The sequence below is a fragment of the Azospirillum canadense genome (genome assembly GCF_025961225.1).
GTDB classification, from domain to species: Bacteria; Pseudomonadota; Alphaproteobacteria; order Azospirillales; family Azospirillaceae; genus Azospirillum; species Azospirillum canadense.
In genome coordinates this window covers 52,501-109,314 of sequence record NZ_JAOQNG010000010.1, presented here as the reverse complement: position 1 = coordinate 109,314, position 56,814 = coordinate 52,501, and the positions used below count along the sequence as shown (strand labels likewise).

Sequence of the window (56,814 nt, the reverse complement as noted above, 5' to 3'; positions counted from 1 at the left end):
GCGCCCCAGCGGCGGAACGCTGGACCGTCTGGGCGATCTCCGCCGTGGCCGCCCCCTGCTGCTCCACCGCCGAGGCGATGACGGCCGAGATGCCGTCCACCTCGCGGATGATGGAGGCGATGCGGCCGATGGCTGACACCGCGGTGTCGCTGGCCGCCTGGATGTCGCCGATCAGCCCGCTGACCTCGTTGGTCGCCTTGGCGGTTTGGGCGGCGAGGCCCTTCACCTCGTTGGCGACCACCGCGAAGCCCTTGCCCGCGTCGCCGGCGCGCGCCGCCTCGATGGTGGCGTTGAGCGCAAGCAGGTTGGTCTGGCTGGCGATTGTCTCGATCAGGCCGACCACCGCGCTGATCTTGCCGGCGGCCTGGACCAGCGCCGCGACCACCGCGTTGGTGCGCTGCGCCTCCTCCACCGCGTTGCGGGTGATGCGGACGGAGTCCGCGACGCGCCCGGCGATCTCCTGGATGGAGGCGGACAGCTCCTCCGTCGCGGCGGCGACCGTATTCACCCCGTCGGACGTCTGGTCGGCGGAGGCCGCGACCGTCGCCGCCTGCCCGCTGGTCCGGTCGGCGATGGCACGCATGGACTGCGCTGTGGCCTCCAGCTCCACCGCGGCGTCGGCGACGGTGCGGACAACGCCGCTGACCTCCGCGTCGAAGCGGGCGGTCAGGCCCTCCACGGTGCGGCTGCGCCGATCCTGGCGGGCGCGATGCTCCTCCTCCTCCGCACGCAGGCGATCGGTCTGGATCATCGCGTCCTTGAAGACCTGCACCGCGGCGGCCATGGCCCCGATCTCGTCGCGCCGCTCCCGCGCCGGCACGTCCGCCGCGTGGTCGCCGCCGGCCAGCCGCCGCATGGCCTCGGTCATCGCCGACAGGGGGCCGGTGACGCCGCGCGCGAACAGCAGCCCGACCGCCGACAGGGCGGCCAGCAGAAGCAGGCCACCCAGCACCATGCGGTTGCGCAGTTCCGCAACCGGGGCCAGCACCTCATCCAACTCCGCCTCCGCCATCACGGCCCAGCGCAGGCCGAGCCGGTCGATGGGGCGATACGCGGAGATCACCTCAGCCTTGCGGTGGTTGCGGGTCTCGCCCACGCCGCCGCGCCCGGCCAGCGCGTCCGCGACCGTCTCGCTGTCTGCCCGGGTGGACAGCACCGTCGGCGCGGCAGACAGCCGGGAGTTGCTGCGCAGCAGCCGGTCGGCCCCGACCACGTAGGTCTCCCCGGTGGCGCCCAGCCCCTGGGCCGCCTGCATGATCCGGTTGAGCTTCGCGTCCGACAGCACGAGCACCAGCACGCCCAGGAGTTGCTCCTCTCCCGCCGGGGTGGCGAGCGTGATCGGGCTGGCGATGAAGGCGGTCGCGCGCCCGCCGGCCGGGGCGTATGCGGTCAGGTCGCTCATCGCGACGCGGCCGGCCTTCGGTTCCACGCTGATCCGGGCGAAAACGTCGGCCAGCGCCGTGTCCTTCCAGGGACCGGTTTTCAGGTTGGTCACGAAGTCGTCGCGCTTGGCGACGCTGTACAGAACCGTCCCATCCGGGGCGATCAGCTGGATGTCGTCATACTCGCGCCCGGCGGCGAGGTCGCGCAGCCAGGAGTGAATCTTGGCGTGGCTTGAGTCGTAGATGCTGTTCCCGCCCAGGTCGAGCTTCGATCGCTGGTCCGGCGGGTTTGGATTCTCGTCCACATACTTGCGCCGGACGATGGCGTCGGCCGCCCCATTGGCCGCCTCCAGCCGGTAGCCGTTGACCATCCCCAGCAGGCCGTCGCGCAGCATGCGCACGTTCGCCGTCACCAGCACATCGTCCTTCAAACTGTCCAGATAGTCGGACAGCGTGGCCTGCCGAGCCGCGGCCAGCGCCTCCAGCTTGTTGCGCTCCCCCGCCTTCAGGCTGTCGGCGGCCGAGACATAGCCGAGGACGCCGGCCGCGAGAATGGAGACGAAGGACGCTAACACAATCATTGCGGGCAATTTGTGCCGCAGGTCGACCGACATCGTCATGGTGTTTCCTCCCCGTATTGTTTGTTGTCTAAATCAAAGCAAGGAACATGCCGAAAAGCCCCTCCCTCTCCCGCCGGGGGCTGGCGAGGGGATTTATCCGCCGTACGCGCACGGACCGGGGATTCCCCTCCGACGATGAAACGTTGCGAATGCTGCACGGCAAAAGAACAATGCTTACGCATCAAATCGTCCGTTTGATGTAGATCAATGCCCGTGTGCTGAGACAACTGGTGCAATGGCGCGGAGCGTTTCGCGCCAAAATACCCATACTAAATATGGGGTAAATGCCGTGCCGTGGCCCTGCCGCGGCGCGTTGCGTCGTGTCGCGCTTGCGGCGCCCGGACCCCAACGGTCCACAAGGGCGGCCTGCGGTCCAATGAAGGGTCTTTGGGGGAAAGTCATGCCCGATGGTCATGTGGATCTCGACGCCGAGCACATCGGCGATCTCGACGAGTACGAGGGTGCGCTCGCCGGCATGTCGCGCCGGGAATTCCTGACATACTGCACCGGCGTGGCCGCGACCCTCGGGTTGTCCCCCGCCTTCGGCGTGAAGATCGCCAACGCCGCCGTCGCCGCCCCGCGCCCGACGGTGATCTGGCTGTCCGGCCAGGCCTGCACCGGCTGCACCGAGACGCTGCTGCGCACCAACCACCCGACGCTCGAGACGCTGATCCTCGACACCATCTCGCTCGACTACAACGAGACGCTGATGACCGGGGCCGGCCACCAGGCCGAGAACTGGAAGCAGCAGGCCATGAAGGCCAATTGGGGCAAGTACCTGATGGTCACCGACGGCGCCGTGCCGACGAAGGACGGCGGCGTTTACTGCAAGGTCGCCGGCAAGACCTACAAGGAGGCCGTTCTGGAGTGCGCCAAGGGCGCCGCGGCGGTGATCTCCATCGGGTCCTGCGCGTCCTGGGGCGGCTGGCCGTCCACCGGCGTCAACCCGACCGGCGCCGTGGGCCTGAACGAGATCATCAAGGACAAGCCGGTCGTCACCGTCCCCGGCTGCCCGCCAAACCCGTACAACTTCCTGTCGCTGGTCCTGCACTTCGTCGCCTTCGGCAAGCTGCCGGAGTTGGACGACAAGATGCGCCCGAAGTTCGCCTACGGCCGCCTGATCCACGAGAATTGCGAGCGCCGCCCGCATTTCGACGCCGGCCGCTTCGCGCTGGAGTTCGGCGACACCGGCCACCGCCAGGGCTACTGCCTGTACAAGCTGGGCTGCAAGGGCCCGGAGACCTACGCCAACTGCCCGTCCATCGGCTTCAACGACGTCGGCCAGGGCACCTGGCCGGTCGGCACCGGGCACCCCTGCTTCGGCTGCACCGAGAAGGGCGTGGGCTTCACCAAGAGCATCCATGAGCTGGCGTCGCTGAAGTCGGTGTCCCCGCCGAACAGCTACCCGCAGGTCGCCACCGACAAGGGCGAGGGCATCTCGGCCGGTGCCGCCGCGGTCGTCGCCGGCATCGCTGGTGCGGCGGTGGGTGCGGGTGCGGTGATCTCCAGCCGCCTCGGCAAGCAGGACGAGAAAACCGAGTCCTCCTCCACCCCGGCCGAGTGAGGTCGCGCCATGGCAACCCCTAAGAAGACGGTCTCCCGGCGCGGCTTCCTCCGGAACGCGGTGAAGGGCACCGCCGCCGCGACGGCGGCCGCCTGCACCACCGTGGTGGCCGCCCCGCCGGAAGCCAACGCGCTGCAGCGCCCGCCCAAGCCGCTGCCGCCCGACGCCGTCGGCCTGCTGTATGACAGCACGCTGTGCATCGGCTGCAAGGCCTGCGTGACGGCCTGCAAGGACGTCAACCACATGCCGCCGGACGTCGGTCCGCAGCAGCAGGCGTGGAACGGCGGCCCCGGCAACCCGACCTGGGACACGCCGGTGGAGCTGTCGGCCAAGACGCTGAACGTCATCAAGGCCTACGTCCACGGCACCGGCGCCACCAAGGATTCGGCGGAGAACGGATTCGCCTTCATCAAGCGCCAGTGCCTGCACTGCGCCGATCCGTCCTGCGTGTCGGTCTGCCCGGTCTCGGCCATGACCAAGGATCCGCAGAGCGGCATCGTCAGCCACAACCCGGACGCCTGCATCGGCTGCCGCTACTGCGTGCTGTCCTGCCCGTTCGGCGTGCCGAAGTACGACTACAACGACGCCTTCGGCGAGATCAAAAAGTGCCAGCTGTGCAAGCAGCGGCTCGCCCAGAACGAACTGCCGGGCTGCGCCGACGTCTGCCCCACGGGCGCCACGCTGTTCGGCCGGTCGGACGAGTTGCTGAAGGAGGCCAAGCGCCGCACCGCGCTGAAGCCGGGCGAGTACGCGCACTACCCGCGCGGCGACATCGCCGGCAAGGTCGGCGGCGCCCGGTCGGGCCACGAGAAGCTGGTGGAGGCCACCTACCAGACGCACATCTACGGCGAGAAGGAGCTGGGCGGCACCCAGTGCCTGGCCGTGTCGGCGGTGCCCTTCGACAAGCTGAACCTGCCGACGAAGGTGCCGGAGACCGGCTATCCGACCCTGTCGGAAGGCATCCAGCACACGCTCTACGCCGGCATGATCGGCCCCGCGGTGGTGTTCGGCGGCCTCGCCTATCTGGCGCACCGCAACACCAAAGACCACCCCGCCGAAAATCAATCGGAACAGTGAGGGCGCGATCATGGCTTCACACGCTCACGCGCATCAACCGCCCGCCCATCAACCTGTTGGCGGACGTCTGCTGACGTTGCCGTTCCTCGTCTGCTCCGTCCTCGTGGTCATCGCCGCCTTCATCCTGGCGCAGCGGTACGGCCACGGGCTGGGGGCCGTCACGAACCTGTCGGACGGCTATCCGTGGGGCATCTGGGTGGCCATCGACGTGGTCATCGGCTCGGCCTTCGGCTGCGCCGGCTACGTCATGGCGCTGCTCTGCTACATCCTGAACAAGGGCGAGTACCACCCGATGGTCCGCCCGGCGGTGATGGCCAGCCTGTTCGGCTACGGCCTCGCCGGCGCCGCGGTGCTGATCGACCTCGGCCGCTACTGGCATTTCTACCACCTGATGATGCCCTGGTACGCCCAGCCGAACTCCGTGATGCTGGAGGTCGGGCTGTGTGTGGCGACCTACACGCTGGTGCTGGTCGTTGAGTTCGCCCCGGCCTTCCTGGAGCGCTTCGGCGTCGAGGGGCTGCGGCGCAAGCTGAACCGGGTGCTGTGGGTCTTCATCGCGCTCGGCGTGCTGCTGCCGACCATGCACCAGTCCTCGCTCGGCACCATGATGGTGATCGTCGGGCACAAGCTGTCGCCGCTCTGGCAGACACAACTTCTGCCGGTCTTCTTCCTGCTGACCGCGGTGCTGATGGGCTTCGCCATCGTGGTGTGGGAGTCGGTGATGGCCTCGCTGAACTTCCGCCGCCCGATGGAAACGCCGGTGCTGCGCAAGCTGGCCCGGCTGATGCTGGTCGTCGCCTTGGTCTTCGTGGCGCTGCGCATTGTCGACCTTCTGGTGCGCGGCCAGTTGGGCCAAGCCTTCGGCGGCCCGCAGGCCGGCTGGTTCTGGGTGGAGACGGTGCTGATGGTCGGCGGCCTCGTGCTGCTGATCCCCAAGGCGAACCGCGGGCGGTCGCGCGCGCTGTTCCTGTCCTCCTCCATGCTGCTGGCCGCCGGGATCCTATACCGCCTGAACGTCTACCTCATCGGCTTCACGCCGTCGGTCGGCCCCTGGCACTACTTCCCGTCGGTCAAGGAAATCATGGTCACCGTCGGCGTCTTCGCGCTGGAGATCGCGCTGTACCTGGTCTTCGTGAAGAAGCTGCCGGTCCTCCACGCCATCGAAGACCACGCTACCACCTCACACGCCGTCCAAGCGAAGCACGGCTGAGTTTAGGAGACTTTCGTTATGGCTCAGCGAGTTGTTGTTGATCCGGTCACCCGCATCGAGGGTCACCTGCGGGTCGATTGCGAAGTGGACGGCGGCAAGGTCACCAAGGCCTGGGCGTCCGGCCAGATGTGGCGCGGCATCGAACTGATCCTGCAGGGCAAGGACCCGCGCGACGCCTGGGTGTTCGCCCAGCGCATCTGCGGCGTCTGCACCACCGTGCATGCCATCACCTCCGTCCGCGCGGTGGAGAACGCGCTGAAGCTGGAAGTGCCGCTCAACGCGCAGTACATCCGCAACATGATCCAGGGCGCCCACAACGTCCACGATCACATCGTCCACTTCTACCATCTCTCGGCGCTGGACTTCGTCGACATCGCCTCGGTGCTCAAGGCCGACCCGGCGGCCACGGCGAAGCTCGCCCAGTCCATCTCCGACTGGCCGAAGAACAGCGTCCAGGAATTCGCCACCGCGCAGAAGAAGCTCCAGGCCTTCATCAACTCCGGCCAGTTGGGCATCTTCGGCTCCGGCTACTGGGGCCACCCGGCGATGAAGCTGACGCCGGAGGCCAACCTGATGGCCGCAGCGCACTACCTCCAGGCGCTGGACTACCAGCGGCGCATGAACAAGGTGGTGGCGATCCTCGGGTCCAAGACCCCACACATCCAGAACATGGCGGTGGGCGGCGTCACCAACCCGATCAACATGAACAGCCAGTCCACCCTGACGCTCGAAAAGCTGATGTACATCAAGCAGCTGATCGACGAGGTGGGCGACTTCATCACCGCCGTCTACCTGCCGGACGTGGCGGCCATCGGCGCCTTCTACGCCGATTGGACGCAGTATGGCCGGGGCGTGGTGAACTACCTGTCCATCCCCGACATGCCGCTGGACACCAAGGGGACCGTCTTCGCCCTGCCCGCCGGCTTCATCGAGAACGGCGACCTCGCCAAGGGCTTCACCCCCGTCAAGGGCTTCAACGACCCCTATTTCGAGAAGGGCGTGAAGGAAAGCGTGAAGCACGCCTGGTACCAGGGCGGCAAGGGCCCCCTGCACCCCTATGACGGGGAGACGATCCCGCAGTACACGGACTGGCAGGACGACGGCAAGTACAGCTGGATCAAGTCGCCGACCTTCTACGACAAACGTGCCCAGGTCGGCCCGCTGGCCAACGTGCTGGGCATGTACGCGTCGGGCCACCAGCGCACGCAGTACTGGGTGCACGCGGTGCTGGACACCATCTCCAAGCATCTGGGCAGCAAGGTGGGCGTGGACGCGCTGCACTCCACCATCGGCCGCCACGCTGCCCGCGCGGTGCGCTGCGTGGTCCTGCACGAGGAGCTGCAGAACCAGTGGAAGCTGCTGATGGAGAACATCGCGAAGGGCGACACCACGACCTTCAACAAGCCGGTGTTCCCGAAGGGCGAGATCCGCGGCTTCGGCTTCCACGAGGCGCCGCGCGGCATGCTGTCCCACTGGGTCGTCATCGAGAACGGCAAAATCAAGAACTACCAGGCGGTCGTGCCGACCACCTGGAACGCCGGCCCGCGCGACGAGACCGGCCAGATCTCCGCCTACGAGGCCGCCCTGCTCGACAACCCGGTGGCGGTCGCCGACCAGCCGCTGGAGATCATCCGCACGCTGCACAGCTTCGACCCGTGCCTGGCCTGCGCCGTGCACCTGACCGATACGGAGACGAAGTCGCACTATCAGGTGAAAGTGCTCTGAGTCTCTTCTCAAGTCGCCCATGAACTGGCCCCTCTTCCACCCGGAGGAGGGGCCTTTTTTCGTGGCCCAACTTTTGTGATTGATCCAGTTCACGGCGCACGCCCCCGAATCCGGCTATCGGCGTCGTCTCACCCCTCGTTACGGAGCCCGAACCCCATGTCCATCCTCGTCCTCGGCCTCGGCAACATCCTCCTGATGGACGAAGGGGTGGGCGTGCGCGCCATGGAGGCGTTCGACGCCGCCTGGACCGTGCCCGACCATGTCAGCGTCGTGGACGGCGGCACCTGCGGCATGGACATGCTGGACCTGATCGCCAGCCACGACCACCTGATCGCGGTGGACGCGGTGAAGACCGGCGCGCCGCCGGCCACGCTGGTCGTGTTGCGCGGCGATGAGGTGCCGGCCTATTTCAAGGGCAAGCTGTCGCCCCACCAGCTCGGCCTCAGCGACCTGCTGGCCTCGCTGAAGCTCCAGGACGAGGCGCCGCAGAGCGTGACGGTGATCGGCTGCGTGCCGATGGCGCTCGGCACCGGCCTGATGCTGTCCCCGGAGATCGAGGCGAAGATTCCGGAGATGGTCACCCTGATCGCCGGGGAACTGGCCCGCCACGGTGTGACGGCGACGTCTCGCCAAGTGGACTGAGTTTTTCACCACCAAGACACCAAGAATCCATGCCCTGCCGAGCGCGAGGATTCTTGGTGTCTTGGTGCCTTGGTGGTGAATCGATTATCCGTGCTTACCGGTCCGTGCGGATCGGCCCGTACTCCACCGGCACCCAGGCGTAGCCGGCGGGCTCGGCGCGGACGTGGCCGATGCCGGGGAAGGGCAGATGGGCGCCGGCCACCCACAGCTTCTGCGCCACGGCGTCAGCGAAGATGCGCTTGCGCGTCTCGATGGCCTGGGCCTTGTCCACGTCGAATTCTATGGCGACCTCCGGACGGGCGAACTGGACGGAGTGGCTGTGGACCAGATCGCCCCACATCAGGATGCTCGTGCCCTGGGACGTGAACAGGTACCCGCTGTGGCCTGGCGTGTGCCCCCCGGCCGCGACGCTGGACACGCCCGGCATCAGGGCCTCGCCCGGCTGGTAGGGCTTCAGCGTCCCGGCCGCGGCGTAGGGCGCCACCGCGGCGCGCGCCATGGCGAAGAGGGGCTGCACATCGGCCGGGGCCTTGGCAGCGACTTCCTCGCTCAGCCAGAAGTCGGCGTCGGCCTTGGCCACGCGGACCTCGGCGTTGGGGAAGGCCATGGCGCCGTCGGCGGCCAGCAGGCCGTTGGCGTGGTCGGGGTGCAGGTGGGTCAGCAGCACCGCGTCGATCTGCGCGGGGTCGTAGCCGGCCGCGCGGATGTTGTCGGCGATGAAGCCCAGCGTCGGCCCGAAGGCCTTGGCCGTGCCGGTGTCCACCAGGACGAGATTGGTCCCGGTGTGCACGAGGAAGGCGTTGACCGCCGTCTGCACGCCCGGCGTGACGGCCAGGAACATGCGGGCGAGCAGGCCCTGGATGTCCTCCGCGCTCGCCCCGCTCAGGATCTTCGGGTCGAGGTCGATGAAGCCGTCGTACACCGCGGTGACCTCGATGTCGCCCAGCGCCATGCGGTAGAAGCCCGGCGCCTGGGTGCGCAGTTGGGCCGGCGGCGCGGCCAGGGCCGGGGCGGCAACCGTGGCGGTGGGGCCGGCGACGGCCATGGCGAGCAGCGCACCGCGCAGCGCGCCGGAAATGGACAAGGTCATGGACAAAATTCCCCGGTGGACGAAATGGCGGCCAGAATGCCGTCCGTCGCCCCGAGGAGAAAGTGCGCGCATCGCCGCACGCTAAACCTCTGGTGGATCGCATGGATCGACCGCGGATCCGGGCATGGAAAAGGCCCGGCGGAAGACTCCGCCGGGCCTTTCTGCATCGAATCGAGAACCGTCAGCCGAACGCGATCAGCGCAACGCCGGCCAAGCCGACCAGCGCGCCCGTGCCACGCACCGCCAGTGCCCCACGACGGCCCTCGACCAGGCGGCGCAGCGACAGCGCCGCGCCGATGCCGGCGACGTGCAGCAGGGCGGTGGAGATCGCGAAGCCCAGGCCGTAGAGCAGCGGCTGCGCCGCCTCCGGCATCTCCGTGCCGTGGGCGTGGCCGTGGAAGACGGCGAACAGGGCGACCACGCCGGCCGAGGCCAGCAGCGGCAGGCGCGACTGCAGGGCGACCAGCCCGCCCAGCGCCGCCACCGACAGCAGGATCCCCAGCTCGGCCTGCGGCAGCTCCAGCCCGGCCATGCCCATCAGGCCGCCGCCGACCATGGCGCCGACGAACGCGGTGGGCAGGAGCCACAGGGCGTTGCCGCCGCGCTGCGCGGCCCACAGGCCGACCGCGACCATGGCCAGCAGGTGGTCCCAGCCGCCGACGGGGTGCAGGAAACCATGGACGAGCCCGGCGTCGTGGGCGCCGAAGGTGTGGGCGAGCGCCGCGTTGGGCAGCGCGGCGAGGGCCGCGGTGGCCGACGCGAGAGCGAGACGTTTCATCCGAGCATTCCCCTGACGTTCGTTAAGCCGCGCGCGACCGACCCCTTTCCATCGCGCGCGTTGCGACCGCCACTCTACCAGACCGACACCGTTTGGAAACATCCGTCCGCAGGGAAACCGTTTGGGAACCGTATCTTTGATGCACATCAATGTGCGCGTGCGCCCCCCGGTCAAGATGCCGGACGAACACAAACAGGACGCGCGCATGTGTCTCGGCATCCCGATGCAGGTCCTTGAGACCGACGGCTTCACCGCGCTGTGCGCCGGCCGGGGGGAGGAGCGGCGCGTCAACGTCATGCTGATCGAGGAGGTGCCGCCCGGCGGCTGGCTGCTCGTGCACCTCGGCAACGCCGTCCGCGCGCTGGAGGAGGAGGAGGTCAAGCCGCTGAACGACGCGCTGGACGCCATCCTGCTGGCCGCCCGCGGTGAAAACGTCGACCACCTGTTTGCCGACCTCGCCGCCCCGTCCGGGACCAGGGACTGATGGAATCCCGCATCGCCGCCCTGGTGGACGCCTACCGCGCGATCGGCGCGCGCGACATGGCCGACGTGCCGATCTGCAACGCCGCCCTGTCGGTGGAGGCCGTGGGCTTCCGCGAACAGGGGCCGGGCTGGCTCGGCTGCGTGATCGCGCCCTGGTTCCTCAACGCCGTGCTGATCCCGCGCGACCCGGCGGCCTGGGCCGCGCTGCTGGACGGCGACAAGACGGAGGTCGCCCTGCCGTCGGGCGCCTACCGCTTCACCGCCGCGCGCATGGACGGCCTGGGCACGCTTCTGGTGATCCCGCTGGTGTCCGCCATGAACGTCCTGTCGAGCCAGGAGGAGGCCCGCGCCGCAGCAAGCCTCGCCCTCGACACGCTTCTGAAGGCGCCGACACCCGCGCCGGTCCCGGAAACGCCCGCCGCGAAGCCGGAAACGCCGGCCCTGTCCCGCCGCACCCTGTTCCGCGGCGGACGCCGGTGAGCCCCGCGCCCGGAGGTCTGGAAGGATCGGTTTCCGTCCGCCTGACAGTGGCCGGCGGGCGGGTGGATGCTGCGATGGTGACCATCGCCCGCCCGGCCGCCGCCCGCGCGCTGGTCGGGCGAACGCCGGACGAGGCCCAGGCGCTCATCCCGCTTCTGTTCAGCCTGTGCGGCACCGCCCAGGCTCTGGCCGCCGCGCAGGCGCTGGAAGCGGCGCTGGGGGTCGACGCCTCCCCTCACGGCGACGCCCGCGCCCTGCTGGTCGCGGCGGAGACGCTGGACAACCACGCCTGGCAGGTTCTGATGGGCTGGCCGGCGCGGTTGGGCGAGTGCCCGCAGCCACAGGCCCTGGCCACGCTGCGCCATGCCACCGCAGCGATTCCGGCGGCGCTGTACCCGGCGCGCGACGGGCGGCGTGTCGGCGGCGGCAGCCTGCGCCCGGACCGCGCCATGCTCGACGCCGCACTCTCCCGCCTGTCCGGGCCGCTGCTGGACGCCGTGTTCGCCGGCCCCGCCCCCGTCAGCCCCATCTTGGCCAACTTGGCCGACCTCGACAGCTGGGCCGCGGAGGGGGCCACCCCCGCGGCCCGCCTGATGCGCCGCGCGCTGGCGCCGGACCTCGCCGGCTTCGGCGCCGTGGACGCCGCGGCTCCCACCGGTCCCCTGGCCCGGCAGCAGGCGCACCCGCTGGTTGCCGCGCTGTTGGTTCGGCATGGCGCCGGCGTCGCCGCGCACCTCGCCGCCCGGCTGGTGGAGATCGCCGCCCTGCCGGCCCGCATGGCGGAGCTTGCTGCCGGCCTGGAACCCGCCGATCCCGGCCGAGAAGCCGGCGGCCCCGGACACGGCGCCGGGGCGGTGGAAACGGCGCGGGGGCGGCTGACGCACTGGGTGCGGTTGGACGGCGGGCGCATCGCCGACTACCGCATCTCCGCGCCCACCGAATGGAACTTCGCCGCCGATGGTCCGCTGGCCCGCGGGCTGGTCGGGGCGGTCGCGGACGCCGGGCTGGAGGAGCGCGCCGGGATGCTGGTGGCGGCGCTCGACCCCTGTGTCGCCAGCACCATCGTCATCGAGCGGAAGGACTGACCCCATGCACGAGCTGGCGCTCAGCCAGGGCATCATCGACGTGATCCGCGACCAGTCCGCCGCGCAGGGCTTCACGCGGGTGAAGACCGTCCGGCTGGTCATCGGCGCCCTGTCCCATGTCGAACCGGACGCGATCGCCTTCGGTTTCGACGCGGTCAGCCGCGGCACGGTCGCCGAGGGTGCCGCGCTTGAGATCGAGCGCCCGCCCGGGGAGGCCTTCTGCCTGGGCTGCGAAAAGCCGGTCCCGCTCGCCGAGCGGTCCGATCCCTGCCCGCATTGCGGGGGGCACCAGCTCGTCGTCACCGGCGGCGAGGAATTGCGCGTCAAGGAACTGGAGGTGGAGTGATGTGCACGGTCTGCGGCTGCGCCGAGGGCGAAACCAAACTCGAATCCGGCCACGCCCACGGCCATCATCACCATCATCACGATCACGATCACGATCATGACCACGGGCACGAACATGTCGGCCCGGACGGCAAGGTCTACCGCCACACCCACGGGCACCATCACCACGATCACGGGCATGAGCACGGGCATGACCACGGCCACGACCACGGCACCATCGACCTCAGCCGCGGCCCGGCCGGGACGGAGGTGCCGGGCCTCTCGCAGGCGCGGCTGGTGACCATCGAGCAGGACATCCTGGCCAAGAACGACGGTTTCGCCGCAGTGAACCGACAGCTGTTCGCGGCCAAGGGCGTGTTCGTGCTGAACCTGATGTCCAGCCCCGGGTCGGGCAAGACGACCCTGCTGACCCGGACGCTGACCGACCTGAAGGGCCGCTTCCCCATGGCGGTGATCGAGGGCGACCAGCAGACCAGCTTCGACGCCGACCGCATCCGCGCCACCGGCACGCCGGCCATCCAGGTCAACACCGGCAAGGGCTGCCATCTGGACGCCCAGATGGTGACCCAGGCGGTCGGCCGTTTGGGCATCGAGGACGACAGCGTCCTGTTCATCGAGAATGTCGGCAACCTCGTCTGCCCAGCCGGCTTCGACCTGGGCGAGGCGCACAAGGTCGTCGTCCTGTCGGTGACGGAGGGAGAGGACAAGCCGCTGAAATACCCGGCCATGTTCGCCGCTGCCGACCTGCTGCTGGTCAACAAGGTCGACCTGCTGCCGTACCTGACCTTCGACGTGGCACGCATGATCGACTACGCCCGCCGGCTGAAGCCGGGTCTGCGCGTCATCGAGGTCTCCGCCACCGGCGGCCAGGGGCTGGAGGAGTGGTACGCCTGGATCGAGGACGGTCTGGACAAGGCCAGCGCACGCCGGTGAAACGGGTTCGCGTCCGGGTCCGCGGGCAGGTCCAGGGGGTGGGCTTTCGCCCCTTCGTCCACGCGCTGGCCCATCGCTTCGCCCTGACCGGCTGGGTCCTGAACGACGGCGAGGGCGTGCTGGCGGAACTGCAGGGAGACGCGCCCGGCGCGTTTCTCGAAGCACTGGAGACGGAGGCCCCGCCGCTCGCCCGCGTCGACGCGGTGGAGGCGGCGGACGTCCCCGTCCAACCGGCCGAGACCGGCTTCGTCATCCTTCCCTCGCGCAGTGGGGCGGTGACCACCGGAGTCTCCGCCGACGCCGCTGTCTGCCCGTCCTGCCTCGCCGAACTGTTCGACGCGCGCGACCGCCGTTACCGCTACCCGTTCCTGACCTGCACCCACTGCGGCCCGCGCTTCACCATCACGCGGCGCCTGCCCTACGACCGGCCGAACACCTCGATGGCCGGTTTCCCCCTCTGCCCCGCCTGTGCGGCCGAATACGTCGACCCGGCCGACCGCCGCTTCCACGCCCAGCCGACCGCCTGCCCGGACTGCGGCCCGCGCCTGTCGCATTCCATCGAGGACATCCTCGCGGCGCTGAAGGCCGGCAAAATCGTCGCCATCAAGGGGCTGGGTGGCTTCCACCTCGCTTGCGACGCCTTCAACGCGGAGGTCGTGGCGCAGCTGCGCGAGCGCAAGCAACGCAACGGCAAGCCCTTCGCCCTGATGGTCGCCAACGCCGCCTCAGCCGAACGCCTCGCCGAGGTGGGTGCCGCGGCGCGCGCGCTGCTGGAGGGAGTGGCGCGGCCCATCGTGCTGCTGCGGCGGCGTTTTACCCCCACCCTCCCGCTTCACGGGTCCCCCCCTCCCCCGCTGGGCGGGGGAGGGCCTGTTCGCGAAGCGGCGGAGTTCCCTCCCCCGCCCAGCGGGGGAGGGTTAGGGTGGGGGCAACCGGCCGCCGCACTCCCCCCAACCCTCCCCCACTCCATCGCCCCCGACCTCGCCTGGATCGGCGTCATGCTGCCCTGCACGCCGATCCAGTACCTGCTGTTCCACGAGGCCGCCGGCCGCCCGGAGGGCACGGCGTGGCTGGAGGAGCCGCAGGACCTGACGCTCGTCATGACCTCCGCCAACCCCGGCGGGGAGCCGCTGGTCATCGACAACGCCGAAGCGCGGGACCGCCTGACCGGCATCGCCGCCTTGATCGTCGACCACAACCGCGACATCCTCGTCCGCGCCGACGACAGCGTGATGCGCGTGGTGGCCGGCGCGCCGGCCTTCCTGCGCCGCGGGCGCGGGCATGTGCCGGTCCCGATCCGCCTGCCCCGCGCCGTACCCCCCGTGCTGGCCGTCGGCGGGCACCTGAAGACGACCGTCTGCCTGACCCGCGGTGCCGAGGCCTTCCTCAGCCAGCACATCGGCGACCTCGACAACGCCGCCACGCTGGCCTTCCTGGACGAGACCGTCGCCCACCTGCGCGCCATCCTGGAGGTGGAGCCGGTCGCCGTCGCCCACGACCTGCACCCCGATTTCCAAAGCACGCGCTTCGCCGAGTCCCTCGGCCTGCCCACCGTGCCGGTGCAGCACCACCACGCCCACGTCGCCGCGGTGCTGGCCGAGCACGGCGTCACGGGCCCGGTGCTGGGTCTGGCGCTCGATGGGTTCGGGCTGGGGGCGGACGGCGGCTCCTGGGGTGGGGAGATGCTGCTGGTCGATGGGGCGCGGTTCGAACGCATCGGCCACCTCACCCCGCTCGCCCAGCCGGGCGGCGACGTGGCCGCGCGCCAGCCCTGGCGCATGGGGGCGGCGGCGCTCGCCCGCATGGGGCGCGGCGACGAGATCACCGAGCGCTTCCGGCACTGCGGCCCGGCCGACGGTGTCCGGCGCCTGATCGAGACCGGGTTCAACGCGCCGCCAACCACGTCCTGCGGGCGCTGGTTCGACGCCGCCTGTGGACTGCTGGGCGTGCGCGCGGTTGCCGGCTTCGAGGGCGAGGCGCCCATGGTCCTGGAATCGCTGGTCCGCAGCCCCACCGTCCTGGCGGGCGGCTGGCGGATCGCCGACGGCGTCCTCGACCTCACGCCTCTGTTGGAAAGCTTGTTGCAGATCAATGCGCAGGAGGGTGCGGACCGCTTCCATGGCACGCTGGTGGAAGCGCTGCTGGACTGGGCGATGCCCGAACTGGCGGCGCGGAACCTCGACCGGATCGCGCTGTCGGGCGGCTGCCTGATGAACGCGGTGCTGGCCGACGGGCTGGCGGCGGGCTTCGCAACGCGCGGGATCACCGCCCTGCTGCCCCGCCGCGCGCCCGCCAACGACGGCGGCCTCAGCCTCGGCCAAGCCTGGGTCGCCGCGCAAACGCTGATGTAGGGGAAGGTTGGGAAACGATGTGCCTCGCTGTGCCCGCCCGCGTCGTGGAACTGCTGGACGACGACCGCGCCACGGTCAGCCTGGGCGGGGTGAAGGTCGCCTGCTCCCTTTCGCTGGTCGAGGGGGTCGAGGTCGGCGACTACGTCATCGTCCATGTCGGCTACGCGCTGAACAAGCTCGACCCGGCGGAGGCCGAACGCACCCTCGCCCTGCTGGCTGAGGCCGGCGCCATTTCTTCCACCGAAACCGTTGCCTGACCGGAAGCCGCCATGACCGACCGCCGCCTCTTCACCCGCAAGCTCGACCTCGCGACCGGGGCCGTGGACATGAGCCACGGGTCGGGCGGGAAGGCCATGGCCCAGCTGGTGCGGGAGCTGTTCGCCGCCGCCTTCGCCAACCCGCTGCTCGACCAGGGCAACGACCAGGCGGCCTTCGACGCCCCGGTTGGGCGGATGGTGGTGACGACCGACGGCTTCGTCGTGGCGCCGCTGTTCTTTCCCGGCGGCGACATCGGCTCACTGGCGGTGCACGGCACGGTGAACGACGTCGCCATGGCCGGGGCGGTGCCGCTCTACCTCACCGCCGGCTTCATTCTGGAGGAAGGTTTCCCCCTGTCCGACCTGAAGCGGCTGGTCGACAGCATGGCCGCCGCCGCGCGTGAGGCCGGCGTGTCCATCGTCACCGGCGACACCAAGGTGGTGGAGCGCGGCAAGGGTGACGGCGTCTTCATCACCACCACCGGGATCGGCGTGGTGCCGCCGGGGGTGGCGCCGTCGGGCGACCGGGCGCGGCCGGGCGACGTGGTGCTGGTCAGCGGCACCATGGGCGACCACGGCGTCGCCATCATGTCCACGCGCGAGAACCTGAGTTTCGAGACGGCGATCCGCTCCGACAGCGCGGCGCTGCACGGACTCGTCGCCGCGATGGTTGCGGCGGTGCCGGACGTCCATGTCCTGCGCCACCCGACGCGCGGCGGGCTGGCCACCACGCTGAACGAGATTGCCCACCAGTCGGGCGTGGGAATGCTGCTGCGCGAGGCCGACATCCCGATGCGGAGCGAGGTCGCCGCCGCCTGCGAGCTGCTGGGGCTCGACCCGCTCTACGTCGCCAACGAGGGCAAGCTGATCGCCATCTGCGCCACGGAGGACGCCGACCGCCTGCGGGCCGTCATGCGCGCCCACCCGCTGGGCGCCGAGTCCGCGGCAATCGGGACGGTGGTGGACGACGCGCACCGCTTCGTCCAGATGCAGACCCGCTTCGGCGGCAAGCGGATCGTCGACTGGCTGTCCGGCGAGCAACTCCCCCGGATTTGTTGACCCGCACCATAAGGGTTGCCTCTTCCCGCCCAGCCCCCGCTGCGGGGTGTACCGCGACGGATCCGCCCCGCCGCGGCCCGCCCGGCGGACCCCGAACGTGTCGCCACGCGTTGCCTCCGCCGGGTGACGCATTTGTTTGCACGCTTGCTTGAACGAGGGGGTCAATGGGAATTCCGCAGTCCATCCAGTTGGGGGCCGCTCCGCTTGAGCCGGGCGACCTTGCTGGGGCCGCCTCGGCCGCGGAGCTGGTGGCCAGGCTTCCGGCCACCGAACCGCTGCACCGCAACCGGGTGAAACGCGCCTTCGACGTGGTTGGTGCCCTCGGCCTTCTCGTCCTGTTCGGGCCGCTGATGCTGCTCGTGGCGCTGCTGATCGTCATGGACGGCGGGCCGGTCGTGTTCGGGCACCGGCGAGTCGGCGCGGACGGCCGCGACTTCACCTGCTGGAAGTTCCGTTCCATGGTCGTGGACGCGCCCGCCGTGTTCGAACGGCTGATGGCCAGCAGCGCGGAGGCCCGCGCCGAATGGGCCGCGACGCGCAAGCTGCGCAACGACCCGCGCATCACCTGGGTCGGCCGTTTCCTGCGGCGGACCAGCCTGGACGAGCTGCCGCAGCTCGTGAATGTGCTGACCGGCGACATGAGCCTCGTCGGCCCCCGTCCCATCGTGGACGAGGAGGTCGCGCGTTACCACGTCTGCTTCCCCTTCTACATGCGCTGCCGTCCGGGCCTTACCGGCCTGTGGCAGGTCAGCGGGCGCAACGACGTCGACTATGGGCGCCGGGTCCAGCTCGACACCGCCTATCTTCTGGGCTGGACCCTGTGGGGCGACATCCGGATCCTGCTGCGCACGGTCGGCGTGATGGTCAGCGGCAAGGGCGCCTATTGAAGGCGGCCCGGCGCGAACGGGTGCCCATTCCGGGCTAGAATCTCGGCGCCCGCTCCCTCCCCCGCCCGGAGGATGGCCGCGACACCGCGGGCTCCTCATATTCGTTCTCATGCGAATAATTCTCGGGCGAACGGTCTTGGGAAAAATGTTTCGCCGGCACCGGTTGGACCGGTGGCCGCCCCGTGATCCGGCTGGGCAAATTTTTGGGATTGCTTGCGCGCCGTGCTCGGTTGCACCATGACGCCCGAAGGGACTGGCCTTATGGGCCGTCCCTCGCGGACCGGAAGGACATGCCCATTGGCCTGGAAGACCCAAGTTCAGGACTCAACGTCAGGACCCCAGACTTCAGGATATGGCCCCATGATCTTCCGGCGCGTGAAACCCCTGGTATAATGAAGCGTGTAGTAGGCTCGATGTCAGTTTATCCGCCGGCCGGGCCGGCCTGTCGAGAGGGGCGCAGGATGGCGAAACTGCTGGTGGCGCTGTTGCTGCTCGTGGCGGCTGTTGGACCCGCTTGCGCGGTGGCGCCGTCGTCCCGCGCCGACACCAGCGTCGCGCTGGAGCGGTACCGGCAGGAGTTCGCCAAGGTCAAGGGCACGGCCGCCGCGCCGTCCACGACCGACCGCAACTACATCCTGTTCGCCGACGTGATGCGCCGCGTGCTGGCGGAGCATGTGAAGCCGGCCGCCCCCCAGACGCTGGTGGACAAGGCCGTCGCCGGCCTCCAGAAGAAGAAGAAAGAGGAGCCGGCGGCCACCGACCGCGTACTGACCGAGGCGGCGCTGGACTCCATGCTGTCGTCGCTCGACCCCTATTCCAGCTTCCTCGACTCCGAGCATTTCCGCTACATGCGGGAGCAGACGCAGGGCGAGTTCGGCGGTCTGGGCATCGAGGTGACGATGGACGACGACAGCGGGCTGATCCGCGTCGTGTCGCCCATCGACGGCTCCCCGGCCGCCCGTGCCGGCCTGCGCACCGGCGACCTGATCGCCAAGATCGACGACGCGCAGGTGAAGGGCATGAACCTGCGCGACGCGGTCGCCCGCATGCGCGGTCCGGTGGGCACCTCCGTGGCCCTGACCATGCGCCGCAACGGCGGCGGGACGGTGGCGGCCAATGCGGGGAATGGCGGTGGCAACGCCGGCGGAAATGGCGGCAGCAACGGTGGCAGCGGCGACGCTGCCCCGTTCCGCGTGTCGCTGACCCGCGCCGTCGTGAAGATCCAGCCCGTGCGCTACCGGCTGGAGGGCGACGTGGCCTACATCCGCATCGCGGCATTCAACCAGCAGACCTCCCACGCGCTCGACGACGCGGTGGACGACCTGCGCCGGCAGGCCAACGGGCATCTGGCCGGCGCGGTGCTGGACCTGCGCAACAACCCGGGCGGCCTGCTCGACCAGGCGGTGAACGTCGCCGACCGCTTCCTGGAGGCGGTGGACATCGTCTCCGTGCGCGGCCGCGACCCGGACGAGAACCGGCGCTACACCGGCACGCCCGGCGACCTGATGGCCGGCCTGCCCATCGTCCTGCTGATCAACAGCGGATCGGCCTCCGCGTCGGAGATCGTCGCCGGCGCGCTCCAGGACCACAGCCGCGCCCTGCTGTTCGGCACGCGCAGCTATGGCAAGGGGTCGGTGCAGACCATTTCGTCGCTGACCGGCGACATCGGCATCCGCCTGACCACCGCGCGCTACTTCCGCCCGTCGGGCGGGCTGGTCGACTGCTTCGGCGTGACGCCGAACCTGGAGATCAAGCCGGCCAACGACAACAGCGAGGAAACGCACCCCGATCCGGCGACCTGCGACCCGAACGCCACGCCCCCGTCCCCGCCGCGTGCATGGAAGATGGAGGAGCTGTGCCCCGACGTGGCCGCCGTCCCGCCGAAGCCGGACTCCGACCGCCCGCTGGAATGCGCCGTCGCCGCCATCCGCACCCGCCTGATGGGCACGCTGGCCGGCCGGCCGTAACCAGCACACCAATCCTACGAAAAAGCCCTCCGCTCGACGTGAGCGGAGGGCTTTTCTTTTCAGGACCTTCGGTCGGCCGCAGTGGAAAGGGTCCGCCCCTTTCCGCCGCAACGGGACCGTTCGACGTCAGACCACTTCGACGCGCTGCGCTTCCGGACCCTTGACGCCCTGGCGGACGGTCACCCGCACCTGCTCGCCGTCGGCGAGCACGTCCAGGCCCGAGCGCTCCAGGGCGCGGATGTGAATGAAGATGTCCTTGCCGCCGGAGGCCGGGGCGATGAAGCCGAAGCCCTTGGAGGTGTTGAACCACTTCACGGTGCCGTCGACCGTCTCCTCGGCGCCGCCGCCGAAATCGTTGCCGTAACCGCCGCCACCAAAGCCGCCGCCGCCATAACCGCCGCCGTAGCTGTCGCCGCGCGGCGGACGGGAGGAGGAGCGGGCCGGGGAGGCGCTGGCCGTCGACAGGTCGACGTCCGCGATCGTGGCGACCTGCGGGCCCTTCGGGCCGCGCGACAGGTCGCAGGTGATGGTCGCACCCTCGGGCAGGCTGTCGTGACCAAGAAGCTGCAGGACGGTGGAATGCAGGAAGGCGTCCGGCGAACCATCCTCGGGCGTGACGAAGCCGAAGCCCTTGGTGGCGTTGAACCACTTGACGGTGGCGCGGACATTGCGCTGGGTGATCTCAGGAGCGCGGAAGCTGTTGCGCTGCGGACGGTCGAACATACGTGTGGTCTCATCTTTCGTGATCGGCCGCAACCCAGCAAACGGGGCGCGGCGGTTCGAAGATGATCGGTTCGGCCCGGCTTTTCAATTGAGATGCGCGCCCAGGGCGGGGACAAACCGCCAAAAAACACGCTCAGGGCCGCCCGGAGACGCCGGGCGACCCAAAATGTCTCAATTGCCTCGAAAATCGGCGCATGCCCGCGGTTCCGCCCCCGGGTTCAGCACCGAATTCAGGCGTTCGCGCCGCAGCACTTCTTGTACTTCTTGCCGCTGCCGCAGGGGCACGGATCGTTGCGGCCGACCTTGGGGCCGCTGCGCGGGCGGGCGCCCAGGACGCCGTCGACGTAGTACCAGCGGCCGTCGCGCTTGGTGAAGCGGCTGGTCTCGTGATGCTTCTGCGGCTTTCCGTTGGTGACGAAGTTGGCGACGAACTCGACCACGCCCTCCTCGTCGTCCGCGCCGCCGGCCTCGGTCGAGCGGACCTCAAGCCCGGTCCACTGGCTGCTCTTGGCCCAGGACTCAATCTCCTTGCGGTGGAAGTCCTCGCGCGTTTCCGGCAGCAGGGTTTCCTGGAGATAGTCGATCTTGCCGGTGGCGAAGGCCGAGTAGCGCGAGCGCATCAGCGCCTCGGCCGTCGGCGCCGCAGCCGTGCCGTCGAGGTAGGGGCCGCAGCAGGCGTCCAGCGCCTTCCCGGAACGGCAGGGGCATTCGTTCGTGGTGCTGTCGGTCATCGGTCGGGCCTCTCGTCGTCGCCTCTCGTCGTCAAGGGCGCCATGCATAGCGCAGCCGCCGCCGTCCGCCAAGACCAATGCCTGATGCGGGCGTCGCGCGCGGTTCCGGCAAAAAGCCATCCAGCGGTTGGGGCAATTCGGCTAGAATGCGCGGAACAGTGGACGGACTGCACAGACCAGGGCCATGACCGACGCCACCTTGCCGCGCCGACGGATTCCCGTCGGCACCGTGCTGATGCGCCAGGGCGACCGAGGCGATCGCGCCTGGCTGGTCGAGGCCGGGACGCTGGACATCCTGCTGGACGGCCCGGAGGAGCAGCGCTGCCTGGGCACGGTCGGTGCCAACGCCGTGGTGGGCGAGATGGCGCTGATCGACGACGGCGCGCGCAGCGCCACCGTCCGCGCGACCAGCGACGTGACCGCCGTCGAGTTGTCGCGCGAGACGTTCCGGACACTGCTGTGCAAATGCCCGCCGCTCGCCTCCTATCTGCTGGAAAGCCTGATCGCGGCCATTCGCCGCACATACGGGCTGCCGCAGCCGGAACGGCGGGAGGGCGGCACCGACATCCGCTCCTCGACCTCCCACACCACCGTCATGGACCGGCGGATGTTCCGCGTTGGGCATTCCTTCTTCCAGCAGGGCGATGAGGGGACCGCCGCCTATCTGATCCAATCGGGATTGGTCGGCATCCGGCGCGACGGGGCACAGATCGCCGTGCTCGGCCCCGGCCGCATCTTCGGGGATCTGGCGCTGCTCACCGGCCGACCGCGCGCCGCGGCGGCCGTGGCGCTGGAGGCGACCGTCTGCGAAGTCATCCGCAAGGACCAGTTCGTGAAGGCGGTGGCCGCCATGCCGCCGATCCTGCGGTCGCTGACCCGCATCTACATCGACCAGCTGGCGAGCGGTCGCATGCCGGGCGGGCCGACGGACGGCGGCGGCTGAACGCGACGCGCGGGAGCCGCGGGCAACATTCGACACGGATTTCACGGAACCGCCCGGTTCAGCGCGCCCGACTGCGACACAGCGGCCCTTCGGACAGGCCTGATCCATGAAATCCGTGCCTAAATCCGCGCAATCCGCGTTCCTTGGTGCCCCCGACGACGCGACCCAAACAACCTCAGGCGATTGCCCGCCGGCCGTCCCCGCGGCTATCCTGCGCGCCCCCTTGCCGAGATGCGACCATGACGACGACCAGCCCCAAGCCAACCCGCGCCACCAAAGACAGCAAGGCGCCGCGCCCGCAGCCCGACCTGTCCTTCGAGTTGGCGCTCGGCCAGGGGCGGCTCGTCTGCGGCATCGACGAGGTCGGGCGCGGGCCGCTGGCCGGTCCGGTGGTCGCCGCCGCCGTGGTCCTGCCGCCCGACGGGCTGCCGGCGCACGTCGCCCGCGCGATCAACGACAGCAAGGCGCTGAGCCAGCGCGTCCGCGAGGAACTGGAGCCGGAAATCCGCGCCCACGCCCTGGCTGTGGCGCTCGCCGAGGCCAGCGCCGCGGAGATCGACGACCTGAACATCCACAAGGCGACGCTGCTCGCCATGGCCCGCGCTTACGCCGCACTGCCGGGGGAGGCGCCGGCCGTCGCGCTGATCGACGGCAAGTTCAAGCCCGCCCTGCCCTGCCTGGCCGAGGCTATCGTCAAGGGCGACGGGCGCAGCCAGTCCATCGCCGCCGCCTCCATCGTCGCCAAGGTGGCGCGCGACCGCGAGATGGCCCGGCTGGCCGCCCTGCACCCGCAGTACGGCTGGGAGCGCAACGCCGGCTATCCCACGCCGGAGCATCTGGACGCCCTGCGCCAGCACGGTGTCACGGCGCACCACCGAGTCAGTTTTGCACCAGTGCGCGCGCAAAAAGCGCTGGCGGACTGAGCGCCGGGATTCCGGGGTAAGAAACCAGTTGACGGCGACTCGGCGGCGAATCATTGTCCAAGCGAGTGAGTCGCTGCTGTTGGTTTGCGTCAATGCTCCCCCTGAACAAAATTCTGGTGGGCGATTGCATCGCCCTAATGAATGAATTGCCGGCCGAATCGGTCGATCTTGTCTTTGCAGATCCGCCTTATAACCTCCAATTGGGGGGTGAACTCTTGCGTCCGAACCATTCCAAGGTCGATGGAGTGGAAGAGGACTGGGACAAGTTCGAGGATTTCGAGACTTACGACCGCTTCACCCGCGACTGGCTGGCCGCCGCGCGCCGCATCCTGAAACCCGAGGGATCGTTGTGGGTGATCGGCAGCTACCACAACATCTTCCGCGTCGGCGCCACCTTGCAGAATCTGGGCTTCTGGATTCTGAACGACATCATCTGGCGCAAGACCAACCCGATGCCGAACTTCCGCGGCACGCGCTTCGCCAACGCGCATGAGACCATGATTTGGGCCTCGCGCGAGAAGGACGCGCGCTACCGCTTCAATTACGACGCCATGAAGGCGCTGAACGACGACCTCCAGATGCGCAGCGACTGGCTGCTGCCGATCTGCAGCGGTGGGGAGCGGCTGCGCGACGAGGACGGGCGGAAGACCCACCCGACGCAAAAGCCGGAATCGCTGCTGTACCGGGTGCTGCTGTCCTCCTCGCGACCGGGCGACACGGTGCTGGATCCCTTCTTCGGCACCGGCACCACCGGCGCGGTGGCCAAGCGGCTTGGCCGCAATTGGATCGGTCTGGAGCGTGACGACACCTACGTGAAGGCCGCCCAGGCCCGCATCGACGCGGTGGAGGAGGCACCGGATCCGTCGGTGCTCGACACGCCGCCCAAGCGTTCCGCCCCACGCATCCCCTTCGGCTGGGTGGTGGAGCGCGGCCTGCTGCGCCCGGGCACCTCGCTGTTCGACCAGCGGCGCCTCAACCGCGCGCTGGTGCGCGCCGACGGCACGCTGGTCGGCTCCAACGCGCGCGGCGACCACCGCGGCTCCATCCACCAGGTGGGTGCGGCCATGGCCGGCCTGCCGGCCTGCAACGGCTGGACCTTCTGGCATTACGAGGACGGCGACGACCTGCGCCCCATCGACGTGCTGCGCGAGCGCATCCGCTCCGAAGCCCCGGCGCCATAGCCGCCCTTCCTTATCAGCAGGGGAGACCACCGGGAAACGCCGCCGCGACGCCTTGGCAGGCTCGTGGCGGCGTGATACGCGTGTGCGCCATGAACAAGCTCTTCGCCACCATCACCGCACCGGCCACCGCACCGGCCACCGCACCGGCGCCACGCCCGGCCCAGACGACGTCCACCCGTTGTTTCGTGCGCGATCTCGTCATGGACGCTTTGATCGGCGTTTATGCCCATGAACGGATCAAGTCGCAGCGGATCCGCCTGAACCTGGAGCTGGACCTCGCCGCCCCCGGCGTGACCGGCGAGGATATGGCCGCGGTGGTGAAGGCTCTGGTCAGCCAGGGTCACGTCACCCTGATCGAAACGCTGGCCGAACGCATCGCCGACCGCTGCCTGGAAGACGACCGCGTCGGCACCGCGCGGGTGCGGGTGGAAAAGCTGGACGTCTTCCCCGACGCCGCCAGCGTCGGCGTCGAGATCGAGCGGTCACGGGCGTAACAGCCCTCCTCCCCCAGCCCCGCTGGGAGAGGGGGCTTACGCCAGTTCCGCCTGCGGCGCGTCCACGCGTCCCGCGGCGACGGCCGGCTGGGCCATGGGGGCGGCGGTCAGTGGCAGGCCGATGGTGAAGCGGCAGCCGTCCCCCGGCTGGGACGCCACGGCGATGCGGCCGCCCAGCGTGCCGACCACGATGTTGTAGACGATGTGCAGCCCCAGCCCACTGCCGCCCTCGGTGCGGCGGGTCGTGAAGAAGGGCTCGAAGATCCGTTCCAGGTTTTCCGGCGGGATCCCCCGGCCGTCGTCGGTGAAGTCCACCACCACGCCCGCGGCCCCGTCGCGGCGGACGGTGATGGTGATCAGGCCGGGCGCGTCCGGACGGAAGGCGTGCACCAGCGCGTTGATGACGAGGTTCGACACCACCTGCGACAGGGCGCCCGGGTAGCTGTCCATGGTGATGCCGTCCGGGCAGTCGAGCGTGACGCGGTGCGGCGTGCGCTTCAACTGCGGGGCGAGGCTGCCCAGCACCCCTTCCAAATAGCCGCGCAGGTCGAAGGGACGCCGCGCTTCCGATGTCTGGTCGACGGCCACCTGTTTGAAGCTCTGCACCAGCGTGCAGGCGCGCTCCAGGTTGGCGAGGATCATGGAGGCGGCCTCCTCGATCCGGTCGACGAAGTCGTCCAGGTCGCGGCGGCGCACGCCCCCGTCGGTGACCGTGCGCTTGAACTGGCGCGTCAGTTCGCCGAGGTAGGAAGCGGCGGTGACGCCGATGCCGACGGGCGTGTTGATCTCGTGCGCGACTCCGGCCACCAGTGCGCCCAGCGAGGCCAGCTTTTCCGCCTGGACGAGGCTTTTCTGCGTGCGCTGCAGGTCGTGGAGCGCGCGCTCCGCCTGGTCCTTGGCGGTGACCAGCGCGTTCTCCGCGTATTTGCGGGCGGAGATGTCGTGGAGCGCCAGGAACATCGCCTCCTCGCCCTCGTAATCCATCGCCATGGCCGACAGGACGCCCCAGAAGGGGCGGGCGTCCGCCGTCCTCAGCCGGGTCTCGAAATCGGTCAGCCGTCCGCGGCGGAACACGTCGTCGGCGAAGGACCGCCAGTCGATGGCATCCTCCACGAAGTCCGGCACCGCACGGCCCAGCGCGTCGGCGGACGGCAATTCCAGCAGATCGGTGGTCGGCGCGTTGGCGAACAGGATGCGCCCGTCGGCGCGGCGCGCGATGACGATCGGAAAGGGCGAGCTTTGCAGGATGGTGCTGAGCCGCCCCTCGCTGGACTTCAGCGCGGCGGTCTGCGTGTGCAGGGTGACCATCACGTCGGCGAAGCGCTCCACCGCCCGGCCGATGCGGTCGAACTCCTCCAGCGACGCGGGCGGCAGCGACACCGGCTGCGGATCCTCCTGAAGCACGTTCAGCGAATCGCTGACCCGCAGCACCGGCTTCACCACGTGCCGGCGCAGCAGGACCGCCACGGTGCCCAGCAGCAGGATGGTCGCGGCGATGCCGGCGACGCTGCTCCACAGGCCGCGGCGGCCATAGTCGACGATGCGCTCCGCCATGCCCAGCGTGGTGGCGGCGGCGTCGCTGGACAGGCTTTCCGCCAGTTGCCGGAGTTGCCGGTAGGCGAGGTCGCTGTCCTGCCGGACTTGCGCCTGCACGGTCAGCCGGCCGCGATGCAGGTCGGCCAGCGAACGCGCCGCCGCAAAGCGGTCCAGCACCGCGGCGAGCCGTTGCGGCTGATCGCCCTCCCCCGCCGGCCGGCTGGCGACGGACAGGCCGCCGAGCATGGCCCGCTGGGTGCGCAGCAGCGCCACGATGTCGCCGTCCGTCTGGGCCAGCGCCTCCGCCGTGTCGGCTGCCACCGCCTCGCCGTACAGCCGGCGCAGGTGGTACAGGTTGCTGAGGAAGGCGTAGTCCTGCACGGCCTTGTCCGGCTCTGCCAGCAGCGAAGTGGCCACCGCCAGCGCGTCGTCCACCTGCGCCAGGGTCTCGCGGATGCTGGCCGACAGGGCGTCGATCAGGTCGGCGCGGTGGTTGCTCCGCCGCACGGCGTTCACCGCGCGGTCCAGCTTGTCGAGGACGGAGACGTCCACCACCAGGGCGAACTGGCTGGCCAGCGCCTCCGCCTCTTCCAGGGCGGCGGCGCGGCGGGCGCGGTCGCGGCTGTTCAGGATCACCTCGGCCAACCGGCTGAGCTGAGCGGCGGTCATGGCGTTCTGGTGCTGGGCGCCGATGCGCGGGACGGTGGCATTGCGCGCCTCCTCCGCGATGCCGACGATGCCGAGGAAGGCCGCCCCAACCACCGCGGTCAGGGTGGCGAGCACCAGCGCGACGGCGCCGATGAAGGCGATGGCGACGCCCTGCAGGCGCGGCTTGCGGGTGCGTCCGGAGCGCTGGTCGGAACGCTGGCCGGTGCGCTGGTCCTCGATGGTCGGCCGCGCGGCCGCGGGACGCCCGCCGCCGGCGTCCAAGCCGCCGGTATCGATACCAGCCGCCGCGGCGATGTCCGCCACGGCAATGTCCGCCAGCCCCGCCGACACCCGATCCTGCATGCCCGTTTCCCAGACGCTCGCGCAGGTGGGCGCCGGCTCCGGGAATTGCATACCCGAGGATGTTCACGAGCTGGCGACTGCACGCCTGAGTAACTTAGCGCCGCTCGCGCCCGGTCACCAGACGATTTTAATTCAAAGGCCAGCGGCTTAGCACCGCAGGCGGCGGCCCGGTCAATAGTTGCCGGCCGTGATAACCGGGAACGCTTGACCCAATGTTTCACCCCGCATTGCCGGCTGTTTCGGCGGCAGCGACGCAATCTCCTGGATCAATTTTTGGCGCAACGCTTCAACAAAGCTATCGCGGTCCATGGCCGTCTTGACGAAGCAATTGGGACCGGCGATCACGTTTTCCCGGTAATACTCTTCAAGCCACGGAAATTCATCGAGGATCGCCAGCGCGTTGATGGTGATCCCGCGCCTTTCCGCGCGGTTGCGCGCCTCCACCGGGTCCGGGCCGCTGTTGGAGAATCCGTTGGAGACGAGGTCGATGACCTTGCGCGGCGCCTCGATCCCATTGCCGTCGAACAGGCGGGCCGAGTCGTCGATGGCGCTGCCCAGCGCGGTGCTGTCGGCCTGGAGCCCGCGCGGTGCCGCGGCGATCTTGTGTGAGAAGGCCTTGGCGTCCTCGCCGCTGGTCAGGATCGTCCAGGGCACCAGCACCTTCAGGCTGTGCGGGCCGGAGAAGACGACCAGCGTCGCCGCCACCCCGCCCGCCGACACCGCGTCGGCCAGCGCAGGGTCGAGCAAGGCCGCGGCGTGGCCCTGGAGCTGGAAGTCGAGATCCCCATCGGTGATGGAGGCCGATCCGTCCACCGCCAGCACCAGTTCCAGCGACACCTGCCGCACGGCCGGCGCCTTCTCCTTTGCCGTCGCTGGCGCCTTCGACTCGGCCGCCACGGCCGGCGCCCCCACCAGGAGCACCGTCAGGAAAACCAGGAACGCCCGCCGCACCATGCTCCACCCATTCGCCATGCCTCATGCCCCACATCTCAAGCGTGGGCAAGCGCGTGGCGCACCACCTTCATCATGACGGAGGGAAGCGCCTGCCCGCCCAGCCGGTCGACCGGGACCCACAGGCCCTCCGCACGCCGCCAGCCGTCGCCCGCCTTCGCGGCGACGACCTCAAGTTCCAGGTGAAAATGGCTGAAAGTATGGCGGACCACGCCCGGCAGCCGGCGCCAGCCGGCGTCCAGCGGCGCCTGTTCCACCACGGCGGCCTCAATCGGCGCCGCCGTGGTCCAAGCGGTGGAGGGCACCTCCGTCATGCCGCCGAGCAGCCCCTGCTCCGCCCGCCGGCGCAGCAGGACGGCGCCCTCCGGGTTCAGCAGCCAGTAGGCGACGCCGCGCCGGGTCGGCTTGTCCGCCTTGGCGGCCTTGCGCGGAAGCTCCTCCTGGATGCCGGCCGCCCGCGCCGCGCACCACTCCGACCAGGGGCAGAGCATGCATTTCGGCTTGCGCGGCGTGCAGACCGTGGCGCCCAGGTCCATCATCGCCTGGGCATAGTCGCCGGGCCGGAAATCCGGGGTCAGCGTCGCGGCCAGCGCCTTCAGCTTCGGCTTGACGTTGGGCAGCGGCTCCTCCACCGAGAAGACGCGCGCGATCACGCGCTCCACGTTGCCGTCCACCACCGTGGCCTTGCGCCCGAAGGCGATGGAGGTGATCGCCGCGGCGGTGTAGGCGCCGATCCCCGGCAGTTCCAGCAGTTCCGCCTCCGTGTCCGGGAAGCGTCCGTCCATCTCCGTCGCCACGACCTGCGCGCATTTGTACAGGTTGCGCGCCCGCGCGTAGTAGCCGAGCCCCGCCCAGGCGACCAGCACGTCGTCCAGCGGCGCCGCCGCCAAGTCATGCACCGTCGGCCAGCGCTCCGTGAAGTTCCGGAAGTAGGGGGCGGCGGCCGGCACCGTGGTCTGCTGGAGCATGATCTCCGACAACCAGACCCGGTAGGGGTCGGCCTCCTCCCCCGGCCGAGATCGCCAGGGCAGGTCGCGGCGGTGGTGGTCGTACCAGGTGAGAAGCCGCTCGGCGGCAAGACGGGGGTCGGGGCGGGTGTCGCTGATCATGGCCCCCAACACATAGGCATTTTGTCCGCCACAAGAAAGCCTCCGGTGGGGTGCTGGCGCTCCCCGGACGGCTGCGCTAGGGTGCGGCTGACGCGTGAGACAGGGCACCAGCGAGACAAGACAGCCATCATGAACGGACCGCCATGAACGGACCAAGACGCATCGGCCAGGCCGTACCGGAGGTGGCCGGCAAGGCGCTGGGCAAGCGCGGGCTGGCCTTCGGGGCGCTGATCAACGATTGGCCGTCCATCGTCGGCCACCAGCTGAGCCTGCGCACCGCCCCCGACAAGCTGAGCTTCCCGCGCGGCAAGCGCGAGGACGCGGTGCTGCACATCCGCGCCATGGGCGCCATCGCGCTTGAGCTTCAGCACCTGGAACCGCAGATTGTGGAGCGCATCAACAGCTTCTTCGGCTACCGCGCGGTGGCGAGGATCAAGCTGATCCACGCCGCCCCGATCTCCGCGCCCACGCCGGTGGTCCGCCCCCGCACGCTGACCATGGACGAGGAGCTGTCGGTGATGACCACCACCGCCACCATCGAGGACGAGGAACTGCGCGCCACGCTGGAGCGCTTCGGCCGCTCCCTGCTGGCGCGTCCTGCCGCGAAGCCGGGCCCGAGACCGGTCCCGAAACTGCCGCAAAAGGGCTGACCCCCGCAGGGAAGCGCAGGCTGGACCATACTCTTGCCGCAAAGCGGTCGTCTTCAGTATAATATCAACATCTGGTAGGGATGAGGCCAAAGTGAACCGCAACCTTTTGGGCATTCTAACCCTGCTCGGCATCGGAATGGCTCTGATCGTCGGGCTCGCCATCGCCGGATCCCGGCCGTCCAACGGGCAGACCCTGCCCCTTCAAGCCCCCATGCAAGTGGCCGAAACGGCGCCCCTGCCCCCGCTGCCGGACCTGCTCGCCGACCGCGTGCTGGGCGACCCGAACGCGCCGGTGACCATCCTCGACTATTCGTCGATGACCTGCCCGCATTGCGCCGCCTTCCACACGGAAACCCTGCCCAAGATCAAGGAGAAGTACATCGACACCGGCAAGGTGAAGCTGGTGTTCCGCGACTTCCCGCTCGACCAGGCGGCGCTGCGCGCCTCCATGCTGGAGCGTTGCGCCCCGGCGGAACGCTACTACCCGCTGATCGACGTCCTGTTCAAGAGCCAGGCGCAGTGGAGCCGCGGCTCCGACCCGGCCAAGGCGCTGGCCCAGTACGGCAAGCTGGCGGGCATGAGCCAGGCGACCATCGACGCCTGCCTGGCGAACCAGCCGCTGGCCGACGGCATCCTGCAAAGCCGCCTGACGGGAGCCGACAAGCACAAGGTCGAGTCCACCCCGACCTTCATCCTGAACGACGGGGCCGCGACCATCAGCGGCGCGCAGTCGTTCGAAACCTTCGCCGCGGCGATCGACAAGCTGCTGAAGTAAGACCGTGCTCTTCACGCGCCTCCGCCTGTCCGGCTTCAAGTCGTTCGTCGACGCCACCGAGCTTGTGATCGAGCCCGGCATGACCGGCATCGTCGGCCCGAACGGCTGCGGCAAGTCGAATTTGGTGGAGGCGCTGCGCTGGGTGATGGGGGAAACCTCCGCCAAGAAGATGCGCGGCGACGACATGGACGACGTCATCTTCGGCGGCACGGCCAACCGTCCGGCGCGCAACCTGGGCGAGGTCGCCCTTCTCATCGACAACCGCACGCGCACCGCCCCCGCCGGCTTCAACGAGCATGACGAGCTGGAGGTGACGCGGCGGATCGAGCGCGGCAACGGTTCCGACTACCGCATCAACGGCAAGCTGGTGCGCGCCCGCGACGTCCAGCTGCTGTTCGCCGACAACGCGTCCGGCGCCAACTCCCCGGCGTTGGTCAGCCAGGGCAAGGTCGGCCAGATCATCAACGCCAAGCCGCAGGACCGCCGCATGCTGCTGGAGGAGGCGGCGGGCATCACCGGCCTGCACTCCCGCCGGCACGAGGCGGAACTGCGGCTGAGAGCGGCCGAATCCAACCTGATGCGCCTCGATGACGTCATCGGGGCGATGGACACCCAGCTGCAAAGCCTGAAGAAGCAGGCGCGGCAGGCCGCCCGCTACCGCAACGTGTCCGAACAAATCCGCAAGGCGGAGGCCGTGCTCTGGCACCTGCGCTGGATCGCGCACGAGGCCGAGCTGTCGCGCGCCCGCGCCGCCCACGCCACCGCCGAGGGCGCGGTGCGGGAGCTGATGCTGGCCGTCACCCAGTTGACCACCCGCCGCACCGACGACGCCGCCGGCCTTCCGGAGAAGCGCCAGGCCGAAGCCGCCGCGGCCGCCGGCCTGCAACGGCTGGTCATCGCCAAGGAACAGCTGGACGCCGAGGAAAAGCGCGTCGCCGAACAGCAGCGCGCGCTGGTTTCCCGCCTCCAGCAGATCGCCGGCGACCTGGGCCGCGAGGAAGCGCTGGCCGCCGACGCCGGCGACGCGCTCGCCCGCCTGGAGGCGGAGCGCGACCGCCTGCTGGCCGCCCAGGACGACGAGGAGATGCTGGAGGAGGCCGCCCGCGAGGCCCTGGCCGAAGCGCGCGAAGCCGTCGACACCCTCGACCGCGAGCTGACCCGCCTGACCGAGCAGGTCGCCGCCGACGAGGCCCGCCGCGCCGCCACCCAGCGGCAGGTCGCTGATTTTGAAACGCGGGCCGCCGGCCTCGCCAAGCGCCTCGCCGAGCAGCAGGCCCAGCGCGAATCCCTGGAACGGGACATCGCCGCCCGCGCCGACGTGGCGGAATCCGAACTGGCCGTCGAATTGGCCGAACAGCGCCTGGAGGAGGCCCGCGACGCCGCCGAGCGGGCCGAGCGCGCCAAGTCCGACGCCGAACCCGCCCAGGCCCGCGCCCGCGAAGCCGTGCAGACCGCCGAATCGGCCCGCGCCAAGCTGAAGGCTGAGGAAAAGGCCCTTTCCGAACTGCTGGCCGCCGGCTCCGGCGACCTGTTCCCGCCGCTGGTCGACGCCGTCACGGTGGCCTCCGGCTACGAGGGCGCGCTGGCCGCCGCGCTCGGCGACGCCCTGACCGCCCCGCTGGACGAGGCCGCCCCGGTCCACTGGCGCGACCTGCCGCCCTACGACAAGGCCACTCCCCTGCCCGCCGGCGCCGAACTGCTGGCCGAACGCGTCAAGGGTCCGGCCGCCGCCGCGCGCGCCCTGTCCCACATCGGCGTGGTGACCGACGCCACGTCCGGCGCCTCCCTCGCCTCCACCCTCGCCCCCGGCCAGATCCTGGTCAGCCGCGACGGCGGGGCGTGGCGCTGGGACGGGCTGACTGTCCAGGCCGGCGCCCCCACCGCCGCCGCCGTGCGCCTGAAGCAGCGCAACCGTCTGAACGAACTGCGCGGCGAGCTGGACATCGCCGACGAGCATCTGGATACCGCCCGCGAGGCGCTGGACGACGCCCGCCGTGTCGTGGAGGAGGCCGCCCAGGCCGACCGCCGCGCCCGCGACGCGGTGCGCGACGCCTTCGCCGGCGTGACCGTTGCGCGCGACCGCCACGCCAAGCTGGCCCGCGAGGCCGACGCCGCCGCCTCGAAACTCGCCGCCCTGGTGGAGGGCATCGACCGCCTGGCCGCCGACCAGCAGGACGCCGACGCCAAGCTGTCGGAGGCCCGCGAGCTTCTGGACGCCCTGCCCGACGCGCGCGAGGGCCGCGACGCCGTCAACGACCGCCGCGCCACGCTGGCCGAGCGCCGCACCGTACTGGCCGAAAGGCAGAATGCGCTCGACCGCCTGACCCGCGAGGCACAGTCGCGCCGCCAGCGCCTGTCGGCCATCCAGCAGGACGTCGCCTCCTGGGGCACCCGTTCCGCCGGGGCCGGCGGCCGCGTCGCCGAGCTGAGGCAACGCGCCGAGGCCGCCGAATCCGAACTGTCCCAGCTGCAAAGCCGCCCCGCTGCCATCGAGGCCGACCGCCAAGCCCTGCTCGGCCGCATCAGCGAAGCCGAGCGCGCCCGCAAGCGCGCCGCCGACGTGCTGGCGGAGGCCGAAACCCGCCTCGCCGAGACCGAAAAGGCATTGAAGCAGGCCGAATCCGGCCTAGCCGACGCCCGCGAGGCCCGCGCCCACGCGGAGGCCGCGGTGTCCGCCGCGCTTCAGAACGGCCAGTCCTTGACGGAGCGCATCGCCGAACGCCTGAACTGCCGCCCCGAACAGACCCGCGCCGCCGCTGAGCTTTCCCCCGACGAGCCCATGCCGGACGTGACGGCGCTCGAATCGCGGCTGGAGAAGCTGACCCGCGAGCGCGAGAACATGGGGCCCGTCAACCTGCGCGCGGAGATCGAGGTCGCCGAACTGGAAACGCAGATCACCGCGCTCCAGACCGAGCGCGAAGACCTGATCAGCGCCATCGCCCGCTTGCGCCAGGGCATCGCCAGCCTGAACCGCGAGGCGCGGGAACGCCTGATCGCCTCCTTCGACAGCGTGAACCGCAACTTCCAGGACCTCTTCACCCGCCTGTTCGGCGGCGGCAAGGCCCACCTGGAACTGGTGAACGCCGAGGACCCGTTGCAGGCCGGCCTGGAAATCTACGCCAGCCCGCCGGGCAAGAAGCTCCAGGTCCTGTCCCTGCTGTCCGGCGGCGAACAGGCCCTGACCGCCCTCTCCCTCCTCTTCGCCGTCTTCCGCTCCAACCCCGCCCCCATCTGCGTGCTGGACGAGGTCGACGCCCCCCTGGACGAGGCCAACGTCGGCCGCTTCTGCGACCTCGTCGACGACATCGCCCGCGAAGGCAACACCCGCTTCCTGATCATCACCCACCACCGCCTGACCATGGCTCGCGTCGATCGCCTGTTCGGTGTCACCATGGTCGAACGTGGCGTGTCGCAGCTGGTGAGCGTGGATTTGAAGCGCGCCGAGGAGCTGCGGGGCGCGGCGTAAACACTCCCCACAACACTCCGCACCAAGTCCCCTCTCCCGCCCCGGGAGAGGGTGGCGCGAAGCGCCGGGTGAGGGTCCCGCCAACTGGTGGGTCCTCCATGATCAACATCGGCGCGCCTTTCAGATGTAGCCCCCGCGCCCATTGCTTTCATAGCTCCTTCGAAGTAGGATTTTTCTCCCAAAGACCGACCCCAAAGGCCCCGCCGTGCGACATCACCGAATTTCATGTCTCACAGTGCTTCACGGCGTTTCATTACCCGCCCCCGGCGCTTACGATGAACCGTGGAACCAACCATTCCGGCCTACAGACCGGCAAGGAGAACGCAGTGGAGCGCGCGGACTTTCTGATCATCGGCGGCGGCATGGCCGGGGCCTCGGCGGCTTACGAACTGGCCGCGCACGGCAGCGTTACCGTGCTGGAGCGGGAGAGCCAGCCCGGTTACCACTCCACCGGACGGTCGGCGGCGCTCTACACCCAGACCTATGGGCACCCCACCGTCCGCGCCCTGACGGTGGCGAGCTGGGACTTCTACACCAGCCCGCCCGGCGGCTTTTCCGAGCACCCGCTGCTGACCCCGCGCGGCGTGCTGCTGATCGGCCGCACCGACCAGACCGCCGCGCTGGACCGGGACTTCACCGAGGGCCGGCGCCTCACCCCCAGCGTGGAACGGCTGGACGCCGCCCAAGCCCTGGCCCGCGCGCCCTTCCTCCGCACCGACTATGTCGCCGGAGCGGTGTGGGAGCCGGAGGCCATGGACATGGACGTCCACGCCATCCACACCGGCTACCTGCGCGGGCTGAGGGCGCGCGGCGGCCGGCTGGTCACCGACGCGAGCGTCCAGGCGCTGACGCGCCGCGACGGGCTGTGGGTCGCGGAGACTCCCGCTGGGACCTTCGCCGCCCCCGTGCTGGTCAACGCCGCGGGCGCCTGGGCCGACGTGGTGGCCGAACTGGCGGGGGTCCGGCCGCTTGGGCTGGTGCCGAAGCGGCGCACCGCGCTCACCTTCGATCCGGTCTTCGCCGACCCGGCCGACGCCGCCGGGCTGGATGGTTGGCCCATGGTCATCGACGTAGACGAACAGTTTTACTTGAAGCCCGATGCCGGGCGCCTTCTGCTCTCCCCGGCCGACGAAACCCCAGTGGAACCCTGCGACATTCAACCGGAGGAGTTGGACGTCGCCATCGCCATCGACCGGCTGGAACAGGCGGCCCGCTTCAGCGTTCGGAGAATCGCGCACAAGTGGGCGGGGCTGCGCAGCTTCGTCGCCGACAAGGTGCCGGTGGCCGGCTTCGACGGTAACGCGGACGGTTTCTTCTGGCTGGCCGGCCAGGGCGGCTACGGGATCCAGACCGCGCCGGCCATGGGCCACGCCGCCGCCGCGCTGGCGACGGGCGGTTCCCTGCCGGCGGAGGTCGCGGCGCTGGGCGTGCGCGCGGGGGATTTGGCGCCCTCCCGCCTGCGGGGCGCCTGAAGAGGGAGCGACCATGATGGGCAGGACAGGCGGCGTTGCGATCCGGTTGTTGACGTTCACGGGCCTCTGTGCGGTCGCGGCCTGCGCCAACCCAGCGGCGGACAACGCCATGTTCGCCCAGGATGCCCTGATCGGCCTGCCGAAGCAGACGCTCCTGTCCTGCGCCGGCGTGCCCAACCGGCAAGCTGCTGCCGGCGACCGGGAATTCTTCACCTACAACAGCAGCAAGCTCGTCTCCTACCCGGCTTGGGGCGGCTACGGCGGCTATTGGGGCGCGCCCTACGGCTACGGCTGGGGCGGTTGGCCCGGCTACTACGCCGCCGACGTCTACAGCGTGGATTGCGAAGCGACCTTCACCCTGCGCAACGGGGTGGTGGAACGGATCGTCTATGGCGGGGCGTCCTATGGGTCGTCCCGGCTCGGCCAGTGCTACGCCATCGTGCAGAACTGCCTGGCGCAGATCCCGCGGGCTACGGTGCCGCCGGGTAACCGACCTCCTCAGTAGGAGAATTTGTCCATGCGACATCTCGCCGCTGTTGCAAAGCCGCCGCAACACGACGGATTGGTTGCACTTGTGTAGCAACCCTACAAAAACTCTGGTAATACATCTCCAGGCATAAGCCAAAAAACGAACATCAGCACAATACTGCCCTGGAGCGAGATCCCATGACTTTCCTGAAGCGCGCCGCCGCCGCCCTGCTGGCGACCACGGCTCTTGCCGCCGTTTCCTCTCCGTCGCTGGCCCAGGATTTCAAGGGCAAGTCCGCGGGCGACATCGTGATCCGCGCGCGTGGCCTGGCCGTGCTGCCGCAGGAAGACGGCAAGCTGAAGCTGAACGGCGCCACCGACATCGGTGAGGCGAACGTCGGCAACGACTACATTCCGGAACTCGACTTCTCCTACTTCGTCACCGATAACATCGCGCTGGAACTGATCGCCGGCACCAGCCGCCACAAGGTTTCCGGTTCGCTGAACGGCCTCGGCAACTCGGTCGACATCGGCAAGGTGTCGCTGCTGCCGCCGACCCTGACCGCGCAGTACCACTTCTTCACGAAGGAGCGCGTCAGCCCCTACATCGGCGCCGGCATCAACTACACCCTGTTCTACCGTGAGGACGCGGCCAAGACCCCGAACGGCATCGGCCTCGCCATCACGAACACCGACTATGAGAACCGCTTCGGCTTCGCCCTGCAGGCCGGTGTGGACGTGGCCATCTCCGGCCCGTGGTCGCTGAACTTCGACGTCAAGAAGATCTTCCTGAAGACCGACGTAACCGCCCAGACCAACCTGGGCCCGGTCGTGAAGTCGAAGGTCCACCTCGATCCGTGGCTGGTCGGCGTCGGCGTCGGCTACCGCTTCTAATCTGCGGGCCGGGGCGCGCGCTCGGGCGCGCATCGCGGCTATCGGAAACAGGCCGGGTACTCCGTTGGGAGTGCCCGGCCTGTTCTTTTTCGAGCCTTCCACCACGGCCAATGCTGCGGGAGCATCAGCTATGCGACATCCGCAAGGGAGGAAGGACCAACATGCACATCGCCGCCGTACTGAAGCGGAAGGGCAGCGCCATCATCGCGGCGCGTCCTGACGACCCGGTCGCCGCCGTCGCCCGCACGCTCGCCCAGCACCGGATCGGTGCCGTCCTGATCATGGGGGACGACGGAACGCCCGTCGGCATCCTGTCGGAACGCGACATCGTTCGCGCCGTGGCGGCGGATGGCGCCCAGGCCCTGGAACGGCCGGCCGCCGACCTGATGACGCGCGACCTGGTGACCGGCCGGCCGAGCGACACCGTGTCCCAAATCATGGTCGTCATGACGGAGCGCCGCATCCGCCATCTGCCGATCGTGGAGAACGACCAGCTCGTCGGCGTCGTCAGCATCGGCGACGTGGTCAAAGCCCGCCTCGACGACGCGGAGTTGGAGGTCGAATCGCTGCGGGGCTATGTCGCCGGCATGGGCTGAGCCAGCCGCGCGGGCGAAATCCCCTCAAACGCGAAGCGCCCGCGGAATCGTCCGCGGGCGCTTCGCATGTCGAGCGCTTTGTCGTTCGGCCGGTCAGGCCGAATGGGATTGCGGGAAGGCCATCGCCGCCTGGGTGCGATTGCGCACGCCCAGCGACTTGAAGATCGCCGTCATATGGATCTTCACGGTCCCTTCCGACAGCCCAAGCTCATGGGCGATCTGCTTGTTGGACTTGCCTTCGCGCAGACGGTCCAGCACCTCGCGCTGGCGCTGGGTCAGCAGCTGCTCCAACTGCGGGTCGGTCGGCGGCATGGCGCCGGCCCCCGAACCGATCCGCGTCTCCGCCTCGCTGCCTTCGCGCAGCACGGTGGGCGGCACATAGACGCCACCGGAGAAAATCAAGTCCAGGGCGCTCAGCATGATCTTCACGCTGGACGACTTGGGGATGTAGCCGGAGGCGCCGTGTTCCAGCGCGTCGCGCACATCGTGATGCGCTTCCGACGCCGAAACCACCACGACCTTGGCGTCCGGTTGGCGTTCGCGCAGCATCTGGATGCCGGAGAAGCCCGGCCAACCCGGCATGCGCAAATCGGTCAGGACGAGGTCGTAGGCCTCTCCTGCGCCAGCCTTCTCCAGCAGCTCATCGAAGTTGCTGGCTTCCTGGAAAGAAGCGCCTTCCTTCAGCTGCTCCAGCAGCCTGCGCAATCCCTCCCGGAAAAGCACATGGTCGTCTCCGATCAGGATCTTCATGAGCGATGCTCCCGTACGCAGTGCTTCAATGTTCTGTCACACGGTTTCGGAAAAAATTCGGGCCATTTCGACCATCATATGACCCAAATCCAAAAGATATATAAAGGCCATACCTAGTGTAATGTCTATTCAGATGTACCACATTTCGGCGTGCGCGGACAACCTGAATTTAACCTTTGTCACACTCATAGGCATACACCGGCATAGAAGGCCCCACGACGGCAAGGGATATGGAGCGGGCATCATATAGCCTTCGACGGCCGGTGGGAACCACCCGCACAGCAAAAAGGCATCTTAAGGAAGAGGTCGCATGAGACAAGCCCGCATTCCCCTTATGCGCTCTTCTTTATGAAAAAGGACCAGGACTGGCGCTTTCATACCAGTCCCGGCCCAGCAGCAAAAACCTCGTCTGGAAACGTTTTAAAACGCGGGCTCGTCAAGCTCCATCACCGGCTTGGCCCCGGCCATGATGGTGATGAACAGGGCGTTGGTCTGCGGAAGCAGTTTGGCCATGTAGAAGCGGGCGGTCTTGACCTTGGCCTCCAGGAAGGTCGCGTTGCCCTCCCCAGCCGCCAGCCGCATTCGGGCCGCCTTGACCATCCGCAGCCACATCCAGCCGAGCGCCACGAAACCGAACAAGCGCAGGTAGTCGCTGGCGGCCGCCCCGGCCTCCTCCGGATCCTTCAGACCCTTCTGAGCGATCACCGCCGTCGCCTGCTGCAGCTTGGCGAAGGCCTTGGCGAGCGGCAGGACGAACTCCGCCAGTTCCTCCGTCTCCATGTCCGCCTCAATGTCCGCGGCGACCGGGTGGAAGAAGCGGCGCAACAGGCGGCCCATGTCCTGCGGCATCTTGCGGCCGACGAGGTCGAGCGCTTGGATGCCATTGGTGCCTTCATAGATCTGGCAGATGCGCGCGTCGCGGACATACTGCTCCACCCCGGTTTCCCAGATGAAGCCGTGGCCGCCATGCACCTGGACCGCGATGTTCGCCGCGTCGAAACCGATGTCGGTGAACAGCGCCTTGACGATCGGCGTCATCAACTGGACGAACTCGTCCGCCTCCTTCCGCGTCCGTTCGTCCGCGTGGCGCTCGGCGACGTCGAGTTGGTAGCCGACCAGCGCCCCCAGCGCGCGGGCGCCCTCCGTGAAGGCGCGGGCGGTCAGCAGGTTCCGCCGCACATCCGGGTGGACGATGATCGGGTCGGCCGGCTTGTCCGGATGCTGCGCGCCCTTCAGCGACCGGCCCTGGAGACGCTCCTTCGCGTAGGCGACCGCGTTCTGGTAGCTGACCTCAGCCACCCCCAAGCCCTGGATGCCGACGGCGAGGCGGGCCGCGTTCATCATCACGAACATGGCGCGCATGCCCTTGTGGGGCTCCCCGACCAGCCAGCCGGTGGCCTCTTCGAAGTTCATGACGCAGGTCGAGGACGCCTTGATGCCCATCTTGTGCTCGATGGAGCCGCAGGCGACGCCGTTGCGCGGCCCCACTGTGCCATCCTCGTTGGGCAGGAACTTCGGCACCAGGAACAGGCTGATCCCGCGCGTCCCGGCCGGAGCGTCGGGCAGGCGCGCCAGCACGAGGTGCAGGATGTTCTCGGTCAGGTCATGCTCGCCGGCGGAGATGAAGATCTTCGTGCCGGTGATGGCGTAACTGCCGTCCTCGCGCGGGACCGCCTTGGTCCGGATCATGCCGAGGTCGGTGCCGCAATGCGGCTCCGTCAGGCACATGGTGCCGGCCCAAGTGCCGTCCACCAGCCGGCCGAGGAAGCGCTGCTTCAGTGGGTCCGACCCATAGGTGTGCAGCGCGTTGTAGGCGCCCAGCGACAGGCCCGGATACATGCCGAAGCTGAGGTTGGCAGAGCAGATGAACTCCTCCAGCATCGTGTTGACCAGCTTCGGCAGGCCCTGCCCGCCGTAGGCCGGGTCGCAGGACAGGCCCTGCCATCCCGCCTCGATGTACGTGTTGTATGCCTCCTTGAAGCCCTTGGGCGTACGGACCACGCCGTTCTCGAACGTACAGCCTTCCGCGTCGCCGGACTGGTTCAGCGGGAACAGCACCTCCTCGCACAGCTTGGCGCCTTCCTCCAGCACCTGGGCGATCAGGTCCGGCGTCGCGTCCTCGTAGCCCGGCAGTTCGGCCAGTTTTCCCGCGCCGACGATTTCGTCGAGGACGAAGCGCACATCCTCCAGCGGAGCCTTGTAAATCGGCATTTTTCGCGTCCTCCCCGATCAGTTCCGCAGCGGCTTGCCGGTGGTGAGCATGTGCTCGATCCGGTCGATGGTGCCGTCGGTGCGCACCAGTTCCATGAAGGCCTTGCGCTCAAGACCGAGCATCTGATCTTCGGTCACCGGCTGGGTGACGTCGGCTTTGGGCCCGCCGGTCAGCACGCCGGCCAGCTTGCCGCAGACGACCATGTCGTGCGGCGTGGCCTTACCCTGCAGGGCGAAGCCCTCCAGAAACAGCTCCAGCGCGGCCGTGCCGGTCGGGCCGGGAAGCGTGTAGGTCGCCTTCTCCGGCGGGCTGTAGTTGGCCGCCAGCTCCAGCGCCTTTGCCTTGGCGTCCGCCAGCAACCGGTCGCGGTTCATGGTGATGCCGTCGGTCGGTCGCAGGTACATCAGGTCCTTGGCCTCCGCCGCCGACTTGGCGACCTTAGCGAGGCTGATCGTCTCGAAAGCCGTTGCGATCGGGGGCATGGGGCCCTTTGGCGCCCTGGGGTTGGCCGCGGCGCGGGCCAGCATCTCCGTGCAGCCGCCCCAGGCTGGGATCAGCCCAACGCCGACCTCGACGAGGCCCATGTAGGTTTCGGCGTGGGCCTGGACATGGTCCGAATGCAGCAGGATCTCGCAACCGCCGCCCAACGCCAGCCCGCTGGGGGCCGCCACCACCGGGAAGGGCGCGTATTTCAGCGCGCGGTAGGTGCGCTGACCGGCCTCCACCATCTCCTCGATCTGCGGCCACAGGCCGATGTTCAGCACGAAAAGGGCCAGACCAAGGTTGGCGCCGACGGAGAAGTTGTCGGCCTCGTTGTGGATGACTAGGGCCTTCCACGCCCCCTTGCCGTCGCCGATCAGCCCAATGGCCTTGCCGTAGGCGGCCATGATGTCGCCGTCCAGCGCGTTCATCTTGCTGGTAAATTCGACGCACAGCACGCCGTCGCCGATGTCCCACAGGCTGGCCGAGCCGTTCTTCCACACCGGCTTCGACGCCCGCTTGACGTCGGCCAGAAGCAGCACGCCGTCGGGCCGCACCACTGTGTCGTAGACGCCTGCCGTGGTCAGGTGCTGGAGCTTGCCATCCTCCACCCGGTAGAAGGGCCGCCCCGCGGCCTGTTCGACCAGCGGCGGGACCGGAATGCCCTCGCTGCGGCAGAGTTCCGCGAACCAGTCCGTGCCCAGCCGGTCGATCAACTCGAACGGCCCCTGCTTCCAGGCGTAACCGAGCTTCATGCCCTCGTCGACCGCGACGATGCTGTCGGCGATCTCCGGCACCAGCGAGGCGGCGTAGGCCAGCGTGTGGGCCAGAACCCTGCGGGCGTATTGCCCGGTCCTGTCCGGGAACTCGGCAAGCGCCTTCAGGTCGCGGCCGGCGGCCGTGACACTCTCCAGCTTCGGCTTGTCGGAGCGGCGGTATTCGCCGGTCGCCAAGTCGATGGCTTCCTTGACCTTGCCGCCACCCGCCCGGTTCAGGCGGTAGAAGCCGCCCTTGCCCTTGCGGCCGGTGTAGCCCTCCGCGATCATCCGCGTGATCACCGGGTGCTCCCGGAACGCGCTCCGGTAGGCGTCGTTTTCCGGCAGGGTCCCCAGCAGGCTCTTCGCGATATGCGGCATCAGGTCGAGCCCGACGAGGTCCACGAGGCCGAACACGCCCGTCTTCGGAATGCCCATGGGACGGCCGACGACGGCGTCCGCCTCCTCCACCGTGAGGCCCAGCTCCACGGCAGCGTTGATGGCCGTCTGGATCCAATAGACGCCGATGCGGTTGGCGATGAAGCCCGGCGTGTCCTTGCAACGAACCACGCCCTTGCCCAGCTGCCGGTCGCAGACATCGGCCACGGCGGCCAGCGCGTCGGCACGCGTCTTATCGCCGCCCACGATCTCCAGCAGGCGCATGTAACGCGGCGGGTTGAAGAAGTGGGTGATCATGAAGTCGCGCTGGAACGCTTCCGACTGGCCCTCCACCAGCACGCCCAGCGGAATGGTGGAGGTGTTGGACGACACCACGGAGCCTTCCTTGCGCACCGGGTCGATGCGATTGTAGAGGTCGGCCTTCACGGCCGGGTTCTCCACGATGGCCTCGACGATCCAGTCCACGTCGGCCAGCAGGTGCAGGTCGTCCTCCAGGTTGCCCGGGGTGACCAGCTTGGCGTTCTTCGGGTGCATGAAGGGCGCGGGGTCGGCCTTCAGCAGCTTCTGCAGCGCCCCCTTGGCGATGGCGCTGCGGTCGTCCCCTTCCTTCGCCGGAATGTCCAGCAGGACGACCGGGATGCCGTCGTTCGCGAAATGGGCGGCGATGCCGCTGCCCATGACGCCGGAACCGATCACGGCGGCGCGTTTGATGTTCATGGTCGTTGCCTCCCTTCCCGGCCGCGCCGTCAGACCGCTTCCAGGATGGTGGCGATGCCCTGGCCGCCGCCGATGCACTGGGTGGCCAGCGCGAACCGCTTGCCCTCGCGCTTCAACAGGGCCGCGGCCTTGCCGGTGATGCGGGCGCCGGTGGCGCCCAGCGGGTGGCCGAGCGCGATGGCGCCGCCGTCCAGGTTCACCTTGGCCGGGTCGATGTCCAGGTCGCGCATGCAGGCGATGGCCTGGGACGCGAAGGCCTCGTTCAGCTCGACGATGTCGATGTCGCCGATCGACAGGCCGGCGCGCTGCAAGGCCTTCTTCGCGGCGGGAACCGGGCCGAGGCCCATCACATCCGGCGCGCAGCCCGCGACCGCGACCGAGCGGATGCGGGCGAGGATCGGAAGGCCGTTGGCCTTGGCGTACTCCTCCGTCGTCACCAGCACGGCGGCGCCGCCGTCGGTCAGCGGGGAGGAGGTGGCGGCGGTGACCGAGCCGTCGGCCATGAAGGCCGGCTTCAGGCCGGCGAGCCCCTCCGCCGTCGTGCCGGGGCGGATGCAGCCGTCGCGCTCAACCACGGCACCGCCGGGCGCCGGAATGGCGACGATCTCGTCGGCGAGACGACCTTCGGCCTGCGCGGCGGCGGCCTTGGCGTGGGAAGCGGCGGCAAAGGCCTCCTGCTCCGCGCGGGCGATCTCGTAGCGGCGGGCGACGTTCTCCGCCGTGATGCCCATGGAGCAATAGGCCTCCGGATAGCTCTCCTTCAAGGCCGGGTTGGGCAGCGGGTTGTAGCCCATGATCGGAACGCGGGTCATCGACTCGATGCCGCCGCAGACGAAGACCTCGCCGGCACCCATCTGGATCGCGCCCGCCGCCTGGTGGATCGCCTGCATGGACGAGCCGCAGTAGCGGTTGATCGTCGTCGCGGCGGCGCTCTGCGGCAGGCCGGCCAGGAAGGAGACGGTGCGGGCGATGTTCATGCCTTGCTCGCCCTCCGGGAAGGCGCAGCCGACGACCACGTCCTCGATGTCGGCCGGGTTCACGCCCGTGCGCTCGACCAGCGCCTTGACGACCTGGGCCAGCAGGTCGTCCGGACGGACCCTTGCCAGTTCGCCCTTGTTGGCGAAGGCAAAGGGTGAACGCGCGTAGCCGGCGATGACGACTGGTTTCATGGGTGCGGGTCCTCCGGGGTCTGCGTCTCCGTGATTCCGCGGTGGCGGAAGTGATCGGAGATCTGGGTGTCGATGGTGCGCAGTTCCGCCAGCGTCTGCTGGACATCCTGCAATTGGCGTTCGAGATCGTCGATGCGCCGCCGGGCAATGCGCTGCATGAAGCGCATCTGCTCCAGTTGCGCCTCGTCGGCGTCGTAGAGGGTCAGGAATTCCTTGATCTCGGCGAGGCTGAAGCCCAGCCGCTTGCCGCGGCAGATCAGGGCGAGACGCGCCCGGTCACGGTGGCTGTAGACGCGGGCCGTGCCCTCGCGCGTCGGGGCCAGAAGCCCTTCGTCCTCGTAATGGCGGATGGTGCGGTGGGTCAGGCCGAACTCGTCGGCGAGCGCGCCGATGCTGTAGTTGCGCGCGTCGTCAGCGCTATCAGCGCCATGGCCCCCGCCATGGCCCACGGTGTCGCGGGCGTCCCAGCCCATGCTTCGCGCCGGTTGCGCCATGCCGTCCCACCCTTCCCGTGCTCGTCGTTGCTCACGTTCGTCATTGGTTGACGTTTACGTAAAGGTAAGGTGGAGGCAAACCGCTGTCAAGCCGGACTGCGGGGTACCGCAACGGCCTCTACCCTTGGCTGTTTCAAACGGGGTGCGGCGCACGCGCGCTGTGACAGGATGCCACATCGTTTGGACACCAAACTATGGCACCTTCGAATCGCAAGCAAAGATCCGCCGGGCACCGCCGTCCAGGCGCTGCGGCCCAGGGCGGACCAGCACGGGTTGGGACAGCCGATGTCGTCACGCGCCATCGTATCGCTGGGGGTCTGGATACTCGCCATGGTGCTGGTCGGCACCATGACCGTGGGGTTCGCGCTGCTGTTCTATGTGGCCCTGACCGCCTTCTTCGCGGTCGTGGTGGTGATCATGATGCTGATCACGCGGCAGCGCGACGACGACCGCCGGAAACTGATTTAAGACTCGGTTTCGGGATCTGTTGGGTCTCGCTTCGCTCCACCCGACCTACGGCCCATCCAATTGAGTCGTAGGTTGGGTGCAGCGAAGCGAAACCCAACAGATCACATCGAAAGCCTCACTCCGGCAGCACGCGCAGCCGGCCCACGGACGTGCGGCCGGTCTGGTAGGGACGGTACATGTCCTCCGCCACCGCGCCGGGAATGGTGAACTCGCCCGGCGTCACCGCGCGCACCAGATAGACGAGGCGGAACCGCGGCGCCTGTTTGGTCAGGTCCACCGCCGCGACGAAGCGGTCGTCGCGGTAATCCACGGCACGCGGGGTCGTCAGTTCGCCCAGCCAGGACAGGTCACCGAGCGGCCCGCCGGTGCCGGCCAGCCGCACGGCCTCGATCTCGAACCCGGCTGGCAGCAGGTCGGTGACCAGCGTCTGGTGGTCCACCGGGTCGGTGGCGGAGCCCTCCAGGATCACCACCAGCCGCTCGTTTTGTCGCACGCCCGCCGGATCGACGGGATGGCCGGTCATGTCGAACAGGCCGCGCGTGACGGTCATGCCCTGCTCCTCCGCCGCGGGCGCCTGTTCGGCGACGCCGGCGACCGAGACGATCTGGCGCAGCAGCTCACCGCCCGCGTTGCGGATCGCCGGGACGGCGGCCGGATCGATGCGCTGGAACAGCGGCTTGGCGGCCTCCGTCACCTGATCGCCCTGGGCGATCTTCGCCGGCGGAGCCCGGTCGATCAGCGCCTTGGTGGCGAGCAGGGTCCAGGCCGCCTCCTGCGCGCTGGTGGTGCGCAGCGCGGCGTAGGTCTTGGACAGGCGCTCCGCCGCCTGGGCCAGGCGGTCGCGGTCCACAACGCCGCTTTCCGCCATCAGCGCCACCACCCCGGCGTCATCGCGGAGCGACGAGCCGTAGTCGCGCAGGCTGGCCGACACGACCCGGGCGCCGCTCAGCCGGCCGAAGGCCTCGCCCGCGCGGTTGCCGTCGCCGAGCGCCGCGATGGCCGTGGCCACCTGGGCGCGGGCGAAGTCGGTCTGCAGCTTGTCCCAGAAGTTCTCCTGGAAGTAACGGACGGCCCCGGCGTCGATCATTTTGGCGCGGGCCAGCACATACAGCGCGTAGGCGCGGCCCGGCAGCTCGTCGCCTTCCACCCAGGCGTTGTCGAGCGTCGCCTTCAGCCCGTCCAGCCCCCTGCGGTGCGGCACCTCCGGCACGCGGTACCCGGCGGCCTTGGCACGGCTGAGGAAATCCAGCGCGTAGGCGGTGAGCCAGGAGTCAGCGTCGCCCTTCGGCGACCAAGCGGCGAAGGAGCCGTCCTGGCGCTGGAAGGTCAGCGCGCGGTCAACGGCCCGCTGCACGCGCGCCTTCACACGCTCGTCCGACGCCATGCGGAGCCCGACCGCGACGTCGCCCATGGACAGCAGCGGCAGTGCGCGGCTGACCGTCGCCTCCAGCCCGTTGGCACCCGCCCGGTCCAGCGAGGCCAGCAGCCCCGGCACGTCGATGTCCGGCAGGGGACCGAAGGACAGCGACACCGCGGCCGTCTCGCGCCGAATGCCGTAGAGCAGGTCGGTCGGCAGTTCCACCGGCTTTTCCGGCGGCACCATGATGGCCATGCGGCGGGTGACCAGCGGGGTGGAGGGCCGCACCGCGACCTCCCACTGGCGGGTGATGCGCAAGCCGTCCGGGCCGGTGACGTCCAGCGCCACATGCCCGGCGCCCACGCCCGTCGCGGTCAGCACCCGACCGGCCGACGCGCGCTTGCCGCGGCCGAGATTCTTCACGGCGACGTCCGGATCGCTCAGCGACACGGCACCGCTGGCGATCAGCTTCACTTGGTAGTCGCCGGCCGGGCCGCCGATGTTGTCCAGCGTGACCGGCACGACCGCCTTGTCGCCGGGGGCTAGGAAACGCGGCACGCCCAGATCGGCCAGCACCGGGTCGCGGACCAGCATCGACGACTCGTCGTGGCCAAGCTTGTCGCCGGCCCAGGCGACCGTCATCAGGCGCAGGCGCCCCTGGAAATCGGGAATGTCGAGCGGCACGGACACCTTGCTGTCCGCCCCCACCGGCACGACGCCGGAGAACAACGAGACCACCCGTTCCGACTTCTGCGGCACGGTAACGCCGACCTGCCGCAGGCGCGGTGCGGCGGTGGGCCGCGTGCGGGTGGCGTCCAGCACCGCCGGGTCGATCAGCCGCCCGAACACGTCGCGCAGTTCCACGCCCAGGCGCCGCTTGCCGAGGTAATGGTCGTTCGGGTCCGGCGTGTGCTGGTCGGTCAGCTGAAGCACCGCGTCGTCCACCGAGGCGACGGTCACGAAGGCCGGCGCGCCCTCCGGCACACCGTCCAGCGTCACCTCCGCGGTCACCGGGCGCCGCGGCTCCGTCTCCGCCGGGGCCGCGACACGCACGTCGAGCGCCCGCTGCCCCGCGTCAACCCCCAGCCAGGACAGGCCGACGGCGCGCCGCGGGCCGGCCCTGCCGGCGGTGTTTTGGGTGGTGTTTTGGGCCTCCGGCGTGGCGAAGGCCGTCGCCAAGACATAGACGCCCCCGGTCCAGCTCGGGTCGACCGGGATCTCCAGGAAGGCGCCCTCCGGCCCGATGCGGCGGGTGGTGGCCTGCCGGATCCGGCGGTCGGCGACCGCGATCATCACCTGGCTGTCGTAGGGAGGCTTCACATAGACCCACGCCGTCTCGCCGCCCTTGTAGGCGGGCAGCATGACGGTCACGTCGACCTCGTCCGGCCGCTCGCCGGCCGTCGGGGTCATCCACCAGCCGGCGGCGAAGCGCAGGCTCGTGGCGACGCCGGTCTTGGAATCGAACACCTCCAGCCGGTAGCGCCCGGCGCCGACCGGCGCCTCCACCGAGGCCGGCTTGGCCGCCTGCGCGGCCAGCGTGCCGCCGGTGACGCGCTGGTCGCGCACCGTCACCTTGTAGTCCCAGCGCCCGTTCGCCTCGAACCAGACATAGTCGTAGTCCTCCTCGAACAGCTCGTAGGACAGGTCCTCCTTGTCCATGGGCTGCCCGTCCGGACCGACCGCCACGACGTCGAATCCGGCGGTGGCGCCTTCCGGCACCCCCTCCCCTTCGAAGCGCGGGCGGACGCCGATGGCGAAGGGCTGGTGCCGCACCGGCAGGACGAGGTCGCGGCTGACCGAACGGCCCCCGATGTCCAGAACGGTCGCGCGGACCACCGCCTCCAGCGGCTTGGTGCTCTCCGGCGCCTTGGGCAGGCTGAGATCCAGCTTGGCTTGGCCGTTGCGGTTGGTGGTGAAGCCGGGCCGGTCGGCGCGCTGCGGCTTCACCTCTTCCTGGGCGAGGCCGAAGCGGTAGCCGGGCAGGTTCGGATAAGGGTTGGCAGCCGCGCGCAACGTCACCGACAACTCGCCGGGAAGGCCCGCCGCCGGGGCGCCGTACAGGAAATGGCCGTCGAGCGTCAGCGTCGTCGCGCCGTCCGCCGGCAGTTCCTTCGCCTCCGCCGTCAGCGTCACGTCGAGGCGCGGCGGAACGAAGTCCTCCACCAGGAATTCCGTGCGGCCGAGCACCGGCCCAACCCCACCACCCTGGCCATTGCCTTGGCCGTTCCCGCCGGCCGCCGGGTCCGGCTCGCCATGGGCGGTGACCGTCCAGGTGCCGGTGAAGGCGCTGGGCGGAAGCTCGATGCGGGTGGAAGCGCTGCCGCCACCGGACTCCGCCAGCGGACGCCGCTCCACCTCGAATCCATCGGGGCGCTGGATCACCAGCGTGACGGGGCGGCCGGTCACCGGCTTGGCGTCGGCGTCGCGCAGCAGCATCGCCAGGTTGACGGTCTCGCCCGGCCGGTAGATGCCGCGTTCCGTGTAGAGAAAGGCATCGGGCTGCCCCGGCCGCAGGGTGACGCGGACCGGCGCAGCGCCGGCTGGCGCCCCGCCGGGCGCGGCGGCGTTCGGCGTGCTGTTCGATACCGTCGGCGTGGCGAGGTCGAGGAAGCCGAAGTCGCCCGCCCCGCGGTAGGCAAACAACGCCTGCGCCGGCTCCGTGCCGGCCGCGCGCAGCGCCGCCAGATCGAAGCGGGCGAGGCCATCCGGCCCGGTCTGCGCCTTGCCGAGTTCGGTGTTGTTGCGCGCCAGCAGCCGCAGCTCCACCCCCTCCGCCGGCGCGGCGGTGGCGACCGAGCGGGCGAAGACGACCAGCGAGTCGTCCCCCATGATGGTGTTGAGGCCGAGGTCGGAGACCACGAACCACTGCGTCGCCTTGTGGTCCCAGCCGCCGGGCTTGATGTCCTCGGTGCTGGCGACGGCAATGTAGACGCCAGCCTCCAGCTTGCCCAGCACGGCGTCGATCGGGAACGGCGTCACCACGGCTTGGTTTCGGCTGTTGCTGATCGCCATCTCGCCGCGCCACACCTCCTGCCCGGAGCGGTCTAGGATCTCGCCCACCTCATGGTCGGACAGCTGCTGGCTGATGCGGCCGAAATAGATCTTTTCGACCAGGGAACGGTCGTTGATGCGCAACACCTGCAGCTTGGCGCGGTCCAGGTTGATGGAGCGCAGCGGCAGCCCGTCCGTCCCGATGCGCGGCAGGATGTAGCCGGCACCGCGGAAGGCCAGCGACGGCTTTCGGTTCGGCACCTCGATATCGCGGACGTCGGCGGTCGGCAGGCGCTTGCTGTCGTTGCCGGGCAGGCCGTCGCGCAGGGTGATGCGATACTTCTGCCCGTGCTGCAGCCCGTCCACGCACAGCGTGCGGTCGCGGGCGACGACGTCGCGCGCTGGCGGCTGGGCGCCGTCAGCCGGGGCTGTCCCCTCGCCCAGCGGCACCACCTCCACATAGTCGCGGTAGTTCACCGCGCGCGACTTCTCCAGCCGGTCGGTGAAGGTGAAGCAGGCCTGCGGCACGTCGCGTTCGGCGACCACCTCGGCGCTGGACACGCCAAAGGGCGCGGGCTCCGGCGGCGGGGCATCGGCGGCAAAGACGGGGGTGGACGAGGCGACCAGAACGGCACAAACACGCGCCAAAGCACGCAGCATTCGAGATTCCCTGGACCGGCCATCCTCGCCCGCGGGCGGCCGGGACGGCGCTTTAGAAAAATCGGCGCGGAGTATGCCCAAGCGATTGCGGTTTCGCTATGGCTTTGCAGTCCGTCCCCGAAAAACTCAACACGCCGTCAAAAAATCCAACAAAGGGCGAAATTCAGCACAGGGCACCTCAACAGAGGGCGCGGGCACCGAATTCGAGCGTGAAGCGGCTGCCCTCCCCAGGGCGGCTGTCGATGCGCAGGCGACCGCCGTGCGCCTCCATCAGCGACTTCACGATGGACAGGCCCAGCCCGCTGCCCTGCCCCGGCCGTGCCACCATGGCCGTCGGCTGTCCGAACGGCACCACCGCCTGGCTCAGTTGCTCCGGCGTCATGCCGATGCCGTTGTCCACCACCTCGATCCGGCAGCACCCCCGGGCGCCCGCCGCCCGGACCAGGATGCGCCCGCCTTCCGGCGTGAAGGTGACGGCGTTGCTCAACAGGTTCAGCAGCATCTGCTTCATCGCCCGGTCGTCGGCGGTGACCGCCGGTGTTGCGGGATCGACGTGCATGTCCAGGCGGATGTGCTTGGCCTGCGCCTGCGGCGCCATCATGCGGATCGCCCACTGAACGGTCGCGGCGATGTCCAGCGGACGCCGGTCCAGCGGCAGATCTCCGGCTTGCAACCGGGCGAGGTCCAGGATGTCGTCGATCAGCGACAGCAGGTGCCGTCCGGAGTCGTGGATGTCCTTGGCATAGCCGGCGTAGCGCGGCCCGGCTGACGTCCCCAGAAGCTGGTCCCGGATCACCTCGGAAAAACCGAGAATGGCATTGAGCGGTGTGCGCAGTTCGTGGCTGATGCGGGCCAGGAAATCGCGATTCACGTTCAGCGCGATGCGCAGCCGCTCCGATGTCCGGTGCTGGGCCAGGAGAAAGGCGGCCACCAGCACGGTCGACGCGGACAGCAGCACGGCGATGATCAGCAGCGTGCGCCGCAGGTCAGCAACGCCGTCCTCGATGTCGGCCATGGCCACGCCCACCGCGACCAACAGCGGATAGCCCTCAAGCGCGCGGTAAGCGTAGGCGCGGATCAGTCCGTCGGTCCGGGTTTCCTGCCAATAGACGCCGGCCCGGGACCGGTCGAGTTCCTCCCACAGGCGCGAATGGGAGATGTCCAGTCCCACCGCATCCCGCTCGCCCCACGCCCCGCGGGCGCGGATGATCTTGTCGAGGCCGACCAAAGTCACCGATCCCCGCGGCCCAAGGTTGGCTTGGCGGTAGAAATCGGCCAGCACCTGCGGGTCGACGTTGGCGACGACAAGCCCGTCGAACCGGCCGTCCGGCCCGGCCACGCGCCGGCTGAACGGGATGCCCGGTCCACAGTTCGGATCCGCGTAAGGCTGTCCGATGCGCAGTTCGTCCGGCGCGCCGCCCTTGAATTGGGCGAAGGCCGCGGACTCGCACCGGGACTGGCTCCCCACGTCGCCGTCGCTGCGGAACACCGGCCGTCCGTCGGCGTCGTAGACCGTGAAGCGGCGGATGAGGTTGCGGTCGTAGAGGTCCAGGTCGGCGATCCGGCGGGCGTGCTCCACCCCGCCCTCCTCCACCTCCATGCCTAGGTTCCGCAGGCTGATGTCTACCTCGCGAACGGCGCGGTGGGTGCTCTTCTCAAAGCCGCGGGCCATGGTCTCGGCCTGTGCGACCGTCGCCTGCGTGTGGTCGTGCAGCACCGCACGGGCGACGTGGCCATAGCCGCCCCACACGACCACCAGGGCAACCGCGGTGGCAACGACCACGCCCCATCGGAAGGACACCGGTGCCTGCATCTGGTTCATCTCCGACGCCGCAGGCGGCCACGCCGCGCGGAGCAAGATCGTGTCGCGATGATATCGACACTAAACCATAAGCACGCCCAAAATGCTTCCGAAAAGGGACTGTGGCCCCGGCAAATTGTCGCAGGCGATCAGCGTTGGCCGAAATGCCGGCGCAGCCGCTCGACCGCCTCGTCGAGGATCGCGTCCTTCTTGGAAAAGCAGAACCGGATGAAGGACTTGGGCGCATCCTGGACGAAGAAGGCACTGACCGGGATGGCCGTCACGCCGGCCGTGGCCGTCAGGTGGCGGCAGAAGGCCTCATCGTCGCCGTCGAAGCCGAACGGCGACACGTCGGCCACCACGAAATACGTGCCGGCCGACGGCAGCACGTCAAACCCAACGGAGCGCAATCCCTCGGCCAACCGGTCCCTCTTGGCCTGGAGGCCGGATGCCAGCCCGCCGAAATAGGCGTCCTCCTTGCCGAGCCCATAGGCCACCGCGGCCTGGAGGTTGGGCGCCGTCGTGAAGGTGATGTACTGGTGTGCCTTGGCGACCGGCTGCAGCAGATGCGCCGCCGCGGTGACGTAGCCGACCTTCCAACCGGTCAGCGAAAAGGTCTTGCCGGCCGAGCCGATCTTCAGGCAGCGGTCGCGCATCCCCGGCAGGGTCATCAGCGGGATGTGGCTGCGGCCGTCGAATACGATGTGCTCATACACCTCGTCGCACACCGCGAAAGCGTCGTACCGCTGCACGAACTCCGCCAGCAACTCCAGCTCCGCGCGGGAGAAGACCTTCGCGGCGGGGTTCAGCGGGTCGTTGATGAGGACGAGCTTCGTCTTGGGCGAGAAGGCCGCCTCCAGGTCCGCCCGGCTGAAGCTCCAGTCCGGCGCCTTCAGGCTGACGAAGCGTGGCACGCCGCCGGCCAGCCGGACGATCGGCAGATAGCTGTCGTACATCGGCTGGAACAGCACGACCTCGTCGCCCGGGTTGATCAGGCCGAGCAGGCAGGCGGTCAGCGCCTCCGTCGCGCCGGAGGTGACCATCACCTCGGTCTTCCAATCGACGTCCAACCCATAGAAGCGCTTGCCATGCGCGGCGAGCGCCTGGCGCAGGTCCGGCGTGCCCATCATCGACGGATATTGGTTCCATCCCTCCAGCAACGCCTTGGACGCCGCCTCCAGGACGTCGGCGGGGCCGCGGTCGTCGGGAAAGCCCTGGCCGAGGTTGATCGCCCCATGTTCCTCCGACAGGCGGGACATCACCTCGAAAATCGTCGTTCCATAGCTCGACAGAATCGCGTTGCCGGACTTCACCACAGCCTCCAGTGCACCGCCGGACCATTTTCCGGGGGCGGACAGGATGGACGCAGCGCCGGACGGCTGTCCAGCCCCGTCACTCGGGCATGCTGCCGGCGCGGGCCTCGTGGCGGCGGCGGCGCAGCCGCAGGCGGATGCGCTCGACGGGATGGAACAGGCGCGGGTAGCGGCGCTTCATGCGCACGAACAGCCGGCGTGCGTCCGCGGAATTGCGCAGGAGAATGGCCCCGCCGAGCAGCATCACGGGAAGCCCTCCCGGACCTGACAGCGGCGCGATCAACACTCCGAGCCCGATGATCGTCCACCCCATGCCGATCAGGGCGAGCTGCCGCAAACGGGCGAGCGACAGGGTGCGGGCGGTGTCGGGGCGATGCATGAGCGCACGGTTCTCCTCGGCTACCCGGTCCCATATGGGGCCGGATCGCCGAGGAACCAGGGGCTGGCGCCCCGCCCGCTCTCCTCAATGGAGCGTCGGCGCGCCTTGCCCCATCCTTGTCATGGCCTTGGTGGCTTGGTTTCCCAACGCGCACAGATCCAGCACGTGACGCACGGCGTCCATGTCCGCCGGCGCCGGCTTCCAGCCGAAGTCGCGCTTCAACTCGTGGCGAGCGGCGGCGGCACGGCGGACCAGCATCGCGCAGTCCGTCGCACAGCCCCTCTTGCCGGACGCGCCTACCGCCTCGTCGACCACCGATCGCGCTGGGGATTTCGCGTCCTCCGGACACCGCCGGTCGGCACAGCTTTCCAGCATCAACCGGATCATCCGGTCCCGCTTGGCCGCGTCGATGAAGCCGGACTGGTCGAAATACAGTTTGGTGAAAGTGACTTCCGTCACTTGGGCGTCCAAGCCGGTCGCTCCGACCATGACGGCGGCCACCATTTCAACGCAACGTCCGGCGAAGTCGCGAATGGGCGCTGTGCCGTCGTCGGCGCGGTCGTAAATCCGGCTTGGCAACTCCACCAGCCGTCCGGACGTTTCCTTCACGAGGTAACGGCGCCACACCGGCATGCCCGCCTCCCGTCTGGTTTCCCCATCCCCGAAAAAAGCGTACACCAGACCGAACCGCGACGGAACAGCCGGTTTTCGGGCGTTCCGAACCGCACGCGTTCCGCGAAGGCGCGGCCCAACGAAATTGGGAAGGGAAGAGGTCTGTCATGAAGCTGTTGCGTTTCGGTCCGGCGGGCCACGAGCGGCCGGGTCTTCTGGACGGGAACGGCGTCGTCCGCGATCTGTCGGGGATCGTGGCCGACATCGATCCGTCCACCCTCACCGACGAGGGACTGGCGCGGCTGCGCGCCCTCGACCCGGAGCGCTTGGCCGCGGTGCCGGAGGGCGCGCGCCTCGGCCCCTGCGTCGCCGGCGTCTCGAAGGTCGTCTGCGTCGGCCTGAATTACCGCGCCCACGCCGCCGAGTCGGGCATGGCAGAGCCGGCAGAGCCGGTGCTGTTCATGAAGGCGACCACATCGATCTGCGGACCAAACGATCCGGTGATTGCCCCCAAAGGCTCCACGAAGCTCGACTGGGAGGTCGAACTCGGCATCGTCATCGGCAAAACCGCACGCTATGTCGAAAAGGCCGACGTCTTCGACCACATCGCCGGCTACTGCGTCGTCAATGACGTGTCGGAACGCGCCTTCCAAATCGAGAGCACCGGCCAGTGGGTGAAGGGGAAGAGCGCCGACACCTTCTGCCCGGTCGGTCCCTGGATGGCGACCCGCGACGAGATCCCGGATCCCCAGGCGCTCCGCCTCTGGCTTGAGGTGGACGGCAAGCGCTGGCAGGACAGCACGACCGGCGACATGATCTTCACCGTCGCCGACATCGTCTCCTACATTAGCCGCTTCATGACCCTTCTCCCCGGCGACATCATCGCCACCGGCACGCCACAGGGCGTCGCTTTGGGCCAAAACCCCCAGCCGTGGTTGAAGCCGGGCCAAACGATGCGGCTCGGAGTCGAGGGCCTCGGCGAGCAACGGCAAACCGTACAAGCCTACGAAGGTTGACTCTGCCCCCCTCCCCCGCCGCAAGGTGGGGGAGGGCCGGGGTGGAGGCCGAACTGCCGGCGCTCTCCAGCCGAGCTAAAACGCAAACGTCAAGAAGCCGGCGCTCCTTGTGGGGAGCGCCGGCTTTTGGTGTGTTCGTGAAGACGTGCAAGTGACGTGCGAGCGTTGTCCAACCGGCTGGGTGTTGGCGTGTGCCGTGGTGACCTGGCGGCGACCTACTCTCCCACGTCTTGAGACGCAGTACCATCGGCGCTGAGGCGTTTCACGGCCGAGTTCGGAATGGGATCGGGTGTTGGGAGCCTCGCCATGACCACCAGGTCACCAAGGCACACGCGAGCCATCCAACCGGACGGGCTTGTTTGATCGTTGAGGACGTTTGCTTCTTGCGGCGGAGTTGGGTGTTTTGTGTGTGGGCTGGCCGCTGCGCGTGGCGCGGCGGCGATGGGATCAAGCCGATCGAGCGATTAGTAAGGCTCAGCTTCGGGCGTTGCCGCCCGTCCACATGCCTCCTATCGACGTGATGGTCTGTCACGGCTCTCAAGGGAGTTCTGGTTTAGAGGTGGGTTTCCCGCTTAGATGCTTTCAGCGGTTATCCCGTCCATACTTAGCCACCCGGCGATGCGACTGGCGTCACAACCGGTCCACCAGAGGTATGTCCATCCCGGTCCTCTCGTACTAGGGACAGATCCTCGCAAAACTCCGACACCCACGGCAGATAGGGACCGAACTGTCTCACGACGTTCTAAACCCAGCTCACGTACCACTTTAATCGGCGAACAGCCGAACCCTTGGGACCTGCTCCAGCCCCAGGATGTGATGAGCCGACATCGAGGTGCCAAACGACTCCGTCGATATGGACTCTTGGGAGTCATCAGCCTGTTATCCCCGGCGTACCTTTTATCCGTTGAGCGATGGCCCGTCCACGTGGGACCACCGGATCACTATGGCCGACTTTCGTCTCTGCTCGACTTGTCGGTCTTGCAGTCAGGCTGGCTTATGCCATTGCACTCGTCGAGCGATTTCCGACCGCTCTGAGCCAACCATCGCGCGCCTCCGTTACACTTTGGGAGGCGACCGCCCCAGTCAAACTACCCGCCATGCAGGGTCCCGAACCCGGATCACGGGTTGCGGTTAGATGCCAGAGACCTCAAGGGTGGTATTTCAAGGATGGCTCCACCCGAGCTGGCGCCCGGGCTTCCTAGCCTCCCACCTATCCTACACATGAGATCCCTAGCACCACTGCAAAGCTGTAGTAAAGGTGCACGGGGTCTTTCCGTCTGACCGCGGGTACTCCGCATCTTCACGGAGAGTTCAATTTCGCTGAGTTGGTGTTGGAGACAGCGGGGAAGTCGTTACGCCATTCGTGCAGGTCGGAACTTACCC

At 69.1% G+C, this 56,814-nt stretch carries 46 protein-coding genes and 2 rRNA genes (2 of these 48 cut by a window edge); 28 read left to right on the top strand and 20 right to left on the bottom strand.

All coding sequences use genetic code 11. The annotated features are described in order from the left end of the window. Positions 1-2,002, bottom strand: partial view of a methyl-accepting chemotaxis protein gene (locus tag M2351_RS36210; protein WP_264660828.1) — the 5' portion only. 167 nt of this gene lie to the left of the window's left edge; the window shows 2,002 of its 2,169 coding nt (coding positions 1-2,002); it begins with the start codon at positions 2,000-2,002; the stop codon falls past the left edge of the window. A gap of 400 nt (positions 2,003-2,402) precedes the next feature. On the opposite strand from M2351_RS36210, the gene M2351_RS36205 reads away from it, so the two are divergent. The 5 genes from M2351_RS36205 (at position 2,403) to M2351_RS36185 (ending at position 8,220) form a co-directional block, all read left to right on the top strand. Further along, positions 2,403-3,566 (top strand): hydrogenase small subunit, encoded by a 1,164-nt coding sequence (locus M2351_RS36205; protein ID WP_264660827.1) that lies wholly within the window; start codon positions 2,403-2,405, stop codon positions 3,564-3,566. Between the two features lie 9 nt (positions 3,567-3,575). Further along, the gene (hybA, locus tag M2351_RS36200) at positions 3,576-4,643 is read left to right on the top strand and encodes a hydrogenase 2 operon protein HybA (protein WP_264660826.1); all 1,068 of its coding nucleotides are present in this window, start codon (positions 3,576-3,578) and stop codon (positions 4,641-4,643) included. Positions 4,644-4,653: 10 nt separating this feature from the next. Next, the gene (gene hybB, locus M2351_RS36195) at positions 4,654-5,853 is read left to right on the top strand and encodes a Ni/Fe-hydrogenase cytochrome b subunit (RefSeq protein WP_264660825.1); all 1,200 of its coding nucleotides are present in this window, start codon (positions 4,654-4,656) and stop codon (positions 5,851-5,853) included. An 18-nt stretch (positions 5,854-5,871) separates the two neighbouring features. After that, complete coding sequence (locus M2351_RS36190) at positions 5,872-7,578, top strand: nickel-dependent hydrogenase large subunit (RefSeq protein WP_264660824.1); 1,707 nt, start codon at positions 5,872-5,874, stop codon at positions 7,576-7,578. 156 nt (positions 7,579-7,734) lie between these two features. After that, the gene (locus tag M2351_RS36185; RefSeq protein ID WP_264660823.1) at positions 7,735-8,220 is read left to right on the top strand and encodes a HyaD/HybD family hydrogenase maturation endopeptidase; all 486 of its coding nucleotides are present in this window, start codon (positions 7,735-7,737) and stop codon (positions 8,218-8,220) included. A gap of 94 nt (positions 8,221-8,314) precedes the next feature. Here M2351_RS36185 and M2351_RS36180 read toward each other — a convergent pair whose 3' ends face one another. Then, positions 8,315-9,310, bottom strand: coding sequence for an MBL fold metallo-hydrolase (locus M2351_RS36180; protein WP_264660822.1), 996 nt, complete (start codon positions 9,308-9,310; stop codon positions 8,315-8,317). Positions 9,311-9,491: 181 nt separating this feature from the next. Next, on the bottom strand, positions 9,492-10,088 hold the full coding sequence (locus tag M2351_RS36175) for a HupE/UreJ family protein (protein WP_264660821.1): 597 nt from the start codon (positions 10,086-10,088) through the stop codon (positions 9,492-9,494). Positions 10,089-10,227: 139 nt separating this feature from the next. On the opposite strand from M2351_RS36175, the gene M2351_RS36170 reads away from it, so the two are divergent. From M2351_RS36170 to M2351_RS36125, 10 genes are all read left to right on the top strand, one after another. Continuing rightward, positions 10,228-10,572: a HypC/HybG/HupF family hydrogenase formation chaperone gene (locus tag M2351_RS36170; RefSeq protein ID WP_264660820.1), complete on the top strand. Its 345-nt coding sequence runs from the start codon at positions 10,228-10,230 to the stop codon at positions 10,570-10,572. Further along, on the top strand, positions 10,572-11,051 hold the full coding sequence (gene hybE / locus M2351_RS36165; RefSeq protein WP_264660819.1) for a [NiFe]-hydrogenase assembly chaperone HybE: 480 nt from the start codon (positions 10,572-10,574) through the stop codon (positions 11,049-11,051). Before M2351_RS36170 ends, hybE begins: the two co-directional genes overlap by 1 nt. A gap of 74 nt (positions 11,052-11,125) precedes the next feature. Next, entirely contained in the window at positions 11,126-12,136 is a 1,011-nt protein-coding gene (locus tag M2351_RS36160) for a nickel-dependent hydrogenase large subunit (RefSeq protein WP_264660818.1), read from the top strand. A 4-nt stretch (positions 12,137-12,140) separates the two neighbouring features. Further along, a complete protein-coding gene (gene hypA, locus M2351_RS36155; protein WP_264660817.1) occupies positions 12,141-12,482 on the top strand; it encodes a hydrogenase maturation nickel metallochaperone HypA in 342 nt (113 codons plus the stop codon). Continuing rightward, positions 12,482-13,414, top strand: a complete 933-nt coding sequence (gene hypB / locus M2351_RS36150; RefSeq protein WP_264660816.1) for a hydrogenase nickel incorporation protein HypB — start codon at positions 12,482-12,484, stop codon at positions 13,412-13,414. The genes hypA and hypB overlap by 1 nt, the downstream gene beginning before the upstream one ends. Beyond that, entirely contained in the window at positions 13,411-15,765 is a 2,355-nt protein-coding gene (locus tag M2351_RS36145) for a carbamoyltransferase HypF (RefSeq protein ID WP_264660815.1), read from the top strand. The genes hypB and M2351_RS36145 overlap by 4 nt, the downstream gene beginning before the upstream one ends. Positions 15,766-15,782: 17 nt before the next feature. Further along, positions 15,783-16,022, top strand: a complete 240-nt coding sequence (locus M2351_RS36140; RefSeq protein ID WP_264660814.1) for a HypC/HybG/HupF family hydrogenase formation chaperone — start codon at positions 15,783-15,785, stop codon at positions 16,020-16,022. A 12-nt stretch (positions 16,023-16,034) separates the two neighbouring features. Further along, positions 16,035-17,081 carry a hydrogenase expression/formation protein HypE gene (hypE, locus tag M2351_RS36135; RefSeq protein ID WP_264660813.1) on the top strand — a complete coding sequence of 349 codons (1,047 nt, stop codon included), beginning with the start codon at positions 16,035-16,037 and terminating at the stop codon, positions 17,079-17,081. 164 nt (positions 17,082-17,245) lie between these two features. Beyond that, on the top strand, positions 17,246-17,968 hold the full coding sequence (locus M2351_RS36130; RefSeq protein ID WP_264660812.1) for a sugar transferase: 723 nt from the start codon (positions 17,246-17,248) through the stop codon (positions 17,966-17,968). 461 nt (positions 17,969-18,429) lie between these two features. Continuing rightward, positions 18,430-19,935, top strand: coding sequence for a S41 family peptidase (locus tag M2351_RS36125; RefSeq protein WP_264660811.1), 1,506 nt, complete (start codon positions 18,430-18,432; stop codon positions 19,933-19,935). Positions 19,936-20,061: 126 nt separating this feature from the next. Here the strand turns inward: M2351_RS36125 and M2351_RS36120 are convergent, their stop codons facing one another. Both M2351_RS36120 and M2351_RS36115 read right to left on the bottom strand, forming a co-directional pair. Further along, entirely contained in the window at positions 20,062-20,658 is a 597-nt protein-coding gene (locus M2351_RS36120; protein ID WP_264660810.1) for a cold-shock protein, read from the bottom strand. 230 nt (positions 20,659-20,888) lie between these two features. Then, positions 20,889-21,389 carry a YchJ family protein gene (locus M2351_RS36115; RefSeq protein ID WP_264660809.1) on the bottom strand — a complete coding sequence of 167 codons (501 nt, stop codon included), beginning with the start codon at positions 21,387-21,389 and terminating at the stop codon, positions 20,889-20,891. 184 nt (positions 21,390-21,573) lie between these two features. Here M2351_RS36115 and M2351_RS36110 point away from each other — a divergent pair, with 184 nt between their 5' ends. The 4 genes from M2351_RS36110 (at position 21,574) to M2351_RS36095 (ending at position 24,930) form a co-directional block, all read left to right on the top strand. Continuing rightward, the gene (locus M2351_RS36110; RefSeq protein ID WP_264660808.1) at positions 21,574-22,332 is read left to right on the top strand and encodes a cyclic nucleotide-binding domain-containing protein; all 759 of its coding nucleotides are present in this window, start codon (positions 21,574-21,576) and stop codon (positions 22,330-22,332) included. A gap of 239 nt (positions 22,333-22,571) precedes the next feature. Next, positions 22,572-23,255, top strand: a complete 684-nt coding sequence (locus M2351_RS36105) for a ribonuclease HII (RefSeq protein WP_264660807.1) — start codon at positions 22,572-22,574, stop codon at positions 23,253-23,255. A 92-nt stretch (positions 23,256-23,347) separates the two neighbouring features. After that, positions 23,348-24,436, top strand: coding sequence for a site-specific DNA-methyltransferase (locus tag M2351_RS36100; RefSeq protein WP_264660806.1), 1,089 nt, complete (start codon positions 23,348-23,350; stop codon positions 24,434-24,436). Between the two features lie 89 nt (positions 24,437-24,525). Next, a complete protein-coding gene (locus M2351_RS36095) occupies positions 24,526-24,930 on the top strand; it encodes a dihydroneopterin aldolase (protein WP_264660805.1) in 405 nt (134 codons plus the stop codon). A 36-nt stretch (positions 24,931-24,966) separates the two neighbouring features. Here M2351_RS36095 and M2351_RS36090 read toward each other — a convergent pair whose 3' ends face one another. The 3 genes from M2351_RS36090 to mutY form a co-directional block, all read right to left on the bottom strand. Then, positions 24,967-27,477 carry an ATP-binding protein gene (locus M2351_RS36090; RefSeq protein ID WP_264660804.1) on the bottom strand — a complete coding sequence of 837 codons (2,511 nt, stop codon included), beginning with the start codon at positions 27,475-27,477 and terminating at the stop codon, positions 24,967-24,969. Between the two features lie 171 nt (positions 27,478-27,648). Continuing rightward, positions 27,649-28,449: a DUF1194 domain-containing protein gene (locus M2351_RS36085; protein WP_264660803.1), complete on the bottom strand. Its 801-nt coding sequence runs from the start codon at positions 28,447-28,449 to the stop codon at positions 27,649-27,651. A 17-nt stretch (positions 28,450-28,466) separates the two neighbouring features. Then, positions 28,467-29,537, bottom strand: a complete 1,071-nt coding sequence (gene mutY, locus M2351_RS36080; RefSeq protein WP_264660802.1) for an A/G-specific adenine glycosylase — start codon at positions 29,535-29,537, stop codon at positions 28,467-28,469. 143 nt (positions 29,538-29,680) lie between these two features. Here mutY and M2351_RS36075 point away from each other — a divergent pair, with 143 nt between their 5' ends. The 7 genes from M2351_RS36075 to M2351_RS36045 all read left to right on the top strand — a co-directional run bounded on the left by M2351_RS36075 (position 29,681) and on the right by M2351_RS36045 (position 37,858). Continuing rightward, on the top strand, positions 29,681-30,187 hold the full coding sequence (locus tag M2351_RS36075; protein WP_264660801.1) for a DUF721 domain-containing protein: 507 nt from the start codon (positions 29,681-29,683) through the stop codon (positions 30,185-30,187). A gap of 91 nt (positions 30,188-30,278) precedes the next feature. Continuing rightward, the gene (locus M2351_RS36070; protein WP_264660800.1) at positions 30,279-30,962 is read left to right on the top strand and encodes a DsbA family protein; all 684 of its coding nucleotides are present in this window, start codon (positions 30,279-30,281) and stop codon (positions 30,960-30,962) included. A 4-nt stretch (positions 30,963-30,966) separates the two neighbouring features. After that, a complete protein-coding gene (gene smc, locus M2351_RS36065; RefSeq protein WP_264660799.1) occupies positions 30,967-34,428 on the top strand; it encodes a chromosome segregation protein SMC in 3,462 nt (1,153 codons plus the stop codon). Between the two features lie 275 nt (positions 34,429-34,703). Continuing rightward, complete coding sequence (locus tag M2351_RS36060; protein WP_264660798.1) at positions 34,704-35,900, top strand: NAD(P)/FAD-dependent oxidoreductase; 1,197 nt, start codon at positions 34,704-34,706, stop codon at positions 35,898-35,900. 13 nt (positions 35,901-35,913) lie between these two features. Next, the gene (locus M2351_RS36055; protein WP_264660797.1) at positions 35,914-36,405 is read left to right on the top strand and encodes a hypothetical protein; all 492 of its coding nucleotides are present in this window, start codon (positions 35,914-35,916) and stop codon (positions 36,403-36,405) included. Between the two features lie 161 nt (positions 36,406-36,566). Further along, on the top strand, positions 36,567-37,262 hold the full coding sequence (locus tag M2351_RS36050) for an OmpW/AlkL family protein (RefSeq protein WP_264660796.1): 696 nt from the start codon (positions 36,567-36,569) through the stop codon (positions 37,260-37,262). Between the two features lie 161 nt (positions 37,263-37,423). Continuing rightward, positions 37,424-37,858 (top strand): CBS domain-containing protein, encoded by a 435-nt coding sequence (locus tag M2351_RS36045; protein ID WP_264660795.1) that lies wholly within the window; start codon positions 37,424-37,426, stop codon positions 37,856-37,858. 93 nt (positions 37,859-37,951) lie between these two features. Here M2351_RS36045 and M2351_RS36040 read toward each other — a convergent pair whose 3' ends face one another. The 5 genes from M2351_RS36040 to M2351_RS36020 all read right to left on the bottom strand — a co-directional run bounded on the left by M2351_RS36040 (position 37,952) and on the right by M2351_RS36020 (position 44,834). Beyond that, complete coding sequence (locus M2351_RS36040; protein ID WP_264660794.1) at positions 37,952-38,608, bottom strand: response regulator; 657 nt, start codon at positions 38,606-38,608, stop codon at positions 37,952-37,954. A gap of 420 nt (positions 38,609-39,028) precedes the next feature. Next, positions 39,029-40,819: an acyl-CoA dehydrogenase C-terminal domain-containing protein gene (locus M2351_RS36035; protein ID WP_264660793.1), complete on the bottom strand. Its 1,791-nt coding sequence runs from the start codon at positions 40,817-40,819 to the stop codon at positions 39,029-39,031. Between the two features lie 18 nt (positions 40,820-40,837). Beyond that, on the bottom strand, positions 40,838-43,171 hold the full coding sequence (locus M2351_RS36030) for a 3-hydroxyacyl-CoA dehydrogenase/enoyl-CoA hydratase family protein (RefSeq protein ID WP_264660792.1): 2,334 nt from the start codon (positions 43,169-43,171) through the stop codon (positions 40,838-40,840). A 29-nt stretch (positions 43,172-43,200) separates the two neighbouring features. Further along, positions 43,201-44,340 carry a thiolase family protein gene (locus tag M2351_RS36025; protein WP_264660791.1) on the bottom strand — a complete coding sequence of 380 codons (1,140 nt, stop codon included), beginning with the start codon at positions 44,338-44,340 and terminating at the stop codon, positions 43,201-43,203. Further along, positions 44,337-44,834 (bottom strand): MerR family transcriptional regulator, encoded by a 498-nt coding sequence (locus M2351_RS36020; RefSeq protein WP_264660790.1) that lies wholly within the window; start codon positions 44,832-44,834, stop codon positions 44,337-44,339. The genes M2351_RS36025 and M2351_RS36020 overlap by 4 nt, the downstream gene beginning before the upstream one ends. Before the next feature lie 285 nt (positions 44,835-45,119). Here M2351_RS36020 and M2351_RS36015 point away from each other — a divergent pair, with 285 nt between their 5' ends. Further along, positions 45,120-45,302 (top strand): hypothetical protein, encoded by a 183-nt coding sequence (locus M2351_RS36015; RefSeq protein ID WP_209766365.1) that lies wholly within the window; start codon positions 45,120-45,122, stop codon positions 45,300-45,302. Between the two features lie 115 nt (positions 45,303-45,417). On the opposite strand, the gene M2351_RS36010 is transcribed toward M2351_RS36015, so the two are convergent. The 5 genes from M2351_RS36010 to M2351_RS35990 form a co-directional block, all read right to left on the bottom strand. Next, positions 45,418-50,310 carry an alpha-2-macroglobulin family protein gene (locus tag M2351_RS36010; protein WP_264660789.1) on the bottom strand — a complete coding sequence of 1,631 codons (4,893 nt, stop codon included), beginning with the start codon at positions 50,308-50,310 and terminating at the stop codon, positions 45,418-45,420. A gap of 178 nt (positions 50,311-50,488) precedes the next feature. After that, on the bottom strand, positions 50,489-52,123 hold the full coding sequence (locus tag M2351_RS36005; protein WP_264660788.1) for a sensor histidine kinase: 1,635 nt from the start codon (positions 52,121-52,123) through the stop codon (positions 50,489-50,491). A gap of 137 nt (positions 52,124-52,260) precedes the next feature. After that, positions 52,261-53,424 (bottom strand): aminotransferase, encoded by a 1,164-nt coding sequence (locus M2351_RS36000; RefSeq protein ID WP_264660787.1) that lies wholly within the window; start codon positions 53,422-53,424, stop codon positions 52,261-52,263. Between the two features lie 79 nt (positions 53,425-53,503). Then, entirely contained in the window at positions 53,504-53,803 is a 300-nt protein-coding gene (locus M2351_RS35995; protein WP_264660786.1) for a hypothetical protein, read from the bottom strand. 84 nt (positions 53,804-53,887) lie between these two features. Next, positions 53,888-54,436, bottom strand: coding sequence for a hypothetical protein (locus tag M2351_RS35990; RefSeq protein ID WP_264660785.1), 549 nt, complete (start codon positions 54,434-54,436; stop codon positions 53,888-53,890). A gap of 146 nt (positions 54,437-54,582) precedes the next feature. On the opposite strand from M2351_RS35990, the gene M2351_RS35985 reads away from it, so the two are divergent. Further along, positions 54,583-55,431, top strand: coding sequence for a fumarylacetoacetate hydrolase family protein (locus M2351_RS35985; protein WP_264660784.1), 849 nt, complete (start codon positions 54,583-54,585; stop codon positions 55,429-55,431). Between the two features lie 202 nt (positions 55,432-55,633). Here the strand turns inward: M2351_RS35985 and rrf are convergent. Further along, positions 55,634-55,749 (bottom strand): 5S ribosomal RNA (gene rrf / locus M2351_RS35980). Between the two features lie 125 nt (positions 55,750-55,874). Continuing rightward, positions 55,875-56,814 (bottom strand): 23S ribosomal RNA (locus M2351_RS35975); it runs 1,805 nt beyond the window's last position.

What these genes read in the sequence shown, in the direction of transcription:
- M2351_RS36120 (WP_264660810.1), bottom strand. Translation starts at nt 20,658, where the DNA reads ATGTTCGACCGTCCGCAGCGCAACAGCTTCCGCGCTCCTGAGATCACC.
- M2351_RS36110 (WP_264660808.1), top strand. Translation starts at nt 21,574, where the DNA reads ATGACCGACGCCACCTTGCCGCGCCGACGGATTCCCGTCGGCACCGTG.
- M2351_RS36005 (WP_264660788.1), bottom strand. Translation starts at nt 52,123, where the DNA reads ATGCAGGCACCGGTGTCCTTCCGATGGGGCGTGGTCGTTGCCACCGCG.
- hybA (WP_264660826.1), top strand. Translation starts at nt 3,576, where the DNA reads ATGGCAACCCCTAAGAAGACGGTCTCCCGGCGCGGCTTCCTCCGGAAC.
- M2351_RS36015 (WP_209766365.1), top strand. Translation starts at nt 45,120, where the DNA reads ATGTCGTCACGCGCCATCGTATCGCTGGGGGTCTGGATACTCGCCATG.
- M2351_RS36025 (WP_264660791.1), bottom strand. Translation starts at nt 44,340, where the DNA reads ATGAAACCAGTCGTCATCGCCGGCTACGCGCGTTCACCCTTTGCCTTC.
- M2351_RS35990 (WP_264660785.1), bottom strand. Translation starts at nt 54,436, where the DNA reads ATGCCGGTGTGGCGCCGTTACCTCGTGAAGGAAACGTCCGGACGGCTG.
- M2351_RS36160 (WP_264660818.1), top strand. Translation starts at nt 11,126, where the DNA reads ATGGTGACCATCGCCCGCCCGGCCGCCGCCCGCGCGCTGGTCGGGCGA.
- M2351_RS36185 (WP_264660823.1), top strand. Translation starts at nt 7,735, where the DNA reads ATGTCCATCCTCGTCCTCGGCCTCGGCAACATCCTCCTGATGGACGAA.
- M2351_RS36095 (WP_264660805.1), top strand. Translation starts at nt 24,526, where the DNA reads ATGAACAAGCTCTTCGCCACCATCACCGCACCGGCCACCGCACCGGCC.
- M2351_RS36090 (WP_264660804.1), bottom strand. Translation starts at nt 27,477, where the DNA reads ATGCAGGATCGGGTGTCGGCGGGGCTGGCGGACATTGCCGTGGCGGAC.
- M2351_RS36190 (WP_264660824.1), top strand. Translation starts at nt 5,872, where the DNA reads ATGGCTCAGCGAGTTGTTGTTGATCCGGTCACCCGCATCGAGGGTCAC.
- M2351_RS36115 (WP_264660809.1), bottom strand. Translation starts at nt 21,389, where the DNA reads ATGACCGACAGCACCACGAACGAATGCCCCTGCCGTTCCGGGAAGGCG.
- M2351_RS35995 (WP_264660786.1), bottom strand. Translation starts at nt 53,803, where the DNA reads ATGCATCGCCCCGACACCGCCCGCACCCTGTCGCTCGCCCGTTTGCGG.
- M2351_RS36205 (WP_264660827.1), top strand. Translation starts at nt 2,403, where the DNA reads ATGCCCGATGGTCATGTGGATCTCGACGCCGAGCACATCGGCGATCTC.
- M2351_RS36045 (WP_264660795.1), top strand. Translation starts at nt 37,424, where the DNA reads ATGCACATCGCCGCCGTACTGAAGCGGAAGGGCAGCGCCATCATCGCG.
- hybE (WP_264660819.1), top strand. Translation starts at nt 10,572, where the DNA reads ATGGAATCCCGCATCGCCGCCCTGGTGGACGCCTACCGCGCGATCGGC.
- M2351_RS36035 (WP_264660793.1), bottom strand. Translation starts at nt 40,819, where the DNA reads ATGCCGATTTACAAGGCTCCGCTGGAGGATGTGCGCTTCGTCCTCGAC.
- M2351_RS36010 (WP_264660789.1), bottom strand. Translation starts at nt 50,310, where the DNA reads ATGCTGCGTGCTTTGGCGCGTGTTTGTGCCGTTCTGGTCGCCTCGTCC.
- hypA (WP_264660817.1), top strand. Translation starts at nt 12,141, where the DNA reads ATGCACGAGCTGGCGCTCAGCCAGGGCATCATCGACGTGATCCGCGAC.
- M2351_RS36060 (WP_264660798.1), top strand. Translation starts at nt 34,704, where the DNA reads ATGAACCGTGGAACCAACCATTCCGGCCTACAGACCGGCAAGGAGAAC.
- M2351_RS36130 (WP_264660812.1), top strand. Translation starts at nt 17,246, where the DNA reads ATGGGAATTCCGCAGTCCATCCAGTTGGGGGCCGCTCCGCTTGAGCCG.
- M2351_RS36030 (WP_264660792.1), bottom strand. Translation starts at nt 43,171, where the DNA reads ATGAACATCAAACGCGCCGCCGTGATCGGTTCCGGCGTCATGGGCAGC.
- M2351_RS36100 (WP_264660806.1), top strand. Translation starts at nt 23,348, where the DNA reads ATGCTCCCCCTGAACAAAATTCTGGTGGGCGATTGCATCGCCCTAATG.
- M2351_RS36040 (WP_264660794.1), bottom strand. Translation starts at nt 38,608, where the DNA reads ATGAAGATCCTGATCGGAGACGACCATGTGCTTTTCCGGGAGGGATTG.
- M2351_RS36075 (WP_264660801.1), top strand. Translation starts at nt 29,681, where the DNA reads ATGAACGGACCAAGACGCATCGGCCAGGCCGTACCGGAGGTGGCCGGC.
- M2351_RS36020 (WP_264660790.1), bottom strand. Translation starts at nt 44,834, where the DNA reads ATGGCGCAACCGGCGCGAAGCATGGGCTGGGACGCCCGCGACACCGTG.
- hybB (WP_264660825.1), top strand. Translation starts at nt 4,654, where the DNA reads ATGGCTTCACACGCTCACGCGCATCAACCGCCCGCCCATCAACCTGTT.
- M2351_RS35985 (WP_264660784.1), top strand. Translation starts at nt 54,583, where the DNA reads ATGAAGCTGTTGCGTTTCGGTCCGGCGGGCCACGAGCGGCCGGGTCTT.
- M2351_RS36125 (WP_264660811.1), top strand. Translation starts at nt 18,430, where the DNA reads ATGGCGAAACTGCTGGTGGCGCTGTTGCTGCTCGTGGCGGCTGTTGGA.
- M2351_RS36050 (WP_264660796.1), top strand. Translation starts at nt 36,567, where the DNA reads ATGACTTTCCTGAAGCGCGCCGCCGCCGCCCTGCTGGCGACCACGGCT.
- M2351_RS36085 (WP_264660803.1), bottom strand. Translation starts at nt 28,449, where the DNA reads ATGGCGAATGGGTGGAGCATGGTGCGGCGGGCGTTCCTGGTTTTCCTG.
- M2351_RS36170 (WP_264660820.1), top strand. Translation starts at nt 10,228, where the DNA reads ATGCACATCAATGTGCGCGTGCGCCCCCCGGTCAAGATGCCGGACGAA.
- M2351_RS36180 (WP_264660822.1), bottom strand. Translation starts at nt 9,310, where the DNA reads ATGACCTTGTCCATTTCCGGCGCGCTGCGCGGTGCGCTGCTCGCCATG.
- hypB (WP_264660816.1), top strand. Translation starts at nt 12,482, where the DNA reads ATGTGCACGGTCTGCGGCTGCGCCGAGGGCGAAACCAAACTCGAATCC.
- M2351_RS36055 (WP_264660797.1), top strand. Translation starts at nt 35,914, where the DNA reads ATGATGGGCAGGACAGGCGGCGTTGCGATCCGGTTGTTGACGTTCACG.
- M2351_RS36175 (WP_264660821.1), bottom strand. Translation starts at nt 10,088, where the DNA reads ATGAAACGTCTCGCTCTCGCGTCGGCCACCGCGGCCCTCGCCGCGCTG.
- hypE (WP_264660813.1), top strand. Translation starts at nt 16,035, where the DNA reads ATGACCGACCGCCGCCTCTTCACCCGCAAGCTCGACCTCGCGACCGGG.
- M2351_RS36105 (WP_264660807.1), top strand. Translation starts at nt 22,572, where the DNA reads ATGACGACGACCAGCCCCAAGCCAACCCGCGCCACCAAAGACAGCAAG.
- mutY (WP_264660802.1), bottom strand. Translation starts at nt 29,537, where the DNA reads ATGATCAGCGACACCCGCCCCGACCCCCGTCTTGCCGCCGAGCGGCTT.
- M2351_RS36140 (WP_264660814.1), top strand. Translation starts at nt 15,783, where the DNA reads ATGTGCCTCGCTGTGCCCGCCCGCGTCGTGGAACTGCTGGACGACGAC.